Raw genomic sequence first — 57,671 nt, forward strand, 5'->3', positions numbered from 1 at the left:
ATGCCTGTCGTCACCCATTTTCAGCCAGTCATGACTTGCTTAATGCTTTCCCGCAAAATACGTAGCACCGTTTGCTCTCCACTACGGTTTGGATTAATGCGAATCGCATATTCCTCAAGCCCCGGACTGGCTTCACGAAAAGTCCCGGAGAGGCGATAAAACAGAGGAGGGAGCTCATATTTCGACTCCGCACCCACCGGATACGGCAGCGCCCCTCGTTTTTGCGCCTCTTCCAATACCCTTTTAGCTATCGGCTGATGAAACTCGACGATCAGAACCTTCGACTGCGCATTAGCGATCGCCGCCAGTTTCACCTCGGGAAGCCCCCCGCTATTCAGGTACGTTAGCAATCGCTCAGACACGCCTGCCTGCACCGCATGCATCACTGGGGCGAAAACCAGCCCCCGAAGTACCTCCAACGCCTGCGCTCCCTGAATCTGGCAGCCGCCGGAATACTGAGTCGCACGGATTCTGCCGATAATATCCGCCTTGCCAACCACCGCCCCCACCCCTTCCGGCCCAAAGAGCTTAAAACAGGAGAAGGTAGAGAGCGTCGCCCCACATTCACAGCCAATACGGTCAACTTTCATCACCGCATAGTTGTCATCGGTTAACGTTGGCAGCCCACACAGGGCAATCTCCGCCAGTACTTCAGCCAGCACATAGCTGTCCTGCGGCTGCTGACGGGTATGCTGTACCAGCGCTGCATCGGGGCGATGTTCAGCGATAACCTGTCTTAATGCCGCAAGGTCATTGAAGTCAGCCCTGACCAGCTCAATTCCCATCTGCTCAACGAGCACCATCGTGGTGGGATAAACCGGCGCAACATGCACCAGTAGCCGCAGCCCTGGTTTGAGTAACGACGCCAACCCCGCGCGAATCGCCCCGGTTCCTGCGCCCTGAACCAACACCGCCGCTTCCGCATGAAAGGCATCAGCCAACACGTGTTCCACTCGCTGCGTCACCCGGGGCTGATTCAACCCAGGACTCAGCCCCAGGTCGCCGCCCGACAGAAAATCTGCACCGGGAAAGTGGCGGCAGAGGGAGTCTACAAGTGCAAACTGCTTTTGCTGCGCCTCAGCAAGTGTCAAACTTTGCAACGGAAACGTCTTCATTTACGCCACCTTATGCCGGGACAAACAGCCCCAACCAGTAAAGAATATTCAGCACAATGCCGGTTATCATCACTGCCACCACGGGTGCAGCCATTTTCTGTACCGGGCGTCCAATCGATTCGTTGAGGAAATAAATCGCGACGGCGATAGAAAAACCGGTATAGCCCGCCATCTTAATCGCAGCAAAAATAGAGCCGACCAGCAGCGCCATTTCCATCAACATATTCATGGCGTTACGAATGTTATCCGATGCGTTACGCACGGACGGATAACGTCCCAGCCATTTACCGATAGAGCGCAGCAACAGGACTTCTGCGGAAATGACCAGTGCGCCAAGAAGTGCCGCAATCCACGGATTCGGCGCTAAATAGCCCACGGCATAGACAAAGGTAAAGCCCGCCACTGCGTACACCCCGGTCGCCAGCGCCGTAGTGGCAATCAACGGCACAAAACCTAAACCGCGCATAAATTCAGCTAATGCCGCCTGATTAACCAGTGTTTGCGACTGCTCCGGTGTAATACCTGCGGAATAGGCTTTTTCCAGCGTAAAGATGGACACCTCACTACCCGCGAAAATCTTCATACTGGCAACCGCTGCAATCAATGCCCCGACAATCGCGATATACGGCAGGTTTTTAATGATCCGCGAGGTACGCTCTTCAAACACCGATAGCCCGCTGGTATCCATTCCTTCATCGCCCCGATGACGCAGGTCGTGCGTGATAGCGATCGCCAGCAGCATGATCATCCCCACGAAAATCTCGATCGATTCGGGGTTCAGATGCGGGAAGTAGCGCACGACAATAACGCGGGTCATCAGCACCACGACCGCAGCGATAAGGCTACGTTGCCAGCCGAACTGGTAGAAAATCGCCACCAGCGGAAAAAGTGCGAATGCAGAAACAACCGGAGAGCTCAGCTCACCCAGACTCCCCAGCACATCGACCGGCAACGCTGTCAGCAACTGGTTTACCGGCAGCAGGCAGGTGAGGATCAATACGCCCCAGATAGCCCCCATACCAAACGCCAGCAGACTGTTGGCCGCCAGCACACCGAGGATGTCCGTCGGCAGGAACAGCAACCAGGCGTTGAGCAACCCGGTTTTCAGGGTGAACGAAATCCCCACTGACGCCACAAAACCAATGCTCAGACCAAAGGCAATACTCCCCGCCTCGCGGCGGTTCATGTTACCTTCGATAAGCTGCGGCAGAATTGGGCGAATGCCGTCATGGAATACGGCAGCTGACCGATGCGCCAGCAGTGATGTCATACCGGTCAGGCAGGCCACCACGATAATCTGAATATACAGATCCATATTCGTGCCTTTATTTCAGATGGTTAATCAGCATTGGGATTGCGTGTTCAATGTGTTCAACGGAGAGACCAAACGCGACTTTTCCTTCCGTAATCATTTTTGCAATATGGTCGTCTTTCGCCTTAATCCCCGGCTTGGCAATGGTGCAGCTTTTGTTGTAACCAATCACCGCAATGGCAATCGACAACGCCGCACCCGCACCGGTGTTACAAGCGCCAATGTAGTAATCCAGTTGCCCGGATTTCACCTTCATCGCCGCTTCCATATCGTTATGAATAGAGACTTCAAAGCAGCCAGGAGCCACTGTTTCGATAGTTTTTTTAATCTGCTCACGCTGTAAGCCAGCAACGCCAATCTTTTTCATTATTCTGTCCTTATTGGAAAAATTGAGAGGGGTTATCACGTAACATCGTATCCACATCGGCCTGACTGAATCCTGACTGGCGCAGCTGTGGAATAAAGTTGGTTAACAGGTAGTTGTAACCATTACCGCCATTGGCTTTCAGATGGGAGCGGCGGGTAATATCCATTGAGAGCATCACGCGGTTAAGCAACCCACGATCGCGTAACGCATGCAGCATCCCGATACGCTTTTCGTCCGGGTAGTAGCTGTTTTTACCGATGGTGTCGAACTGCACATAAGCGCCGAGATCGATCATGTGCAGAATATTGTCGAGGTTATCTTTCAAATCGCAGTGGCCTACAACCACGCGAGAGAGCGAAACGCCTTGCTCTTTCAGTAGCGCCAGCTGTTCCAGCCCCATGGTGCTAAAAGAGGTATGGGTCGAAACCGGTCGCCCGGTTTCGTTATGCGCTCGTGCGGCGGCAATGAACACCTTCTCTTCCAGTGGCGTAATCACCCCTTCGCTGGAGCCAATTTCCGCAATAATCCCAGCTTTGAGTTCGCTGCCATCGATACCGATAAGGATCTCATCAATCATCTCCTGAGCAAGCTGCTCCACGCTGCGGGTCGCAACATGCTCCGGGAAAAACGCATCCTGGTAATAGCCAGTACAGGCCACCACGTTCATCCCCGTATCACGCATGATATCGAGCATAAATTGTGGATCCCGCCCCATATATCGGTTAGTCATCTCAATAATGTTGCGAACGCCCAACGCCCGCAGATCCTTCATCTCCTGACAGATGAGATCGTACTGATCCAGTCGACAATCGAGGTTGTTCTTAAAACCAGAGAGATCGATATGCAAATGCTCGTGGACGTAGGTATAGCCCGTCGTATCAATCTTCATAAGGTGTCTCCTGTAAGTCGCAACGATGAAAGAAAAGAGGTGCCGTTTTGTGGAGGTGGTGCACCAAAAAACTCGCAAACCGTTGCCCCTACATCCGACAACGTGGTACGAACGCCCAACCGGGTGGGTTCCAGTCCCTGCTGATAAACCAATATCGGTACGACTTCGCGGGTATGGTGACTATGTCCGATGGTCGGATCGTTGCCGTGATCGGCCATGACGACCAAACAATCATCCCGAGCCATAGCCGCCAGAAGACGTGTAAGATTACGGTCGACAAGCTGTAAACGTTCGGCATAACGTGCGACATCCTCTGCGTGTCCGGCGAGGTCGGTTTCCTGGATGTTGGTGCAGATGAACACTGTTGATTTGGCCTGAAATTCATTCAGCGTGATATCCATAATCTGCTGACTGTCTACCAGGTTTTGCCAATTGCGGCCGTGAGGATTGCTGACGATATCCGCTACTTTACCAACCAGAACCGTAGGCACTCCCACCTCATACAGCTGTTGTGGTACCTGTACCCGATCATCAACGCCGTAGCCCATATGTCTGACCTGGAAACCACGTTCATAAGCACCGGAACGCGGAGCGTTAATACCGATAAAGCGGCCTTCTTTTATCTCAGCGGCATCCAGAATGCGTTGGCTGTCATTAAGCTGCCCACCAAAGGCAATCACCCGCCCTACTTGTACTTGTTCGCGTACCACGTGCCCTATCTTCAACACCTCATCAAACGGGATAACAGAAAGATTCGCGGTAAGGTTATAGACCTGACCTAAATCGGCTTCGAGGTTGTCACCCACTGCAACCGCCTGGTTGACCCACAAATACGTCAACTCGCCACCACGTCGCTCTACCAGCCAGCCTTCGGCAATCAGTGCCCGTTCAACGTCGGCAATAACTTCGCTAAACGGCATACGTAACGGAGACTGTGGTTGGGTTCCTAAAATTTCCTGATGTCCCATAAAGGTGTCGCCACCTTCATGTTGCAATTCAGCAACGCCCCAAACCGCTGACGCAGAAGGATTCATCACACCAGGCGTATAGCCCAACGCGTTAATCAGCCCCAGTTTTTCCAGCGTGGGAAGCTGCAACTGCGGTAATTTGCCAAGAATATGTCCGCAGGTATTTGCCCCGGCATCCTGCGGCCTGACCCGAGCCACGTCTTTCATTGCGCCAACGCCAAAACTATCGATCACCAACACCACGAATCGGGCCATCAGTCCTCCAGAACGTTGCCAAGGCTGTCGTAACGGGCCACAATTTCTGCCGCACCACGTTGAATCCCGGATACCAACACCACATCACTGCGCGTCACAAAAATTTGGGTACGGAAGCAGAACACCACCGCACTGCTCACCGGGAACTCTCCAGCCAGAGGCAGGTAATAATCGATACTGCTGGCGTCCACAGGTTTCAGCTTCGCGTCAATGGGCGTATTACTGTCAGGAGTAAAAACCAGTGCATTTTGCGCATGACCGCGACGGTAATAACCACCGCCATAGCAATAGCTATCTCCACGAAAATTGTGCGAAATTTCACTCAGCCAGAGCATCGCAATACGTTCAGGTTGATCACCTTTTTGATTGGAAGGGACAGTCCCTGTCAGGGCATGTCCTGGTTCAGCATGAGTTACACCATATTTCGCCAGTAGCGGCAGCGACGCGCAGCTGCTGGCAGAAGGGGCATTAAGTTGTTCAATCTCAATTCCCGCTGCCTCTAACTGACGTCTGGCTTCCACCAGAGTGTGCAGGTTTGGCGTCGGTACCGTTTCGGCAGATTTCTCATCCCATAGCAGACAAGGAAAATGCGTTAAGCCGCTCAGGCGAAGGCCAGGTAAACGACGTATTTCACTTACCACTTCATTCAGATACGTCGCCGGGAAACCGCTTTCTTGTCCCGGATAAAGAAAATCATCTTTGCCATACACTTTAAGTATTACGCTCTGTTCACGACCGGTCTTTAGCGCTGCTGCAGAAACCTCACGCGCTTTCTCCAACGAAAACAGGGTAATAACGTCGGTCCCCTGAGCTACCGCTTCACTAACCTGTCGCGAAGGGATCTGCACCAGGTGTCCCTGATGTGCGACCGGCAGCCCCGCACGTCGCATGACCCGACCTTCTTTGTAATCAACGACCACAATGCCTTCGTATCCCAGCTGTAAAAGCTTGTCCGCCAGCCAGGGATTACGACCTATCTGCTTCGTCATCAAATAGAGTGACATACCGTGCTGTCTGGCTACGTCTAGCAGGCGTTTGCCATTCTCCATCACCTGGTCAACATCAATGACCCAACTGTCCGGAGCGATCTTTCCCTTCTGCCACAAGCTAACCGCAGCAGTAATAAGAGCAGGGTTCTGGCGTTTCAATGCATGTATAAACATCTGTATGCCTCGTTTCTAATCCCTCAGTTAAATATTCATTTTTTTGAATATTTAAAGTGCAATACGCCGATACTCTATTTACTTCAGACGACTTCGTGCGCCGCCATCCACAAACCGTACAGATTTGCCAACAGATACCCCTCTTCATTCGGATGCAGTGTCACCGCAAACTCTTTCAGCAAAATCTGGTGTACCAACAAAATAGTTGGCCAGAGGTTGGATTGCGTCAGTTCTGTCAGCAGTTCATCATCCAGCGCTTCAATCACTTCTCCCCGACGACTGCGCATTAATGCACTTGCCATATGGGTCATCGCCATCGTCCCTTGCTCGGAATAAACCGGCAAACGCCACTCTTCATCCAGTCGCTTCACAACCTGCAGCATGCCGCTACAGATATCTTGGTCGATAACGCCTGCGTCACACAGCAGGTTCAGTCTGTTTTCCATCCCATGCCCTTCGCTTAATAACTGGGTTCCTGCTCGCCATTTGCCACTCGTTGCTGATGGGCAAGCAGCGCCTCTTTGTTAACGATGGTACGTAGCAATTGCTGCATCGGATAATCATCTGTCCGGGTCAGCACCACAGCCTCCGTGGCCTGAAGGAATCTCGGGTCGTTAGTCAGCGGTGTAGCTTCTAATCCCAGCACCGCCAGTTCAGCCTCCGCAACCACATTCCAGATAACCGCATCTACATCCCCTTTCGCAATACGCTGAAGGCTTTCGTGATAAGGAAGATCAATTAGCTCAACATCACGCTCGCCAAAACAGGCTTCGGTCATGATCTTCTGATCCGCCGAACGATTATCCAACCCAACACGCTTCACGCTCCCGGACTCACCCTTGCGACAGATTAACTGGTGTTCACCTACATAAGTGTGCGGCCCCAGCGCCAGTGCGATGAAAAGCCCATTTTGCGCAAGGTAGCTTTCCGCCGCCAGACGGGAAACAACCGCCATGTCGTAGACACCATTTAGCAAACATTCCACACGAATATCTGCCCCACGCATATGCGCGTAATAAAATGGAATGCCGTCAAACTGTGCCTTCAACCCACTCGCCAGCCCTTCATATAAACGGGTATAGGGCAGCGGCATTGCACAGACCACGTTATTGATGTCGACATGCTTCAACAACGTCCGATTATCCATCTCCACCAGATAGCTACCGTTGCGCCCGCGACGTTCAATACGGATCGCCCCTGAGGATTCCAGCGTTTTAAGCGCGGCCTGCGTTAACCCTACCGATGAATGGCATTCATTTGCCAGTTCATCAATCGTTTTCAAACGGTTACCGCACTTCTCTCCGAGCAAGTAACGGGCCAGGGTTGTCTGCACAACCCCCTCTTTCTTGATAAATGTCCGGCTCATCATATATTTTCAGTAAATTGAATATTTATATCTTCATTAAATTGAAGGTATAACGCAATGGGGGAATGTGCAAACGGCGAAGCGCTTCACAATTTTTGTGGGTTGCAAAAAACACAGACGAAAAAAACCGGGTTACCCGGTTTTTTAATAACACTGAATGAATCACGGCTTAGCGACAAAACCAATCGCTTCATAAACCGCTTTCAGCGTTTCAGATGCACGAGCACTGGCTTTTTCTGCGCCGTCTTTCATTACTTTCTGCAGGAAAGCTTCATCATTACGATAACGGTGGTAGCGCTCCTGAAGCTCAGTCAGCATACCGGAAACAGCTTCCGCAACTTCGCCTTTCAGGTGACCATACATTTTGCCTTCAAAGTGCTGTTCCAGTTCTGGAATGCTCTGGCCGGTCACGGCAGAGAGAATATCCAGCAGGTTAGCAACACCCGCTTTATTCTGCAGATCGTAGCGCACAACAGGCGGCTCATCGGAATCCGTCATTGCACGTTTGATTTTTTTAACCACTGATTTCGGATCTTCCAGCAGGCCGATCACGTTGTTACGGTTGTCATCCGACTTAGACATTTTCTTCGTCGGCTCCAGCAGGGACATCACGCGCGCACCAGATTTAGGAATAAACGGCTCAGGCACTTTAAAGATATCGCCATACAGCGCATTAAAACGCTGGGCAACATCGCGGCTCAGTTCCAGGTGCTGCTTCTGATCCTCACCTACCGGTACCAGATTCGTCTGGTACAGCAGAATATCAGCGGCCATCAGTACCGGATAGTCAAACAGACCGGCGTTGATGTTCTCAGCGTAGCGCGCAGATTTGTCTTTGAACTGGGTCATACGGCTCAGTTCACCAAAATAGGTGTAGCAGTTCAGCGCCCAGCCTAACTGTGCATGCTCTGGTACGTGGGACTGAACAAAAATGGTGCTTTTCTCAGGATCGATACCACACGCCAGATAAAGCGCCAGCGTATCCAGTGTTGCTTTACGCAGCTTCTGAGCATCCTGACGGACGGTGATAGCATGCTGGTCTACAATACAGTAGATGCAATGGTAGTCATCCTGCATGTTTACCCATTGACGCAGCGCACCCATATAGTTGCCAATGGTCAATTCACCTGAGGGCTGTGCGCCACTAAAAACGATGGGCTTAGTCATTTTTCAATTCCTGATTTTCGCTATGCGGAAGCCCGAGTGCGGGCAGAAGGTCATTAATGCTGTCGTAAATTACATCTGGCTGGCTGAGATCTATCCCTTCACCGTAGTTATAACCATACGTGAGGCCAACTGAGGGACAACCAGCCGCTTTTGCGGCCTGAATATCATTGCGCGAATCGCCCACAAAGAGCAATTGCTCGGGGGGAATCCCCATCCTGTCAGCCACTAACAGTAGTGGATCGGGATGCGGTTTTTTGTTTTTCACGTCGTCACCACCGATGACCACGCTAAAATATTTGGCGATGTCCAATGCGTTGAGCAACGGCGCCACAAACGGCGTTGGTTTGTTGGTCACCAGGCCTAACGGCAGGCCTTGCGCATGCAACGCACCCAGCGTATCAGCAACATGAGGGAACAAGAAGGTTCCTTCTTCAGCGATATCACCGTAATAGCGGTCGAACAGCTTACGTAAAATACGCACCTGCTCTTCAGCAGGAATGTCGTCATCTACGGGCGGTTTACCCATCGTTTTACGCAGCGTGGCACGCTCCAGACGACCCCAGGTGAGCGCACGCTCCATCAACACATCAGCGCCATTACCTATCCAGGTAATCACGCGTTCTTCACCCGCCGTCGGTAACTCCAGCGCGTACAGCGCCATATCCACCGCTGCGGCTAATCCTGGCGCACTGTCAACCAGCGTACCGTCGAGGTCGAATGCAACGCCACGAATGTCCTGAAATTTATGCATGACTTACCTTCGCCAATTCATTGCGCATTTCATCAATGACTTTTTTGTAGTCTGGTTGGTCGAAAATTGCAGAGCCTGCGACAAACATATCAGCACCCGCTGCCGCGATTTCGCCAATGTTGTTCACCTTGACGCCGCCATCGACTTCCAGGCGGATGTCATAGCCGGATTCATCAATACGGCGACGGACTTCACGTAATTTTTCCAGCGTTTGCGGAATGAAAGACTGCCCGCCAAACCCCGGATTTACGGACATCAGCAGGATCACATCCAGCTTATCCATTACGTAGTCCAGGTAGCTCAGCGGTGTTGCCGGGTTAAACACCAGACCCGCCTTGCAACCATTCTCTTTGATGAGCTGTAAAGTGCGGTCGACATGCTCGGAGGCTTCAGGATGAAAAGTAATGATGCTGGCTCCTGCCGCAGCAAAGTCCGGGACAATACGATCAACCGGCTTCACCATCAGATGGACATCAATTGGGGCAGTGATCCCATATTTACGCAGCGACTTCAACACCATCGGCCCGATAGTCAGATTCGGTACATAGTGGTTGTCCATGACGTCGAAGTGCACGACATCGGCACCGGCAGCTAATGCTCTCGCGGTGTCCTCACCCAGGCGGGCAAAATCAGCCGACAGAATTGAGGGGGCAATCAAATACTGTTTCATCCGCTTCTCCTTGAGAATTATTTTTTCGCAGGCGTTACGACCCCTGGTTTGTACAGAGCCAGCAATTCGTTCACCTTTTTACGTGTGCCGCCGTTGCTGCTTATACTGCGCCGCACTTTGACCTGAAAATGTTTCGCCGCTTTGTACCACTCTCGGGTATCGGGCGTGTCATGGTTCGAAATTAACACCGGGATTCGCTTACTGACCAGCTTTTCCGCCATCTCAGCCAAACGGGCCTGCTCTTTTGGGCTGAAGCTGTTGGTATGATAAGCGGTGAAATTCGCCGTAGCAGACAATGGGGCATACGGCGGATCACAATAGACAACAGAGTTTACATCGGCACGATCCATGCACTCTTCATACGAAAGGCAATGGAATTCTGCATTCTGCGCTTTTTCTGCAAAATGATACAACTCTGCTTCCGGGAAATAGGGTTTTTTATAACGGCCAAATGGCACGTTAAATTCGCCACGGAGGTTATAACGACACAGGCCATTGTAGCCAAAACGGTTCAGATATAAGAACAGCACCGCACGTCGAAACGGATCCTGACAGGCATTAAATTCTTCCCGATACTGATAGTACACCTCAGCCTGATTAGTTTCAGGTACAAACAGCTCGCGTGAAGCCTGCACATACTCATCAGTACGCGCCTTCACGATGTTATAGAGACTGATGAGGTCGCTGTTGATATCGGCAAGAATATAACGAGAAAAGTCGGTGTTGAGGAACACCGACCCGGCACCCACGAAGGGTTCAACCAGACATTCACCTTGGGGCAAATGCCGCTTGATATCATCAAGCAGGGGGTATTTTCCCCCTGCCCACTTCAGAAAAGCGCGATTTTTTTTCATGCTGACTAACTAATTACACCTTCTCCGGCTGTGGAGAAAGCTCCGACAGCATCCTGCGCTTTAGTCTTTGTCCCGCAATTGGGCGAAACATCAAACAATTGCAGAACATAGCCTATCTTACTTCAAATCTGCCTGAACCTGATGCAGCGGTTTTGCCCACGGATTTTTCGCCTGAATATCGGCAGGCAACGTAGACACTGCACGTTTAGCGTCATCTTTAGACGCATACACGCCAGTCACCAGAACATACCACGGTTGACCGTTACGCGTCGTCTGATACACCACGTAGTTTTTCAGGTTCTCTTTCTTCGCCCAACCATTCAGGTTGTCGTAGTTAGAAGAACTGCTGAGCTGCAAAGTGTAATGACTGGACGGTGCGGATTTTAAAGCACCAACATTCCCTGCACTTTTCGCGCCGCCAGCAACAGGTGTTGTAGTCGTTGTCGCAGGTGCAGCAGTCTGGGCAGGCGTCGTACTTACGGTTGCTTTTGGCTCAGTTGTCGCTTTTGGTGTAGCTGTCACGGCTGGCGCTTTCGTCGTAGTGACTGGCGCTGTCGGTTCAGTGCGTTTCGCCTGAGCAACCGGTTTTGGCTCTGTCGGCGTCGCTTTCACTGTAGTTTGCGGCTTACTCTTCGGCTCAATAACAACCTGTTTGCGTTCTGCCGGACGCGTAGTTGCGTGGCGTTCCGCAGGTTCTGTTGTAGCAGTCTGACGTGCCGTATTGCCATTGCGAATTGGTGCAACGGTAGCAGGTTCAGTGGGCAGCGTAGAATTCACTACCACATTATTAACTTGTTCCTGGCCTTGCGGCTGCGTCAGGGCATTGTTCAGATCGCCCTGCACTTCAACCCGCTGCTGACCTTCAGCGGCAGCAGGTGCCTGTCCTTGGGTCGGTGTAGAGGAAATCGGTGGCAGAGAAACATCCTGCTGCGTATTGCCAGCCGGCTGAGCCGTGCTCGCTTGATCCGTTGCGTTACTGCCAGAAAGATCGATGCTCTTCTCGCCAGACGCAGTCTGATCACTGGAAGAGGAGGATGAGGGGGCCTTCAGCGCTGAACCGATACCGATGATCAACAGCAATAGCACCAGGACACCTACGCCCATCATCATGTACTGACGAGAGGCAGGTTTACTGGCAGCTTGTTTACGCTTACGCGGACGACGTTCTACACGCTCTTCATCCACAGCTTCGTCATCAGATTCATAGTCTTCTTCAACTTCTTGCTCTTCATCACGCTCTTTACGCGCACGCGTTGGACGACGATCGTCGGCATCCAGATCAACATCATCAAAATTGATTTGCGGCTCATTATCACGTTCAGACGATTGACGAGAACGACCAGTACGACGATCGCTGGGATCGGGTTTCAGCTCGTCTTCTGGTTTGAATTCATCCATTTAACACCCCACTCAAAGGTTAATGCTTACGACTTTGCATATAACCTGAAGCTAAAAGACTTACGCTTTGCAACGCAAGCCGGACCTTTCTTGTTGTTACACCTGCTGGCAATCAGCAATAGCGTTAAGAACCACCTCGTGCGACACTCCGCCGCGTACTTCACTCTTCCCTATGGCCAGCGGAAGCACTAAACGAATCTCTCCCGCCAACACTTTCTTATCACGCAGCATGTGCGGCAAATATGCCTGAGTAGACATCTCATGAGGTCCATTAACCGGTAAGCCTGCTCGCTTAAGCAGCGTAATGATGCGCTGCGTATCAGAGGAGGTAAACTGGCCCAGGCGCTCTGACGTACGAGCCGCCATCACCATACCTGCTGCAACAGCTTCACCATGCAACCAATTGCCATAACCCATTTCAGCTTCGATTGCGTGGCCAAACGTATGCCCCAGATTCAGTAAAGCACGTAAGCCCATTTCGCGCTCGTCTGCTGCGACAACTTCTGCTTTCAGCTCACAACAACGGCGGATACAGTACGCCATTGCCGGGCCATCCAGACGTAACAGCGCGTCCAGATTTTCTTCCAGCCAACTGAAAAATTCACCGTCAAGAATGATGCCGTACTTGATTACTTCCGCCAGTCCCGATGCCAGCTCTCGCGCAGGAAGCGTTTTCAGACAGTCGAGATCCACCACCACGGAGGCCGGTTGGTAAAACGCGCCAATCATATTTTTACCGAGGGGATGGTTTACGGCAGTTTTGCCGCCAACGGAGGAGTCAACCTGCGACAACAGCGTTGTCGGAACTTGAATAAAACGTACACCACGCTGATAGCTTGCCGCAGCAAAACCGGTAAGATCGCCAATCACGCCGCCACCGAGAGCAACCAACGTGGTATCACGACCGTGCGGTTTTTGCAGTAACGCGGTGAAAACCGTGTCCAGAACCGTCAGGCTTTTATATTGCTCACCATCGGGAAGGATCACGCTATCAACGTTAACACCCGCCTGTTCAAGTACGCCGCGAATCTTATCGAGATAAAGGGGAGCCAGAGTTTCGTTGGTCACCAACATAACCTGATCGCCCGATTTCAGCGGTAAGAATGAAGCCGGTTCATTAAACAAACCAGCCGCGATGGTGATAGGGTAACTACGTTCCCCGAGAGTGACTGTAATCCTCTCCATGACGCGACATCCACCTTAGTTACTTGTACCCGCAGACGAGTGTATTAAGCCAGAATCAGTTGCTTTCCAACATATGAATAATCTGGTTTGCCACGACTTTTGCGCTCTGATCATCGGTGCGAATGGTCACGTCAGCAATCTCTTCATACAAAGGATTGCGTTCATCAGCCAACGCTTCCAGAACTTCACGAGGCGGCGATTCTACCTGCAGCAGCGGGCGTTTCTTGTCGCGTTGAGTTCGCGCAAGTTGTTTTTCAATTGTCGTTTCAAGATAGACCACGACGCCACGAGCGGAAAGACGGTTACGTGTTTCACGTGATTTAACAGAGCCACCGCCAGTTGCCAGCACAATACCCTGTTTTTCCGTCAACTCGTTGATGACTTTTTCTTCGCGATCACGGAAGCCGTCTTCACCTTCTACATCGAAGACCCAGCCCACATCAGCTCCGGTTCGTTTCTCAATCTCTTGATCAGAATCGTAAAATTCCATATTGAGTTGTTGAGCTAACTGGCGCCCAATAGTGCTTTTTCCGGCACCCATAGGCCCAACCAGAAAGATATTGCGTTTCTCTGCCATTTTTTCGGTACTACTAAGACTATTCGTTAATGGTAAACCCGCTTCGCAGACACACAGCGCAGCAGGACATGAACTGAAACCTCATAAGATATTGCGAGAGTCAGACTGAAAATTATCTCAATACTCAAGCGGGTTTGGCAACTGAATAAATCACCAATCCTTGCGCATTTCTGGTTGTGGTAGATAAGCTACCCCGTAAACATCAGGCTCAGCGACGTATCGCGTAGCCAAATGAGGCCAAATAAGCCAATGACACACCACCAGAAAGGCAAGGCATGTTCACTGCTCGCATAAGTAAAGAAAAGTACCGACGCTCAAATCGGTACTCCTTGTATGCTAAATACACCCGCACGTCAAATCCCTGAAACGTGTTCAGTGCAAAAACAACGGCTTTTCCTGCATAAGTTATTCTGTCGGGACCAGTCTTGGCGTGATAAACACGACTAACTCGCGTCGCTCATCTTCTTTGCCGTCATGACGAAAAAAATAACCCAGCCAGGGGATATCGCCTAACAGCGGGACGCTGTCCTCCGCAGATTTATTTTTACGCGAAAAAATCCCACCCAGTGCGATTGTTTCTCCACTTTTTACTTCTACCTGGGTTTCAATCTCTTGCTTATCAATAGCCAGCACTTCGCCATCCGCTTGTTGTAATACCTGACCGGGAACATTCTGGCTGATATGCAGTTTAAGTCTAATCCGCCCTTGCTGCAGCACAGTGGGCGTGACTTCCATTCCCAGCACAGCCTCCTTGAACTCAACGGAGGTCGCGCCACTTTCTCCGCTGGAAACCTGGTAAGGGATCTCACTCCCCTGCTTAATACTGGCAGGTTGCAAGTGAGATGCCAGTAACCGTGGGCTGGCAATAATATCGAGCTGCTGCTTTTGCTCGAGCGCAGAAAGCTCCAGCTCAAGTAAACGCCCATTAATACGCCCAATGTTAAACCCTACACGGGTGGTCGCAGCAGGTACGGAGAGATCGCTGACAAGCGTCGTGACATCACCCACCGTCGCCGATTGTTGTGCATCAGCCAGTGACCACTTAACTCCCAGCTCGCGCAGGCTTTTCTCATTAATCGTAACAATGTGTGCCGCCAGTTCGACCTGCTCAACGGGTAAATCCATTTGCGCCACCCACTTCTCCAGAGCGAGCAGCGCAACGTTGTTATCACGCAGTAATAACCGGTTGGTTCGTTTGTCGACCGTCATGCTGCCCTTTGCACTCAGCAGCTTCTCACCGGCTTTAGCCAGCTCTGTTGCATCAGCGTAGTGCAAAACTATGCTGCGATGTTCCAGCGGTAGACTCGCCTGAATCCGTACCTGCTCACTCTCCTGACGTGCCGCATTTTCATTCTGCCAGCGAACAGAATGCACATGCAGGATGTTTCCCTCCTGGCGCAGTACCAGTCCGGCGCTTTTCACCACAGTCTGTAATGCCAACTTCCACGGTACATCAGCCAGGTGCAGTGACAGTACGCCACTGACATCGGGAGAAACCACCAGATTTTTGCCTTCCTGTTCAGCAAGCGCCTGCAGCACCTGAACAACTGGAACCTCATCCACCACCAGCGTCACGTTTTGCGTTTTCCCCGCCAGCAAGGTGGGAACTATTGTCATCAGAACTGCCGCTATCCATCGCTTCATTCACCTCTCCTTGTCGTTGCCATTGCCTCCGTGACGGCTCGCAATTTTTATCCGTGTCAATGGTCATGTTTTGCGCCGTAACCTGAGAGACCGTCCAGCCACTGTTCAAAACATCGTGCTGCTCTACACGCCGCCATTTATGCTTGCCATCCAGCACCAGGCCTATCGTTCGCTCTCCCTTGATCACGGCGCCTTGATAGCGCCACGTCGATAGTTCAGAAAGCTGACAGTGATCTTCTGGCGGCTGGAAGGGATTACGCATACCGGTCAATATCAGCAAGCTGGAACACACCAACAGCCAGCGTTTACCCTTCATTCAGACGCTCCAGCTGTATCGTTAATAGCAGCTCAGCATCCTCCACGCTGAGAGAGAACCGATTGACATTCATTCCCTGCTCCGCCAAACGCACGAACATTGGCGGGATCGCATCCCAGGCTGACCTCAGCGCCATCTCGCCCCCCTGCGCGGAGGGTTGCCAGTGAATCAAACGTGTAACAGGGGTCTGGAACGCTAAAGCAGAAAAAGGAATTATCTTCTCTTCAGTTGCCGAAAGCGTTGAGTCGACCGAAGCAGCCAACTGGTACAGGTTTCGCCACTGCAATTGAATTACCGCACGTTGCTGTGTTAACGCTGTTCGTTGTGCATTTCGCGCCTGCACCGCAGGGTAAAACAGGCATAACGCGACAATAATAACCAGCGCAAAACTCCAGCCAGCCCAACAGGCGGTGCGAAAACGCGGCGATTGTGTCAACCAGCCATCACAGAGGGCTATCATGCGTAGCGCTCCGTATCAGACGATAGTGGAAATGCCAACGGCCCTGTGCATCCTGCTGTGTTTCTCCCGGGCTACCTACCTGAAAAAATGTCTGCTGATGTAATTGATTTTCCAGCACTTTTAATGCAGAAAAGTTCAGCGTACTGCCGGTAATTTCCAGCGTATCTTGCTGCCAGGTCATTTTCGTCAACCACGCATGCTCTGGTAACAGAGCCGCCAGCCCTTCCAGAATGGGCTGCCAACTTCGCGTCTGGTCACGCAGTCTTTCTCGTTGCTGAGCTTGTTGCCATTGTTGCTGACGTAGTTGCAAACGAGGCTTTAGCGCCGCCAGGGCATCAGCCCGCATTTTTTCGGCGGTTATCAGCACAGTATCAGCCCGGTTTTCTAAACGGGTAACGGCGTAATAGCTCAACGCGCAGCCGACAATCAACAGCAGTGAACCGCTAAATAAAGCCCCCCAAAACCGCAGGCAGGCATTGCGTCGTGACTGACGCCAGGGCAAAAGATTGATTGTCGGTGTCATCACTCCATTTCCCCCATAGCAAGACCCAGCGCAATGGCAAAAACGTGGCTTTCTGGAGGAATGGGCGGCTGGCGGACAGACACGACGCTTAAGGGATCGAATCCTTTGGGCGCGCACAGAGCAATGTTTTCTGTTGCCAGAGATAATGTCGCAGCAAGATCGTCAAGACCGGTAATATCACTTGCCGATTTACGTCCCCAGGCATAACGGGTCGCCCATAGCCATTGCTCATCGTCACGCCAGGCCAGACACTGTTGATGCGGTGGCAAATAGGAAATAAAGCGTTGTAGCGCGCTGGCATCAGGCGTGATGGCAGCAACCTGTACTTTCAGCGTTTGCATCAGTGTCAGGAGTGTTGAAATTTCTTTGCTTTGCGCAGCTGTCACGTTAAATGCCGGACTTAACGTATCTTCACTATAATCAAAATGCAGCGCATCCGGCTCCATATCCAGCTCACGTGCCATAGACCCCGACAACCATGCCGTTTGTTCTGGCTCACGTAAGCTCATTGCAGGGCGTGGAAATTTTTTTTGTAGTGTCCTGTTGGCGGGAAAGGACAGATAGATATGGTGTCGGCGGGGAAGCTCACGACTCCACGGCATTAACACTGCCGCAAGCTGTTCAGGCTCGCGAATGTGACCCTCAACGATAACCTGACGTGCCAATGGCATACGCCACCAGCGTGGTAGAAACCAACCAGAGCCGTCACGAGAGACGACAACAGCCAGCACTTCATGTTGCTGAATATGCAGACCAATTTTCCAGATACTGAAAGCCATTGCTGATGATCTCCTTATCACCCGTTGCTTTAACGGGTATATCAATGCGTCTGGCTTGCCTTTATACTACCGCGCGTTTGTTTATAAACTGCCCAAATGCCACTAAATGGGAAATCTCCAGTGAAGTTCGTAAAGTATTTATTAATCCTTGCAGTATGTTGCATCCTGCTGGGAGCAGGCTCGATTTATGGCCTCTATCGCTATATTGAGCCGCAATTACCTGACGTCGCGACGTTAAAAGATGTACGTTTGCAGATCCCGATGCAGGTTTACAGCGCTGACGGCGAGCTGATCGCGCAATATGGCGAGAAACGCCGAATCCCGGTAACGCTGGATCAAATGCCGCCGGAAATGGTCAAAGCTTTTATCGCGACAGAAGACAGCCGTTTTTATGAGCATCATGGTGTTGACCCGGTCGGGATCTTCCGTGCGGCAAGCGTAGCGCTGTTCTCCGGCCATGCGTCGCAGGGGGCAAGTACCATTACCCAACAGCTGGCGAGAAACTTCTTCCTTAGCCCGGAACGCACGCTGATGCGTAAGATCAAAGAGGTGTTCCTGGCGATCCGCATTGAGCAATTGCTGAGTAAAGACGAGATCCTCGAGCTTTATCTGAACAAGATTTATCTGGGGTATCGCGCATATGGCGTGGGTGCCGCGGCACAGGTCTATTTCGGCAAGACGGTCGACCAGCTCAGCTTAAGCGAGATAGCCGTGATTGCCGGGCTTCCAAAAGCGCCGTCAACATTCAACCCGCTCTATTCAATGGACCGAGCTACCGCGAGACGTAACGTCGTGTTGTCACGTATGTTGAGCGAGAACTACATTACCGAGGCCCAGTACGATCAAGCGCGTAGCGAAGCCATTGACGCCAACTACCACGCTCCGGAAATAGCCTTCTCTGCACCCTATTTATCAGAGATGGTACGTCAGGAGATGTATAGCCGTTATGGCGAAAAAGCCTATGAAGACGGGTATCGCATCACCACCACCATCACACGCAAAGTACAGCAAGCAGCCCAGCAGGCAGTACGCAACAACGTAATGGATTACGACATGCGCCACGGCTACCGCGGCCCGTCGAATGTGTTGTGGAAAGTGGGTGAAAGCGCCTGGGATACCAAAAAAATCACCGATTCGCTGAAAGCTCTCCCAACCTACGGACCATTACTACCGGCGGCGATCACCAGCGCTAATCCGCAGGAAGCAACAGCTACACTGGCAGACGGCACGTCGGTTGCATTGCGCATGGAAGGCATGCGCTGGGCGCGTCCATACCGTTCAGATACACAACAAGGCCCGACACCGCGTAAAGTGACAGATGTCGTCCAGACAGGTCAGCAAATCTGGGTACGCCAGGTCGGCGATGCCTGGTGGTTGGCACAAGTACCGGACGTTAACTCCGCCCTGGTCTCTATCAACCCGCAAAACGGTGCGGTACTGGCGCTGGTGGGTGGTTTTGATTTCAATCAGAGCAAATTCAACCGTGCAACTCAGGCGTTGCGTCAGGTCGGTTCGAATATCAAACCATTCCTCTATACCGCCGCGATGGATAAAGGTCTGACGCTGGCAAGTATGCTGAATGACGTGCCGATTTCTCGCTGGGATGCGGGTGCCGGTTCTGACTGGCAGCCGAAAAACTCACCGCCGCAGTACGCCGGGCCTATCCGCTTACGTCAGGGACTCGGTCAGTCGAAGAACGTCGTGATGGTTCGCGCGATGCGAGCGATGGGCGTGGACTACGCGGCAGAATATCTGCAGCGTTTCGGCTTCCCGGCACAGAACATTGTCCACACCGAATCACTGGCTCTGGGTTCCGCATCATTCACCCCAATGCAGGTGGCACGCGGCTACGCGGTTATGGCCAACGGTGGTTTCCTGGTTGACCCATGGTTTATCAGCAAGATTGAAAGCGATCAGGGCGGGGTCATCTTCGAAGCGAAGCCGAAAATTGCCTGCCCGGAGTGTGATATTCCTGTCATTTATGGTGATACCCAGAAGTCTAACGTACTGGAAAACAGTAACGTTGAGGACGTCGCCATCTCGCAGGAACAGCAGAATTCCACCGTGCCGATGCCGAAGCTTGAGCAGGCTAATCAGGCGCTGGTCGCACAAAGCGGAACACAGGAATATGCTCCTCACGTGATCAACACACCGCTGGCTTTCCTGATTAAAAGCGCGCTGAACACCAATATCTTCGGCGAGCCGGGCTGGATGGGAACCGGTTGGCGTGCGGGTCGCGATTTACAACGTCGTGATATCGGCGGTAAAACCGGGACCACCAACAGCTCTAAAGATGCATGGTTCTCCGGCTATGGGCCTGGGGTTGTAACCTCGGTATGGATCGGTTTTGACGATCATCGCCGCAATCTCGGACACTCCACCGCCTCTGGTGCAATCAAAGATCAAATCTCTGGCTATGAAGGTGGAGCAAAGAGCGCACAGCCGGCGTGGGATGCCTACATGAAGAGTGTGTTAGAAGGCGTTCCTGAGCAGCCGCTGACGCCACCGCCTGGCATCGTGACGGTCAATATTGATCGCAGTACTGGGCAACTGGCGAGCGGCGGAAACAGTCGCGAAGAGTATTTTATTGAGGGCACGCAGCCAACTCAGCAGGCTGTACATGAAGTGGGGACAACCATTATCGATAATGGTGAGACACACGAGTTGTTCTAATCTTTTGCCGGATGGTGCGTTGCTCATCCGGCCTACGTACAGTGGCTAAATCGTAGGCCGGATAAGCGACAGCACCACCGGACATAAAAATCAAAGTCGTCCCTGTCCTTTCAGCCATTCGCGAACCAGAAACAGTGCGCTCACATTACGCGCTTCATGAAAATCAGGATCTTCTAACAGGTCCATCAAATGTGCCAGCGGCCAGCGCACTTGTGGTAACGGTTCTGGTTCATCGCCTTCCAGCGATTCAGGATAAAGATCCTCCGCCACCACGATGTTCATCTTGCTGGAGAAATAGGAGGGTGCCATGCTGAGTTTTTTCAAAAACGTCAGGTCCTTTGCCCCAAATCCCACTTCTTCTTTCAGCTCCCGATTCGCCGCGTCAAACACGCTTTCACCGGGATCGATTAATCCCTTAGAAAACCCAAGTTCGTAGGATTCTGTCCCCACCGCATATTCGCGGATGAGAATCAGGTGGTCGTCAACAATCGGCACAATCATTACCGCTTCGCGAGTGGACGGGCGCATACGTTCATACACACGGCGTACGCCGTTGCTGAACTCAAGGTCCACGCTTTCGATTTTAAACAACCGGGATTGTGCGACGGTTTCCACTTTCAAAATCGTGGGTTTCTGTAATGATTTGCTCATCATGAGGATCTTTGCTGTGAAATCTGGGGTCATTGTGCGATAGACCGCACGGTTTCGGCAACGTGAATTGCCGTTTATTTACATTTATGTAACGTACTAAAAGTTAATTCTCATTTCAAATTAAAAGTCAATAGGTTGAAATAACTCCAGGAATTTGCTGATATTCCGTTTTTAGTGATTTTGCTATTATTCGCATTTACTGGGCTGTTCATAAAGATGCTCAAGTTCAACTCCACGCTTGCCGATAGCCAACCACAGAATCACGAATATTGTACAAGGTGCGACTGACTACACCTGACAGACTAAGTAAGATGGGGAAAGCATGAGCACCATTCTGATTTTTTTAGCTGCTTTGCTGGCCTGCTCGTTACTTGCAGGTTGGCTACTCAGATTAAAATCCAGGCGGCAAAAATTGCCCTGGAGCAACGTATTCTCAGACGCGACAAAGCGTAAACTGACACCCGAAGAGCGTGGTGCAGTCGAAAACTATCTCGAAAACCTCAGTCAAATTCAGCAAGTTCCTGGCCCAACAGGAGCCAGTACTGCGCCTGTATCGTTAACGTTGAATTCCCAAAGTAACAGCGTCATCGTTCTGACTCATTCGATTACGCGCTATGGCATCACCACCGACGATCCTAACAAATGGCGCTACTATCTGGACTCCGTTGAGGTACACCTGCCTCCATTCTGGGAACAGTACATCAATGACGAAAATAACGTTGAGCTGATCCACACCAATACGCTGCCTTTGGTTATCTCTTTAAACGGGCACACACTGCAAGAGTATATGCAGGAGGCGCGTGGCTACGCGCTGCAACACACCGCGTCTACGCAGGCATCCATTCGCGGCGAAGAGAGTGAGCAGATTGAACTGCTGAATATTCGCCAGGAAACACACGAAGAGTATGTACTTAGCCGCCCTGCGGGGCTGCGCGAAGCGTTACTGATTGTGGCTTCGTTCCTGCTGTTCTTTTTCTGTTTAATTATGCCGGATACTTTCGTGCCGTGGATGGTCGGCGGAGCCGTGCTGCTGCTGGCCGCTGGGCTGTGGGGATTGTTTGCCCCGCCGTCTAAAACCGCGCTGCGGGAAATACATTGTCTGCGTGGAACCCCGCGCCGGTGGGGACTATTTGGTGAAAACGACCAGGAGCAAATCAATAATATCTCGCTGGGAATTATCGATTTGATTTACCCGCCTCACTGGCAGCCATACATTGCGCAGGACCTCGGGCAGCAAACGGATATCGATATTTATCTGGACCGCCACGTTGTCCGCCAGGGCCGTTTTTTATCCCTGCACGACGAAGTAAAAAACTTTCCGCTACAACACTGGTTACGCAGCGCCGTCATCGCTGGCGGCTCGTTGCTGGTATTGCTGATGCTGCTGTTTTGGATCCCGCTGGATATGCCGATAAAATTCACCCTTTCATGGATGAAAGGCGCACAAACTATCGAAGCCACCAGCGTTAAGCAGCTTGAAAACGCAGGCGTTCGTGTTGGTGACACACTGCATCTGAGCGGTACGGGAATGTGTAATATTCATACACCAGGGAGCTGGAGCGCGCTGCCCGCCACGCCTTTTACGCCTTTCGACTGCTCGCAAATTATCTGGAACGATGCCCGCGCGCTGCCGTTGCCAGAATCCGATCTGGTGAATAAAGCCATTGCGCTAACGCAGGCCGTCAACCGTCAGCTCCATCCAAAACCAGATGATGACTCCCGCGTCAGCGCATCGCTACGTTCAGCAATCCAAAAATCCGGTATGGTACTGCTGGATGATTTTGGTGAAATTGTCTTGAAAACTGCCGATCTGTGCGCCGCCGAGGATGAATGCGTGCGCCTGAAAAATGCGCTGGTTAATTTAGGCAACAGTAAAGACTGGACTGCGCTGGTTAAGCGGGCAAACGCCGGGAAGCTGGATGGCGTAAACGTTCTGCTGCGACCGGTTAGCGCAGAGTCGCTGGATAATCTGGTGAATACGTCTACAGCACCGTTTATTTCACGAGAGACCGCACGGGCGGCTCAGGCGCTGAACAGCCCTGCCCCGGGGGGATTCCTGATTATTAGTGATGAAGGCAGCGATCTGGTCGATCAAGCCTGGCCATCGACCTCTCTGTACGACTACCCGCCGCAAGAACAGTGGAGCGCCTTCCAGCGCCTGGCGCAGATGCTAATGCAGACTCCCTTCCGCGCTGAAGGAATTGTCACCAATATCTCTACCGACGCCAACGGCACTCAGCACATTGGCCTGCATCGAATCCCGGATCGCGCGGGCTTATGGCGTTATCTTGGCACCACGCTGCTGATGTTTAGCATGCTGGGTTGCGCCATCTACAACGGCGTTCAGGCCTTCAGACGCTACCAGCGTCACCGCTCCCGCATCGCGGAAATTCAGGGATACTACGAAAGTTGCCTGAATCCAACGCTGATTGACGACCCGGAAAGCCTGATTCGATAACACGCCCGCGCGACAGGATATGCTACCCTGTCGCGCATCTAATTTTCCTCAGGATAATTCCCAGGTGCTGATTAAAGTCAGTCTCTGGGGTCAACAAACGCAGGGGCAGCTTGAATGATGAAGTGTATTGATATTGCCTGGCAGAATGTCGACACGGTCTTGCTGGACATGGACGGCACGCTGCTCGATCTGGCGTTCGATAACTATTTCTGGCAAAAACTGGTGCCGGAAACCTATGGCGCTCAGCAAGGCATTACCCCCCGGGAAGCTCAGGAATATATTCGCCAGCAGTATCATGCCGTACAGCATACGCTAAACTGGTACTGCCTGGATTACTGGAGCGAGTGCCTGGGTCTGGATATTTGCGCCATGACGACGGAACAGGGGCCGCGTGCGGTGCTGCGTGAAGATACGGTTCCGTTTCTTGATGCCTTAAAAGCGTCCGGTAAGCGACGTATTTTGCTCACCAATGCACATCCGCACAACCTGGCGGTGAAGCTGGAGCATACCGGACTGGCCTCACACCTTGATTTATTACTTTCCACCCACACATTTGGTTATCCCAAAGAGGATCAGCGGTTATGGCACGCTGTGGCTGAAGAAACGGGAATAAGTGCCGAGAAGACGCTGTTTATAGACGACAGCGAACCCATTCTCGACGCCGCTGCTCAATTCGGCATTCGTTACTGCCTCGGCGTGACCAATCCCGACTCAGGTATTGCGGAAAAACAGTATGCACGCCATCCGTCACTGAATGACTACCGCCGACTGATCCCCTCACTGATGTGAAGGAGATGCCATGAAAGAGAAGCCCTCTGTTGAAGTCAGGCTGGATAAATGGCTGTGGGCAGCACGTTTTTATAAAACACGTGCGATAGCCCGTGAAATGGTTGAAGGCGGTAAGGTGCATTACAACGGGCAGCGCAGTAAGCCGAGTAAAATTGTCGAACTGAATGCCACCCTCACCCTGCGCCAGGGAAATGACGAGCGGACGGTCATTATCAAGGCCATTACCGAACAGCGTCGCCCGGCAACTGAAGCCGTTTCGCTGTATGAAGAAACCGCGGAGAGCGTTGTAAAACGCGAAAAAATGGCGCTGGCACGTAAGCTTAACGCCCTGACTATGCCGCACCCGGACAGACGGCCGGACAAAAAAGAGCGCCGCGACCTGTTACGATTTAAACACGGCGACAGTGAATGACTGTCACCTGCAAGAGAGATGATTATGCCGCAACATGACCAATTACATCGTTATCTGTTTGAAAACTTTGCCGTGCGCGGCGAGCTGGTAACCGTTTCGGAAACCCTGCAACAGATCCTCGAAAACCATACTTACCCGCAGCCGGTCAAAACCGTGCTGGCCGAGCTGCTGGTTGCTACCAGCCTGCTGACCGCTACACTGAAATTTGCCGGTGATATCACCGTACAGTTGCAAGGCGATGGCCCGCTCAGCCTGGCGGTAATTAATGGCAACAACAATCAGCAAATGCGCGGAGTCGCTCGCATACAGGGCGATATCCCTGAAAATGCCGACCTGAAAACTCTGGTCGGCAACGGCTATCTGGTGATCACCATTACCCCGGAAGAAGGCGAGCGCTATCAGGGCGTGGTCGGTCTGGAAGGAGATACTCTGGCGGCCTGTCTGGAAGACTACTTCCTGCGTTCAGAACAGCTGCCAACGCGTCTCTTTATCCGTACTGGCGACGTCGATGGCAAACCAGCAGCTGGCGGTATGCTGCTGCAGGTGATGCCAGCACAAAATGCGCAGGCGGATGATTTTGATCACCTTGCTGCGCTGACAGAAACCATTAAAGCTGAAGAACTGCTAACGCTGCCTGCCAACGAAGTACTGTGGCGTTTGTACCACGAAGAAGAAGTGACGCTTTACGATCCGCAGGATGTTGAGTTCAAATGTACCTGTTCACGCGAACGTTGTGCTGGCGCACTGAAAACGCTGCCGGACGAAGAAGTGGACAGCATTCTGGCAGAAGAAGGCGAAATCGATATGCACTGCGATTACTGCGGTAGCCACTATCTGTTTAACGCTATGGATATTGCTGAGATCCGTAGTAACGCGTCCCCTGCTGACCCGCAGGTGCATTAAGTTCTTAGCCCGGCGGGCTGTTCATCCTGCCGGGCTAACGCTCGCTTACTCAGCGTAATAATTCATTTTTAGCCGTTCGCCATTAATGGTGATATCCCGCCAGACCCTGGGGGCTGAATCCAGTTTATGATTCACCAGCGCCTGCAGAAGTTGGTCCTTATTGAATCCCTCCGGTAACTGAGCAACGGCGACCAGATCCCATTGTTCCCCTTTCATACCAATGACCAGACTTTCTCCCTCAGCAAATGCATACAGCACCTGTTCAGGCTTGCCATCAGCGTTGAGATCCTGATCAACGAGCACACATGCGTCCTGTTCAAAACAGGAGCTAATACGGTAGCTCTGCCCTTTGACAAACACCCAGAACGCCTCGTCTGGCTTCTTGCTGCCCGGCGCGATCATCACCTTTGGAGCTAGCTGTGTCGCGGTCAGAGTCTTAATCGGATCGCGCTCTCCCTGTAGAAGTGAGTTTAAGTCACGCCTGCGCTTACTATCCTTGTTGAACGCCTCATCATTGCGTAATGCCTCCAACGCTGCCCGTCCCGGTTTTCCGCTACGATCCAGCATATACAGACTGACCTGATCCGGCGTATTTTTACCACTGTAGTAGCGTGCCATATGACTGTTGACGCTAATGCGCCATGCGTCGAGTACGGGCGACGTCAACAGAATCAACAGCCCCAGGGCCAGTAATGAAACACCAAGGATAACCTTTCCCTGAATTTCAAGTGGGTTACGGCCACGACATAATATGCTCGCCAGATAGCCAAGCGACCAGGTCAGCAGCACAACGACAACCAGCACACCATGCAAGCGCTCAGACGTCCAGCCATATTGGTGAATGCGCACCCATAGTGCCCAACCGGCAATCAGCATATAAATGGGGGCGACAACGAGTGAGGATTTGATCAGATAGCGTAACGCGCCAGGATAGGGTAACGCCTCTTTTTGCGGCTCGCGCACAATGGCCATCAACAGCAGGAGGATCAGCGTCAACGTGGACATCAAGCCAGCCGCCGACACCCGCTGTGAAATCGCCTCCAGCCCGGTGAAAGGCACGGTCAGCATAAACATCAACGCTAACAGCGCAACCAGCGGTAAAAGACCCGTAGCGATAAACGTCAGTAACTTTTGAACGGCAGCCACCAAACGCGACTGCGTACGTGCCAGAACTACCGCCAGTGCGGTAATCAAGCTAAATGCCACATAACCGAACCAATCGGTCTCAAAGAAAAGCGTCTTAAAGAAGGTAATATCGACGAGCTTAAACATCTCACTCCACAGCAGGAGCACCAGCCAGAACAAGCCGTTAGTGATAAAGACAATCAGCAGCGTCAGCGTGTTAAGCCAAAAGCAGGTATAAAACTGAGAATAGCGAGACTGATCGGTACGCGCGTGGAGTTGGTATTGAATCCAGGGCAGTGCCAGCATTGCCATGAGAAGTAAGCGCCAGCCGTAAACGAAAAAAACGTCTTCCTGTCTCCACCGATTACTGCCCCCGACGTTCCATTTCAGCCAAACGCTCATCGCCAGCACAACAACGAAGATCAGTGCCATCCAGCACCACAGCGCACGCTGCCTGAAAGAAACGACAGTAAGCAGAAGTGCCGAAGTCAGCGCAACCGTTACGGGCATCCCATAGAACAGCCAGTCGCTGTTATGAGGTATGAGGTATGTCATCAGCAGATAACACAACACGCCTTGCAGCAGGCCGACTAACATCATGCCCCAACGAGTCGTAGGTGAAAGTTCAACACTATCCATATCGTTATCCTGACTGGAGAGAAAGGCTAATTATCGCATCATCTTCACAATTCGTTGCACCAACATGCCGCTTTCAGTCCACAACTGCGCGAAGTGAATCGATATTTCTCATGTTTTAGTTACGTTATTTTCTTACATGAATGCGATTACACTCACAACATTCCCGCCAAATACACTCTCCATTAACGTTTTAAGAACATTTTCCACAACAAAAAAGGGTTTCCTGCCATAATATCCGCCTCTTTGTGACAGGAGTCGCAGCGTATTCGGTCGCCCGTGATTTTGCCCGGATACGTAAATCTATGAGCCTTGTCGCGGTTAGCAACCCCTAAAAAACCTTACTATTCCAGGTAATACATATTGGCTAAGGAGCAGTGAAATGCGTGTGAACACCAGTTTAACCCCGCAAGATCTCAAGGCTTATGGTATCAATGACGTTCAGGATATCGTTTACAATCCAAGCTACGACCTGTTGTACCAGGAAGAACTTGATCCAAACCTGGAAGGTTACGAGCGTGGCGTATTAACTAACCTGGGCGCCGTTGCAGTTGATACCGGTATCTTTACCGGGCGTTCGCCGAAGGATAAGTACATTGTCCGCGACGACACCACGCGTGACACGCTGTGGTGGTCCGACAAAGGTAAAGGCAAGAACGACAACAAACCGCTCTCCCAGGAAACCTGGCAGCATCTGAAAGGGTTAGTCACCCAACAACTTTCTGGCAAGCGCCTGTTTATCGTTGATGCGTTCTGCGGTGCCAACGCAGATACCCGTCTTTCCGTGCGCTTCATTACCGAAGTCGCCTGGCAGGCGCATTTTGTCAAAAATATGTTCATCCGTCCGAGCGATGAGGAACTGGTTGATTTTAAACCTGATTTTATCGTAATGAACGGCGCAAAATGCACCAACCCACAATGGAAAGAGCAGGGTCTGAACTCTGAAAACTTCGTTGCATTCAACCTGACTGAACGCATTCAGTTGATCGGTGGCACCTGGTACGGCGGCGAGATGAAGAAAGGTATGTTCTCCGTCATGAACTACCTGCTGCCGCTGAAGGGTATTGCATCCATGCACTGCTCTGCGAACGTAGGCGAAAAAGGTGATGTGGCGGTCTTCTTTGGCCTCTCAGGTACCGGTAAAACCACCCTGTCCACCGACCCGAAACGCCGCCTGATTGGCGACGATGAGCACGGTTGGGATGACGATGGTGTATTTAACTTTGAAGGCGGCTGCTACGCGAAGACTATCAAGCTGTCTAAAGATGCCGAGCCGGAAATCTACAATGCAATCCGTCGTGATGCGCTGCTGGAAAACGTCACCGTTCGTGAAGACGGTTCTATCGATTTCGACGACGGTTCTAAAACCGAGAATACCCGTGTTTCCTACCCGATTTATCACATCGACAATATCGTTAAGCCGGTGTCAAAAGCGGGCCATGCCACCAAGGTAATCTTCCTGACCGCCGATGCATTTGGTGTTCTGCCGCCAGTCTCTCGCCTGACAGCAGATCAAACTCAGTACCACTTCCTCTCAGGCTTTACCGCTAAACTGGCCGGTACCGAGCGTGGTGTGACTGAGCCGACCCCAACCTTCTCTGCCTGCTTCGGTGCGGCATTCCTGTCACTGCACCCAACCCAGTATGCAGAAGTTCTGGTGAAACGTATGCAGGCCGCAGGCGCACAGGCTTATCTGGTGAATACCGGCTGGAACGGTACCGGCAAGCGTATCTCAATTAAAGATACTCGCGCCATTATCGACGCCATTCTGAACGGTTCGCTGGATGATGCAGAAACGTTCAGTCTGCCGATGTTTGACCTGGCGATCCCAACGGAACTGCCGGGCGTGGATACGCGTATTCTCGATCCGCGTAATACCTACGCATCACCAGAGCAATGGCAGGAAAAAGCCAATGCATTGGCGAAACTGTTTATCGAGAACTTTGAGAAGTACACCGATACACCAGCTGGTGCAGCATTGGTTAGCGCAGGTCCGAAACTGTAAATTGACGTGCCGGAAGGTGGGTATCCTTCCGGTCAACAGAAATGACACAGAAATGACACAGAAATGACCGAGACAAAAAGGGAGGCATCGCGCCTCCCTTTTTTATACGTCTTTAGTTGCACCCTGTACGCGGGTGAAAGGAACCGGAAGCCAGGCGCGAATCGACAATCCCCCGCGCTCACTGGTACCAATTTCCAGCATACCGTTATGGTTATCAATAATACGCTGTACGATAGCCAGACCCAGACCGGTACCACTGGTGCTACGCGCGCTGTCGCCGCGGACAAACGGCTGGAACAGATGTTTGCGTTGCTCCGGCTTGATACCCGGACCATCATCTTCCACCTGGAACCAGGCGCGATGTGGCTCCGTTCCGCTGCTGACCTTAATCCAGCCATTACCATAGCGGGCTGCGTTAACCACCATATTGGCGACCGCACGTTTAATCGACAGTGGATGCATCTTCACCTGAATAACGCCAGGCTGCAGTGCGGTGTCAATTTCACGCTCATAACCACTTTCCGCCGCAACCACTTCCCCCAGCACGGAGTTCAGATCCGCCATCTCCATTGGCATCTCCTGACCCGTCCGCAGGTAATCGATGAACTGCTCGATAATGGCGTTACACTCTTCAATATCCTTATTGATGGACTCCGCAAGATAACCATCTTCTTCGCCCATCATTTCCGTCGCCAGACGAATACGCGTCAGCGGCGTACGCAGATCGTGGCTGACTCCCGCCATCAGCAGGGTTCGGTCATCGGCGAGTTGCTTAACGCCCGCCGCCATATGGTTGAAAGCACGGGTAACAGAACGCACCTCTGAAGCGCCATACTCTCGCAGCGGCGGTGGGATAATACCTTTCCCCACCTGCAATGCCGCATGCTCAAGATCTACCAGCGGTCGGTTCTGGATACGAATAAACAGCCACGCCCCCCCGATAGCCAGCAGCATAATCGCCAACGTATAGCGGAACAGCGGTGAGAAATCGCCTTGATGGATTTCCGTCAGTGGTACGCGCACCCAGATATTAGGCGACAGCCAGGTTTTCAGCCAGACAACAGGCGAGCTTTTGTTGACCTCAACGCGAACTTCCGTCGGGCCACCGAGCTGTTGCGCCATCTGATGGCTTAAGAATTCATAGTGTTGCGCCCAACGCAGTCCAGCTTCTTCAGCGGCTTCGTTGGAATAGAGGGAAATTCCCAGCTCACGGTAAATTTCCCGGCGGAATGCGGGAGGCACAACCAGCTGTGTACCGTCCTCCAGTTGCAGTTTATCGGTCATCAGCATACGAACTTCGTAGGCCAGGACCTTATTAAACTGCTGGAGGCTCGGCAGGATCGCGAAGTTCAGCACCACCAGATAAGTCGTCACCAGGCTTGCAAAAAGCAAGGTGACGATGAGCAATAATGTGCGAGCAAACGAACTTCGTGGCGAGAAGCGCATTCGCCTCATGCTTTAGAACCGTCCGGGACAAAGACGTAGCCCAGACCCCATACGGTCTGAATGTAACGCGGATGTGCTGGATCCTCTTCCACCATGCGACGCAGACGAGAAATCTGCACGTCAATGGAACGTTCCATCGCGGAATACTCGCGACCACGGGCAAGATTCATCAGCTTATCGCGAGACAGCGGTTCACGCGGGTGACTGACCAGCGCTTTCAGCACCGCAAATTCACCGCTGGTCAGCGGCATAGGCTCATCTTCGCGGAACATTTCGCGAGTACCGAGGTTCAGTTTGAACTTACCGAAAGCAATTACCGCTTCTTCCTGAGAAGGCGCGCCCGGTAGCTCATTCGCCTGACGACGCAGCACAGCGCGAATACGCGCCAGCAGTTCACGCGGGTTAAACGGTTTAGGGATGTAGTCGTCAGCACCGATTTCCAGCCCGACGATACGGTCAACTTCTTCGCCCTTCGCCGTCACCATAATGATGGGCATCGGGTTACTCTGACTGCGCAGGCGGCGGCAAATTGACAGGCCATCTTCACCAGGAAGCATTAGATCCAGTACCATAAGGTGGAAGGATTCACGGGTTAGCAGACGATCCATCTGCTCAGCGTTTGCGACGCTTCGAACCTGGAAGCCCTGCTCAGTCAGATAACGCTCCAGCAGCGCACGCAGGCGCATGTCGTCATCGACCACCAGAATCTTATAGTTCTCTTGCATTGTTTTATACTCCCAAAGGTTCGCAACAATTGTAAGTGTGTATTCTTAAGAAAGCTTACGAGAGTAACCAGTGAATTCTGGTATGAATTCCAGGCTAAATTGTTACAAAGCATATTAAACAGCAGCTTAAGTATACAATGTTTCTCGCAATACATTATTTATTCTGTTGATATGCTCACGTAATACTAATTGTGCGCATCATCACAGAGTCGAAGGTAAAACAATAAGATGAAAACGCCCCTGATAACCCGTGAAGGGTATGAAAAACTCAAACAAGAGCTGAATTATCTCTGGCGTGAAGAGCGCCCGGAAGTCACCAAAAAAGTCACCTGGGCCGCAAGTCTGGGCGACCGCAGCGAAAATGCTGACTACCAGTATAATAAAAAGCGCCTGCGAGAGATCGACAGGCGTGTCCGTTATTTGACGAAGTGCATGGAGAATCTGAAAATAGTCGATTACTCCCCACAGCAGGAGGGCAAAGTATTCTTTGGCGCGTGGGTTGAGATTGAAAATGATGATGGCGATACCCGCAAATTCCGCATTGTCGGATACGATGAAATTTTTGGTCGTAAGGATTACATCTCTATCGACTCACCGATGGCGCGAGCACTGCTGAAAAAAGAGGTGGGCGATCTCGCGGTGGTGAACACACCTGCCGGGGAAGCCAGCTGGTACGTTAACGAGATTGAATACGTTAAATAAGCCTGGAACATTCCGAGAGAATCGGGTCTCGGCTGGCATTTTGGCGTGTCAGTCCGTATAACTATCCCCTGATTTTTGATCCTAAAGATGAAACTAAATCCATGATGAATGATTCGTTCTGCCGCATTATCGCGGGTGAAATTCAGGCTCGCGCCGAACAGGTAGAAGCTGCCGTTCGCCTGCTTGACGAAGGGAACACCGTGCCGTTTATCGCACGTTATCGTAAGGAAATCACCGGCGGTCTGGATGACACGCAGTTGCGTAACCTGGAAAGCCGTCTGGGTTATTTACGTGAACTGGAAGACCGCCGTCAGGCCATTCTCAAATCTATCAGCGAGCAAGGCAAACTGACCGACGACCTGGCGAAAGCGATCAACGGCACGTTAAGTAAGACCGAACTCGAAGACCTCTATCTGCCGTACAAACCAAAACGCCGCACCCGCGGACAAATCGCCATTGAAGCCGGCCTTGAGCCGTTGGCTGATCTGCTGTGGAACGAACCTTCCCACAATCCAGAAACCACAGCGGCACAATACATCAACGCCGACAACGGCGTAGCGGATACTAAAGCCGCACTCGACGGCGCACGTTACATCCTGATGGAACGTTTTGCTGAAGACGCTGCACTGCTGGCAAAAGTGCGTGATTACCTGTGGAAGAATGCGCATCTGGTTTCCACCGTAGTGAGCGGTAAAGAAGAGGAAGGCGCAAAATTCCGTGATTACTTCGATCACCATGAACCGATTTCCAGCGTCCCTTCTCACCGCGCACTGGCAATGTTCCGTGGCCGTAACGAAGGCGTGCTACAGCTTTCATTGAATGCCGATCCGCAATTCGATGAGCCGCCAAAAGAGAGTCACGGTGAGCAGATAATTCAGGATCACCTTGGCCTGCGACTGAACAACGCACCAGCAGACAGCTGGCGAAAAGGCGTCGTCAGTTGGACATGGCGCATCAAAGTGCTGATGCATCTTGAGACTGAACTTATGGGGACCGTGCGCGAGCGTGCGGAAGATGAGGCGATTAACGTCTTTGCCCGAAACCTGCACGATCTGTTGATGGCTGCTCCGGCAGGCCTGCGCGCTACGATGGGTCTCGATCCCGGCCTGCGCACCGGCGTTAAGGTTGCGGTCGTCGACGGCACCGGCAAACTGGTTGCTACCGACACCATTTATCCACATACCGGTCAGGCAGCCAAAGCCGCCGTTGCCGTTGCTGCGCTGTGTGAAAAATACAACGTTGAACTGGTAGCGATTGGTAACGGCACCGCGTCCCGCGAAACCGAACGCTTCTTCCTGGATGTGCAAAAACAGTTCCCGAAAGTCACCGCGCAAAAAGTGATCGTCAGCGAAGCCGGGGCATCGGTCTACTCCGCTTCCGAACTGGCCGCACAGGAGTTTCCTGATCTCGACGTCTCACTGCGCGGTGCGGTCTCTATCGCCCGTCGTCTGCAGGATCCACTGGCTGAGTTGGTGAAAATCGATCCGAAATCGATCGGTGTCGGTCAGTATCAACACGACGTTAGCCAGACACAGCTTGCCCGTAAGCTGGATGCGGTGGTGGAAGACTGCGTAAACGCCGTCGGCGTAGACCTGAACACCGCCTCCGTCCCGCTGTTAACGCGTGTCGCGGGCCTGACCCGGATGATGGCGCAAAATATTGTTGCCTGGCGTGATGAGAACGGTCAGTTCCAGAATCGTCAGCAGCTACTAAAAGTCAGCCGACTGGGGCCAAAAGCGTTTGAACAGTGTGCGGGCTTTCTGCGCATCAACCACGGCGATAACCCGCTGGATGCCTCGACCGTGCACCCGGAAGCCTATCCGATCGTAGAACGTATTCTGGCTGCGACCGAGCAGTCACTGCGTGACCTGATGGGCAACAGCAATGAACTGCGTAACCTGAAGGCATCTGACTTTACCGACGAACGTTTCGGGGTGCCGACCGTCACCGACATCATCAAAGAGCTGGAAAAACCGGGCCGAGATCCGCGTCCGGAGTTCAAAACCGCACAGTTTGCTGATGGCGTGGAAACCATGAATGACCTGCTGCCAGGAATGATTCTGGAAGGCGCAGTCACCAACGTCACTAACTTCGGTGCATTTGTTGATATCGGCGTTCACCAGGACGGTCTGGTACATATCTCCTCTCTGTCGAATAAGTTCGTCGAAGATCCACACACCGTGGTGAAAGCGGGAGACATTGTGAAGGTGAAAGTGCTGGAAGTAGATCTACCACGCAAGCGTATCGCCCTGACCATGCGTCTGGACGAACAGCCAGGTGAAACCAACGCCCGTCGCGGCGGCGGTAGCAACGATCGCGCTCAGGGCAATCGCCCGGCAGCGGCAACTAAAGCGGCAAAACCGCGCGGGCGTGATACACAGCCTGCCGGCAACAGCGCCATGATGGATGCCCTGGCGGCGGCGATGGGTAAGAAACGCTGACAGAATGCCGGGGGGCACTTGTGCTCCCCCGGCTATATCATTTCAATTAACAATTAAATAATACAAATTGAAGCGCTTATTTAATTAGCCAAGGACTAACCGCACAATTAATTTTCACATCGTTAACAGATGAAACCTTAATTAAACATTAAAAAATCAATAATTGCCGAATTAAATTAACGGTCTCAAACCAGATTAAATGTTGAGGCATATCAAAATTGACTCAAATTATTATCCAATTCTACATTCCGTCACACTTATTCTATTGATGATAAAAACCATTCTCATTATCATTGCATTGTTGATTATTTACTCTTTCCTCCGTTAGCTAATCATCTGGTCTCATGCCGCCCTGCAGCCCCATGAGGTAATCGTCCAGTTAGCGAGATATAAGTAGGTCCCTATGCAATTCACTCCAGACACTGCGTGGAAAATTACCGGTTTTTCTCGTGAAATCAGTCCGGCGTACCGTCAGAAGTTATTGTCACTCGGCATGCTACCAGGCTCATCATTCAATGTGGTACGTGTCGCACCTTTGGGCGATCCTATCCACATTGAAACTCGCCGCGTAAGTCTGGTATTGCGTAAAAAAGATCTGGCGTTATTAGAAGTGGAAGCGGTTTCCTGTTAATACAGTGAGTCAATAAAAATGAAAAAACTAACCATTGGTTTAATTGGTAATCCTAATTCCGGCAAGACAACTTTATTCAATCAGCTCACCGGCGCGCGTCAGCGTGTAGGCAACTGGGCTGGAGTCACCGTTGAGCGTAAAGAAGGTCATTTTGCGACGACGGACCATCAGGTCACACTGGTGGATTTACCAGGTACGTATTCACTGACGACGATCTCATCCCAGACCTCCCTCGATGAGCAAATTGCCTGTCACTATATTTTAAGCGGCGACGCCGACTTGCTTATCAACGTCGTCGATGCCTCAAACCTTGAGCGCAACCTCTACCTGACGCTGCAACTGCTTGAACTGGGTATCCCCTGTATCGTCGCGCTTAACATGCTGGACATTGCTGAGAAGCAGCAAATCCGTATTGATATCGATGCGCTTTCCGCCCGTCTTGGCTGCCCAGTGGTTCCACTGGTTTCTACGCGTGGACGTGGGATTGAAGCGCTGAAGCTGGCGATCGATCGCTATAAAGAGAACGACGCCGTCGAGTTAGTCCATTATGCTCAGCCACTGCTACGTGAAGCAGATTCTCTGGCTGACGCAATGACCGAAGAGATGCCGCTACAACAACGTCGCTGGCTTGGCCTGCAAATGCTGGAAGGCGATATCTACAGCCGCGCCTACGCGGGCGATGCTGCGCAAAATCTGGATGGTGCAATTGCCCGTCTGAGTGAAACGATGGACGATCCCGCGCTGCACATTGCCGATGCGCGATACCAGTGCATTGCCGCGATCTGCGATACCGTCAGCAACACGCTGACCGCCGAGCCAAGCCGCTTCACCACCGCTGTCGATAAAATCGTCCTCAACCGCTTCCTCGGTCTGCCAATATTCCTGTTCGTGATGTACCTGATGTTCCTGCTCGCCATTAACATCGGTGGCGCGCTGCAACCGTTATTTGACGTCGGTTCGGTAGCACTCTTCATCCATGGTATTCAATGGATTGGTTACACGCTGCACTTCCCGGACTGGCTGACCATCTTCCTTGCGCAGGGTCTTGGCGGCGGGATTAACACCGTTCTGCCACTGGTCCCTCAAATCGGTATGATGTACCTGTTTCTCTCCTTCCTCGAAGACTCCGGCTACATGGCGCGAGCCGCGTTTGTAATGGACCGTCTGATGCAGGCACTGGGGCTACCGGGTAAATCGTTTGTCCCGCTGATTGTTGGTTTCGGCTGTAACGTACCGTCGGTGATGGGCGCACGTACACTGGATGCGCCGCGTGAACGTCTGATGACCATCATGATGGCACCGTTTATGTCCTGCGGAGCACGTCTGGCGATTTTCGCTGTGTTTGCAGCGGCATTCTTTGGTCAGAACGGTGCGCTGGCGGTCTTCTCGCTATATGTGTTAGGTATCGTCATGGCAGTGCTGACTGGCCTGATGCTCAAGCACACCATCATGCGTGGCGAAGCAACGCCGTTCGTGATGGAACTGCCGGTTTATCACGTCCCGCATATTAAAAGCCTGATCATCCAGACCTGGCAGCGCCTGAAAGGCTTCGTCCTCCGTGCCGGTAAAGTCATTATCATTGTCAGTATTTTCCTTAGCGCGTTTAACAGTTTCTCCCTGAGCGGGAAAATCGTCGATAACATCAACGACTCAGCCCTTGCTTCCGTCAGCCGCGTTATTACCCCGGTCTTTAAACCGATTGGCGTACACGAAGATAACTGGCAGGCCACCGTGGGTCTGTTCACCGGTGCGATGGCCAAAGAAGTGGTTGTCGGTACACTGAATACGCTCTATACAGCTGAAAATATTCAGGAAGAAGAGTTCAACCCGGCAGATTTCCACCTCGGTGATGAGTTAGTCGGCGCACTGGATGAAACCTGGCAAAGCCTGAAAGACACCTTCAGCCTGAGCGTCCTGGCTAACCCTATCGAAGCCAGTAAAGGTGACGGTGAGATGGCAACTGGTGCCATGGGCGTGATGGGCGAAAAATTTGGCAGCGCCGCAGCCGCTTACAGCTACCTGATTTTCGTACTGCTGTATGTTCCGTGCATTTCAGTTATGGGGGCTATCGCGCGTGAATCCAGCCGTGGCTGGATGGGCTTCTCCGTTCTGTGGGGCCTGAATATCGCCTACTCACTGTCGACGCTGTTCTATCAGGCAGTCAGCTACAGTCAGCACCCGACCTACAGTCTGGTCTGCATTTTAGCCGTCATCCTGTTTAACATCGTATTGCTGGGTCTGCTACGCCGCGCCCGTAGCCGTGTGGATATTGCGCTGCTGGCAACCAACAAAACGGTAAGCTCGTGCTGTGCCAGCACGACTGGCGATTGCCACTAAGGTTGTGGATCATGGCATCGCTTATACAGGTTCGTGATTTACTGGCTCTGCGGGGACGTATGGAGGCTAAGCAAATTAGCCACACGCTGCATACCCCGCAGCCAATGATTGACGCCATGCTGAATCAGTTAGAGAAAATGGGCAAAGCGAAGCGAATTCAGGAAGATGCCGAGGGGTGTCTTTCCGGAAGCTGCAAAAGCTGCCCGGAAGGCAAAGCCTGCCTGCGCGAATGGTGGGCTTTGCGTTAAACGTAATGCTATTTGCCGGATGACGCTACGTTTGTCCGGCCTACAAACGGCACCTAATATCCATGCCGTCCGAGATTTTGCGAAACGAATTCCATAAGAGTGTCACTCTTTCAGCAAAACAGATTTATCCTCCAACCCTCTGCACATCGTTAACATTACGGGGATGCTTCCCTTTTCTACGGCAAGTAGAGTCTCATCATCTTGTTCTTCAGGTGACGGACCGCCATGAATACTGACGCTACAGCTACGCCGCATGACGCAATTTTCAAGACTTTTATGGGCCATCCAGCTACCGCTCGCGACTTTCTTCAACTTCATCTTCCAGACTCTTTACGTATTCTTTGTGACCTAAAGACACTGAAACTGGAACCGGGCAGTTTTATTGAGGACGATTTGCGTGCGCACTATTGCGATGTGTTGTGGTCACTAAAAACTTGTGAAGGCGATGGCTACATCTACACGGTTATTGAACATCAGAGCACCGCGGATGCACATATGGCGTTTCGTCTTATGCGTTATGCTATTGCAGTCATGCAGCGACATCTGGATGCGGGCCACAAAAAGCTGCCACTGGTGATCCCCATGCTTTTTTATCACGGCACCGTCAGCCCATATCCCTACTCCTTGTGCTGGCTGGATAAATTTAACGATCCGGAGACAGCCAGACAACTTTATGCGAACACTTTTCCATTAATAGATATCACGGTAATGGCTGATGACGAGATCATGCAGCATCGCCGTATAGCACTACTGGAGCTGATTCAAAAACATATCCGGAAACGAGATTTGATGGGATTAGTGGAAAAACTGGTCGTCCTGCTTGTTAAAGGAAACGCTAATGACAACCAGTTGAAAGCCCTGTTTAATTACATGATTCAGGCTGGCGACACAGCGCATTTCAAAGAATTTATGGACGAAGTAACCGGACGCCTACCTCAACACAAGGAGAGACTGATGACTATCGCAGAGAGATTACGCCAGGAAGGGCATATGAATGGGTTACAGGAAGGGTTACAGGAGGGCTTACAACAAGGTAAACGAGACGAAGCACGACGCATTGCTGCCACCATGTTAGCCGACGGTATCGACAGACTGACCATTCTCAGAATCACTGGCCTTTCTGCTGAGGAGTTGATGGCAAAAAGGCATTAATGTCGGCCCGGTAAGCATCGCGTCACCGGGCAAGTCAAAGGCGCTATAACCGCTGTTTCAACGCCATCAGCGCGGCACAGAACTCACCAGGATGCGAGATAAACGGCGCATGTGCCGCTTTGGCAAACACCAGAGATTCGCTCTCCGGCCACAGTGCATCCAGCCTCGGTACAACTTTGCGCGGTACCAGCCCATCAAGATATCCGTACAACCGCAGGAACGGCATGCGCAATGCGCAGAGAGATTCACGCAGATCAACCGTTTTCAGGATCTCCAGCCCACCATTCAGTACCGCCACTTCCGGCATCGGTAATGCCAGCACCGTTTTCTTCAAAGTTCGCGCGTCCTGACGTGCGGTTTCCGTTCCCATCGTTTGTAGCGCCAGAAAACGCTCTACCGTACGCTGGAAGTCTTCGCTAAGCTGTTGCTGGAATCCCGCCAGCACGTCCGGCTTAATACCCGGCCACTCATCACGAGCGCTAAAACATGGCGAAGAAGCCACAGTAACCAGCGCCTGAACACGAGCAGGATGGGTCAACGCTACCTGACTTGCTACCAGCCCGCCCAGGCTCCAGCCCAGCCAGATGGCTTTCTCTGGTGCCTGTTGTAAAACACGTTCCGCCATCTCCTCCAGCGGCATCGCGCCGAAACCCTGACTACGGCCAAATCCCGGTAAGTCGACAAGATGTAGCGTGAAATGCGAACTCAGTTCCTCACTTATGCAATGCCATACTTCCGCATTCAATCCCCATCCGTGCAGCAGCACAAGATGGCAATTTCCCGAACCTCGGGTCTGCCACCAGATGTCATTCATCAGTTACTGTTCTCTTTTTTGGAGCCTAGCCCTGTAGGCATACATTGTTAAGGATAAACCTATGCTAACAGTACCGGGATTGTGCTGGCTATGCCGAATGCCACTGACGCTGGGACATTGGGGAATTTGTTCCGTTTGTACACGGGCGACACGCCGTCATATCAATTTGTGCCCCCAGTGCGGGATGCCAGCCGCCCACACCGCCATTCCCTGCGGCCGGTGTCTGCAAAAACCGCCGCCGTGGCAGCGGTTGGTTACGGTCAATGACTATGTTCCGCCGCTGAGTAACCTTATCCACCAGCTGAAATTTTCGCGCCGTAGCGAGATTGCCACTGCACTTTCACGCCTGCTGCTACTGGACGTGTTGCTGGCTCGCCGTACCAGCGGGCTTCCTCTGCCGGACAGGATCGTCAGCGTCCCACTCTGGCAACGCCGACACTGGCGAAGAGGGTTTAACCAGAGCGATTTATTGTGCCGTCCTTTGGCGCACTGGCTGGGTTGTGACTGGGACAGTCAGGCAATAACACGGGTTCGGGCGACCGCCACGCAGCATCATCTCAGCGCCCGATTACGCAAACGCAACCTGAAAAATGCTTTTCGCCTTGAATTGCCGGTACAGGGACTCCATATGGTTGTTGTGGATGATGTCGTCACTACCGGAAGTACCGTCGCGGAAATCGCGCAACTGCTTTTGCGCAACGGCGCGGCGACTGTCCAGGTATGGTGCCTGTGTCGAACCTTGTAGAGCCTCGATGATGGGCGTATTATAACCAAGTAAAATAGTCAACTATTAGGCCATTACTATGATCCATATTTCCGATGCTGCACAAGCGCACTTTGCCAAACTGCTGGCAAATCAGGAAGAAGGGACACAAATCCGCGTATTTGTGATTAATCCCGGCACGCCTAACGCTGAATGCGGCGTTTCTTATTGTCCACCGGACGCCGTGGAAGCAACCGACACCGCCATCAAATTTTCCCTGCTGACCGCATATGTTGATGAACTGAGTGCACCCTATCTGGAAGATGCTGAAATCGATTTCGTTACCGATCAGTTAGGCTCCCAGCTGACCCTGAAAGCGCCTAATGCGAAAATGCGTAAAGTATCCGATGATGCGCCGCTGATGGAACGCGTTGAATACATGCTGCAGTCGCAGATCAACCCGCAACTGGCTGGCCACGGTGGACGCGTCACTCTGATGGAGATCACCGATGAAGGCTACGCTATTCTGCAGTTTGGTGGCGGCTGTAACGGCTGTTCAATGGTAGATGTCACGCTGAAAGAAGGCATCGAGAAACAGCTGCTGGGGGAATTCCCTGAACTGAAAGGCGTTCGCGATTTGACCGAACACCAGCGCGGCGAGCACTCTTACTACTAAGTCCCCATCTGTATTTGCCCGGTGACGCGCAGCGATCCGGGCCTACGTTCTTCTGCTACCATCTTGCAATTACCCCACCATAATTTGACCTGCCTCTCATAATTTAAATTTTGCTGTCCCAGGTGATTTTCAACCACCATATGTTACCCGTATCATTCTTATGGGCACCTAACTACTCCATAATAGCCAGCTGAACTGATTAGTTTTGAAGGCAATCAGCATTGGTGCTGTAAATACTCTGTTCCCGGTCGGGACAATCAGAATTTGTCATCTAAACACTGACGTTACCCATAACAAAGTAAAGGCCAGGTAAATCATGCCATTAGTCATCGTTGCTATCGGTGTAATCTTGTTACTCCTCCTGATGATCCGTTTCAAAATGAACGGTTTCATCGCTCTCGTCCTGGTGGCGCTTGCTGTCGGATTGATGCAAGGGATGCCACTGGATAAAGTCATCGGTTCTATTAAAGCCGGCGTCGGCGGAACCCTTGGCAGCCTTGCCCTGATTATGGGTTTTGGTGCCATGCTGGGTAAAATGCTGGCAGACTGCGGTGGTGCGCAACGTATTGCGACCACACTGATTGCTAAATTCGGTAAAAAGCACATTCAGTGGGCGGTAGTATTAACCGGCTTCACCGTGGGCTTTGCACTGTTCTACGAAGTTGGCTTCGTACTGATGCTGCCGCTGGTATTCACCATTGCCGCCGCCGCGAATATCCCGCTGCTGTACGTTGGTGTTCCGATGGCCGCTGCGCTGTCTGTAACCCACGGTTTCTTACCACCGCACCCGGGCCCGACCGCTATTGCGACCATTTTCCACGCAGATATGGGCAAAACGCTGCTGTTTGGTACGATTCTGGCTATCCCGACCGTTATTCTCGCCGGTCCGGTTTATGCACGTTTCCTGAAAGGTATTGATAAGCCGATCCCGGAAGGTCTGTACAGCGCCAAAACCTTCACTGAAGAAGAGATGCCTGGCTTTGGCGTCAGCGTTTGGACCTCTCTTGTTCCGGTGGTATTGATGGCGATGCGTGCTATCGCAGAGATGATCCTGCCGAAAGGACATGCCTTCCTGCCAGTTGCGGAATTCCTCGGCGACCCGGTCATGGCTACGCTTATTGCGGTGTTGATTGCGATGTTCACATTTGGTCTGAACCGTGGACGTTCGATGGATCAGATTAACGACACGCTGGTTTCCTCAATCAAAATCATCGCCATGATGCTGCTGATTATCGGTGGTGGCGGTGCCTTCAAACAGGTTCTGGTTGATAGCGGCGTCGACAAATACATCGCCTCGATGATGCATGAAACCAACGTATCTCCGCTGCTGATGGCATGGTCCATTGCCGCCGTACTGCGTATCGCGCTGGGTTCTGCCACCGTTGCGGCAATCACCGCAGGTGGGATTGTGGCACCGCTGATTGCGACCACCGGCGTTAGCCCAGAACTGATGGTTATCGCGGTAGGTTCGGGTTCCGTGATTTTCTCCCACGTGAACGATCCGGGCTTCTGGCTGTTCAAGGAATACTTCAACCTGACCATCGGCGAAACGATCAAGTCATGGTCAATGCTGGAAACCATTATTTCGGTATGCGGCCTGGTAGGGTGCCTGCTGTTAAATATGGCAATCTGATGTAAAAAAGCCGGGTTCGCTAATGCTTACCCGGCCAACATAAATATAAAGAACCCGCCATCTGGCGGGTTCTTTTTTACCTCTTCCTGGCGGCTGCTTTTCGCCGTTTATCTAAATCCTTAATCAGCTTGTTCACCTCATCATCAGCAAACATCTTCTCAAGCGTAGTGGAGAGCTTACGTCGCCAGTTTTTATACTGATAGCTGGTCCCAGGGATGTTGACCGGCTCAGCCATATCAAGCCAGTCTTCCGGCTGTAGCCCCAGCAGGGCGCTGTTACTGTCGGCAATGTAGCGTTGCATCCCACGATTGAGGATAGGCGTCATCGACATCAGCGACGCCTTGTGCCCGGCTCGTTTCGGCAGACAGCCATATTTATGCAGCGCATCCAGCAGGCCCTGCTTCGCCAGCTCCCTGTCCTGATACAAGCCGCGCAGTACGACCTCATCCGGGTACAGCCCCAGCGTTTTACCCAGCGTCAAATCACCGCTGTCCCAATAACCTTTAAGCGTTGGAAGGTCATGCGTCGCCGCGACTGCCATTGATTGTTCCGGGTACGCTTGCGGCGCACGGAAATTCTTCTCATGGTCATTCTCAAAATAGAGCACTTTGTATGAATACACGCCGCTGTCGCGCAGCTTGCTGACAATTTCAACCGGGACAGTACCCAGGTCTTCGCCAATCACCATGCAGTGATGACGTTTACTTTCCAGCGCCAGAATAGAGAGCAGGTCGTCTACCGGATAATGCACATACGCACCGTGATCTGCTGTCTCACCGTAAGGGATCCACCACAAGCGCAGCATCGACATGACATGATCAATGCGCAGCGCACCACAGTTCTGCATATTGGCGCGCAGCAGTTCAATAAATGGCTCGTAAGCGCGCGCCGTGATGATGTGCGGATCCATCGGCGGCAGCCCCCAGTTTTGGCCGAGCGGGCCGAGGATATCCGGCGGTGCGCCAACAGAGGCTTTCAGGCAATACAGCTCACGGTCACACCAGGTTTCCGCTCCACCTTCTGCGACGCCGACCGCCAGGTCGCGGTACAGACCGATTGGCATATCAAAGCCCTGGCTGGTTTCCCAGCAGGCGGCAAACTGGGTATATGCCAGCCACTGTAACCAGAGGTAGAAATCCACTTCATCACGATACTCTTCGCAGAACTGCTTCACCTGCGGTGAGTCCACCGACTGGAACCCCTCCGGCCATACTGGCCAACCCCAGCGCAATTCATCTTCTTTCACCTGATGCGCATGCAGCGCGTCAAACGCCGCCTGCCAGTACAGGCTATCGCCCTCCTGAGTCACAAAACGACGGAATGCCGCCATCTGTTCATCATCACGGGCAGAGAAACCTTTCCACGCCATGCGCAGCGCCGTCATCTTCAACGCGGTCACGGTGGAGTAATCAACCCACTCAGCATCCCGCGCACGTTGCAGAATTTGCTGAGTAGATGGCATCTGCCACCAGTCCTGCGCCTCTTTACTCAGACGGAAATCGTCTACCGCATTCACATCAATATAAATAACGTTCAGCCAGCGGCGTGAAGACGGGCTGTACGGGCTGGCACTCTCCGGATTTGCCGGATACAGCGCATGAATCGGGTTCAGACCGATAAACGCCCCGCCACGTTTTGCTACGTCTGCCAGCATGGCGCGGAGATCACCAAAGTCGCCAATCCCCCAGTTGTTCTCTGAACGCAGAGTGTAAAGTTGCACGCATGCGCCCCACAGCTTTTTCCCGGCCAGCAAAGCCGGCGGCTCATAGCAGCGTTTAGGGGCGACGATAATACGACAATGGGTACGCAATTCTCCCTGTGTCAGGGTGAGCGCGTGATACCCCTCCGGCAACTTCGCCGGAAGGTGAAAAGATTTACCGCCGAAGACATGACCTTTGTGCTGCACGCCATCTTCGGTGGTGAGCAGCCAGCTAAACTCACCGTTACCCTCCACCGCCAGCGGCATTTTTTTCCCCACTGTATAAACCATGACGTTTGGCACCGGTGTTACCGCCACTTTCGTGGCGGAGGTAGTGCGATGCATGGCATCAAGCAAACGCCGCTTGGTTTCGGCGCCAATAGACTGCGGTTTACCGTGGGCATTGATGTAATTGGGGCTGATCCCCGCCGCCAGTGCGGCATTATCCAGACGTTTGCTTTCCATCGCGATTCCTTAGCGTTTCGCCTGCCAGATACGAGCCTGATAATCGCGGATGGAGCGATCCGAACTGAACATACCGCAGCGAGCAGTATTCAGAATGGCAGCCCGGGTCCAGGCATCCTGATCACGGTACAATACGTCGACCTGCTTCTGCGCCTCAACGTAAGCTGTGAAATCTGCCATTACCAGATACGGATCGCCGCCCTGCTTACCGATACTGTGCAGCATCTGGTCGAAGGCATGCTTATCGCCATCGCTGTATTTGCCGCTTTCCAGCTCTTTGAGTACCGCATCCAACACTTTGTCTTTCTTGCGCCATTTCACCGGATCATAGCCTTTCGCTTTAAGCCGCTGAACCTCTTCCACAGTGTGACCAAAGATAAAGATGTTCTCGTCTCCCACTTTCTCGGCGATTTCGACGTTCGCACCGTCCAGCGTACCGACCGTTAACGCCCCGTTCAGCGCCAGTTTCATGTTACCGGTACCGGAAGCCTCTTTCCCAGCAGTCGAGATCTGCTCTGAGATATCCGCCGCCGGAATCAACATTTCCGCCGCCGAGACACAATAATCAGGCAGGAACACAACTTTCAGCTTGTCACCGACTTTCGGGTCGTTATTGATGGTTTCTGCCACCTTGTTAATGGCGAAGATAATATTTTTTGCCAGGTAGTAACCCGGTGCCGCTTTCGCGCCAAACAGGAATACGCGCGGTACGCGATCCGCCTGTGGGTTTTCACGGATTTCTTTGTACAACGCCAGAATATGCAGCAGGTTCAGGTGCTGACGTTTGTACTCATGCAGGCGTTTGATCTGAATATCAAATATCGCGTTGGTCGTAATCTCAATACCGGTACGCGCTTTGATAAACTTCACCAGCCGCTCTTTGTTTGCCAGCTTGATATCGCGATACTGCTGACGGAACGTCGCATCGTCAGCGTATTTTTCCAGATTGATCAACTGATCGAGATCGTTCGCCCACTCTTTCTTCAGCGATTTATCCAGTAAGGCAGCAAGCGCCGGGTTGCACTGTTTGATCCAGCGACGCGGCGTAATCCCGTTGGTGACGTTATGGAATTTATTCGGCCACAGCTGGTGGTATTCCGGGAACAGGTCTTTCACGACCAGGGAGGAGTGCAGCGCTGCCACACCATTGACCGCAAAGCCGCTGACCACGCACATGTTCGCCATGCGCACCTGTTTATTGTGAACTACCGCCAGCTTCGCCCAGACGGCGGCATCGCCCGGCCAGGTTTTATCGACCAGCTTCTTAAATCTGTCGTTTATCTCTTTGATAATCTGCATATGACGCGGCAGCAGTGCTTTCACCAGCTTCTCATCCCAGCACTCCAGCGCCTCCGGCATCAACGTGTGGTTGGTGTAGGCAAAGGTCTTACTGGTAATCGCCCATGCGTCGTCCCAGCTCATCTGGTGCTCATCAATCAGCACGCGCAGCAGTTCTGGAATGGCGATGGTAGGGTGGGTATCGTTCAGTTGAATGACTTCATAATCAGCCAGTTCATGCAATTTACGTCCCGCCAGATGATGACGGCGCAGAATATCAGCAACGGAGCAGGCACACTGGAAATATTGCTGCATCAGGCGCAGTTTTTTACCTGCCGTATGGTTGTCGTTCGGGTACAGCACTTTAGTCAGTTTTTCGGCGTCAATACCCTGCTGCTCTGCGCGCAGGAAATCGCCGTCGTTAAATTTAGTCAGGTTAAACGGATGTGCATGGCTGGCCTGCCACAGACGTAGCGGTTGCGCCACGCCGTTACGGTAGCCCAGTACCGGCAGATCCCAGGCCTGTCCGGTGATGGTAAACCCAGGCTCCCAGAGCCCCTCTTTGCTAACTTTACCGCCAATACCGACCTGTACATCCAGCGCCTCATTATGGCGGAACCACGGATAGCTTCCGCGATGCCAGTCATCCGGGGCTTCCATCTGCTGACCGTCGGCAAAAGATTGACGGAACAGACCGTACTGGTAGTTCAGGCCATAGCCCGTAGCGGACTGGCCAACTGTCGCCATCGAATCGAGGAAACATGCCGCCAGACGCCCCAGGCCGCCGTTACCCAACGCCGGATCGATTTCTTCTTCCAGCAGGTCGGTCAGATTGATGTCATGCGCTTTCAGCTCATCGCTCACGCCCTGATACCAGCCCAGGTTAAGCAAGTTATTGCCCGTCAGACGACCAATCAAAAACTCCATTGAAATGTAGTTAACATGACGCTGATTTTTTGCCGGTTTCGCCGCAGGTTGGGCGCTGAGCAACTCAGCTAAAGCTCCGCTCACCGCCTGCCACCACTGGCGTGACGTCATTTCTGAAGCCGACAATAAACCGAAGCGCTGCCACTGACGCGTCAGTGCAGCCTGAAAGTGATCTTTGTTGAAGGTAGGCTGTGACATAGAGATTCCAGATCCTTAGGTAATAAACAACGTTATCGCTAGTTTGCCAGGCTCGTTGTTGACCTTCCTCATCCTGGCGAGGATTAGGCAGGGAGGAGGAGTGGGGATGAGCATAAAAATGTGATCGCGGCCACTTAAAGGGGATGTGATGGCTCGTACAGATACAGAATACCCGTACATCATCCCCGAAATGCACCACACATTTCGCATTAGCCTGTTGGGCCAGGCTCTTAACCAGACAATACCAAACAGGGAGATGATGTTGAGAAAAAATATGTAAACAGAGAAATAATTTCCAGTCTGAAATACATATAATAATTAAGATATTTCACGCGAAAGTTATATGCCGATCGCAAAATTTGCCAATTTCATTAAACACCCCGGTAGGCGCACGCATAGTAAGGTATTTTTCAATACGGTAAAAATAACGTTGGATCCAGTCGCCACGCCTGTTGCGGCTCTTTGAGATAATTATTGCAATAGATGTATAAAATTGTGACATAGTGCAAAATCAGACACACAAAAAGTCCACTTAGCTTGCATAAAATGACTTTCTGGCCGACCTTATAACCATTAATTACGAAGCGCAAAAAAAATCATTTTTCCCCATTTTCACACAGTGAAGTGACTAACTTATGTTGATTCCGTCTAAATTAAGTCGTCCGGTTCGACTCGACCATACGGTGGTTCGTGAGCGCCTGCTGGCTAAACTTTCCGGCGCGAACAATTTCAGGCTCGCTCTGATAACAAGTCCTGCTGGCTACGGAAAAACGACGCTTATTTCGCAGTGGGCTGCGGGGAAAAATGAATTAGGCTGGTACTCTCTTGATGAAGGTGATAATCAGCAGGAGCGATTTGCCAGCTATTTGATTGCCGCTATCCAGCAGGCAACTGGTGGGCACTGTACGACCAGCGAAACGATGGTGCAAAAACGCCAGTACGCCAGCCTGACTTCTCTCTTTGCTCAGCTATTTATTGAGCTGGCCGAGTGGCATCGTCCGCTTTATCTGGTCGTAGATGATTATCATCTGATCTCTAATCCGGCTATCCACGAAGCGATGCGCTTTTTCCTGCGCCACCAGCCTGAGAATCTCACGCTGGTCGTACTGTCACGTAACTTACCGCAACTGGGTATCGCTAACCTGCGTGTGCGCGATCAACTGCTGGAGATAGGCAGCCAACAATTAGCCTTTAACCATCAGGAAGCCAAACAATTCTTTGACCGTCGTCTTTCATCCCCCATTGAGGCGGCGGAAAGCAGCCGCATGTGTGATGACGTCGCTGGCTGGGCAACCGCGTTACAACTGATCGCCCTTTCAGCTCGCCAGAATAACAATTCTGCGCACCAATCAGCGCGCCGTCTGGCGGGTATCAACGCCAGTCATTTGTCCGACTATCTGGTCGATGAAGTTCTGGATAGCGTTGATCAGGGTACTCGTCACTTCCTGCTGAAAAGCGCCATCCTGCGTTCAATGAACGACACGTTGATTACCCGGGTAACCGGTGAAGAAAACGGCCAAATGCGGCTGGAAGAAATTGAGCGTCAGGGTTTATTCCTGCAACGGATGGATGACGTTGGCGAATGGTTTAGCTATCACCCTCTGTTTGGCAACTTTTTACGCCAGCGCTGCCAGTGGGAACTGGCGACCGAGCTTCCCGAAATACACCGTGCCGCCGCAGAAAGCTGGATGGCACAAGGTTTCCCCAGCGAAGCGATTCATCATGCACTGGCCGCGGGCGATGCCCATATGCTGCGCGATATCCTGCTCAATCATGCATGGGGGCTGTTTAACCACAGCGAGCTGGCGTTACTGGAAGAGTCACTGAAAGCTCTACCGTGGGAAAGTCTGCTGGAAAACCCACGTCTGGTGCTGTTGCAGGCCTGGCTGATGCAGAGTCAGCATCGCTACAGTGAGGTTAACACCCTGCTGGCGCGTGCCGAGCAGGAAATGAAAGGCGATATGGAAACAACCCTGCATGCGGAATTTAATGCTCTGCGTGCACAGGTGGCGATTAACGACGGTAACCCTGACGAAGCAGAACGTCTGGCAAAACTGGCGCTGGATGAATTACCTATCGCCTGGTTCTATAGCCGCATTGTCGCCATGTCGGTACACGGTGAAGTCCTGCACTGCAAAGGCGATCTCACTCGTTCGTTGTCGTTGATGCAACAAACAGAGCAAATGGCACGTCATCATGACGTCTGGCATTACGCGCTCTGGAGCCTGATCCAGCAAAGTGAAATTTTATTCGCTCAGGGCTTTTTGCAGGCCGCCTGGGAGACTCAGGAAAAAGCGTTCCAGTTAATCAAAGAGCAGCATCTGGAGCAACTGCCGATGCACGAGTTTCTGGTTCGTATCCGGGCACAGTTACTATGGGCCTGGGCGCGTCTGGATGAGTCCGAAGCCTCTGCCCGCAGCGGTATTGAACTCCTTTCTACTTTTCAACCCCAGCAGCAGCTTCAATGCCTGGCTCTGCTGGTTCAGTGCTCACTGGCGCGGGGTGACCTGGACAACGCCCGCAGTCTGCTTAATCGCCTGGAAAACCTGCTGGGTAACGGACGTTATCACAGCGACTGGATTTCCAATGCCGATAAGGTCCGGGTAATTTACTGGCAAATGACCGGGGACAAAAACTCGGCTGCCAACTGGCTGCGCCACACGCCAAAACCGGAATTCGCCAACAACCATTTCCTGCAAAGTCAGTGGCGTAACATCGCCCGTGCGCAGATCCTGTTGGGTGAATTCGAGCCGGCAGAGATTGTGCTGGAAGAATTAAACGAAAATGCGCGCAACCTGCGCCTGATGAGTGATCTGAACCGCAACCTGCTGCTGCTCAATCAGCTTTACTGGCAGGCAGGACGCAAAAATGACGCCCAACGCGTATTGCTTGATGCGCTGCAACTGGCTAACCGTACCGGGTTTATCAGCCACTTTGTCATCGAAGGTGAGGCCATGGCGCAGCAGTTGCGTCAGTTGATTCAGCTCAATACGCTGCCGGAACTCGATCAGCATCGTGCCCAGCGTATTTTGCGTGAGATTAACCAACACCATCGCCACAAATTTGCCCACTTTGATGAAGGATTCGTTGAACGTCTGCTGACTCACCCGGAAGTGCCGGAACTGATCCGTACCAGCCCACTGACCCAGCGTGAGTGGCAGGTTTTAGGCCTGATTTATTCCGGTTATAGCAACGAACAAATCGCCGGAGAACTGGCGGTAGCGGCGACAACCATCAAAACGCATATTCGCAACTTGTACCAAAAACTTGGCGTGGCACACCGCCAGGATGCGGTGCAGCATGCGCAGAAGCTGCTGAAGATGATGGGGTACGGCGTTTAATTTTGCCCGGTGGCATTGAAGCTTACCGGGCCTACAGATGACCTAGCACAGCTCTAACTGAATGTGATTATCCGCAATCACCTGCATCACGCCCGCTGGCGGCAAGATATCGGTATAGACGGCATCCACCATGCTGATACTCCCCATATTCACCATCGCGTTACGTCCAAACTTCGAGTGATCCACCACCAACATCACATGACGTGAATTTTCAATAATGGCACGTTTGGTGCGAACTTCGTGATAATCAAACTCCAGCAATGAACCATCGCTGTCGATGCCGCTAATACCCAAAATACCGAAGTCCAGACGGAACTGTGAAATAAAGTCGAGGGTCGCTTCACCCATAATGCCGCCATCACGGCTGCGCAGTTCGCCACCGGCCAGAATGATACGGAAATCCTCTTTCGCCATCAGCGTGTTTGCCACATTGAGGTTGTTGGTCACAATGCGTAAGTTGCTGTGATTCAGCAATGCGTGAGCCACCGCTTCCGGCGTGGTACCGATGTCTATAAACAGCGTGGAGCCGTTAGGGATCTGCGTGGCAACTTTACGAGCAATACGCTCTTTTTCCGCCGTCTGCGTCGCCTTACGGTCATGCCACGGGGTATTCACTGAGCTGGATGGTAATGCCGCGCCACCGTGGTGGCGCAAAATCATATTCTGATCGGCCAGATCGTTAAGATCCCGGCGAATCGTTTGTGGGCTGACGGAGAAATGCTCCACCAGTTCCTCGGTGCTGACGTATCCCTGTTTTTTTACCAGTTCAATGATCGCGTCATGTCGTTGTGTTTGTTTCATTATAAGTCCCTGGAATTAACAAAGATCTTGTGCCGGATGGCGGCTGCGGCCTTATCCGGCCTGCAATTCGCATTACCATCCCGCTCAATCTCATTCACGTTCGTTTTCGTACATGAATAGTATCTGCAAATGCCATTGCCAGACCGACGGCCAGCCCGGCAATATGTGCTCCGTTCGCCATAGACATGCCGAACAGATCAAACCAGCCGGCAACAATCCAGATCAAGGCAAAGATAATCAAACCGCGTTGCAGGAAAATACCGCTTTGCGGATCGCGCTCGCCGCGCAACCACACGTACCCCATCAACGCATAAACCACGCCAGACAATCCACCAAACCACGGGCCACTAAATTTTTGTTGAACATAGCCGCTCAGCAGCGCGCTGATAACGGTAATGACAATGAGTTTGCCGCTGCCCAGACGTTTTTCTACCGCCCCGCCGAGATACCACCACCACAGCAGGTTAAAAAGAATGTGCATCAGCGAAAAGTGCATAAAAGCGTGGGTGAAATAACGCCAGAACTCAAACTTCAGCGTCGGGTCAAACGGCCACGCCAGCCATAGCATGACCGTCTGGTCGCCCACGACGTTCATCGCGATATACACCAACACGCACGCCGCCATCACAGCCCAGGTCACCGGACCAGCCCGTTCGCGCAGCGTGGCAAGAAACGGAAAACGTTGATAGCGCAGCCCACTGTCTGTCTGGCCAGACTGCCAGCTGGCAGCCAAATAACGCGGGTCCCCTGGATTTTCCAGAAAACGCGCCAGTTCAGCCCGCACGCGCTCAGCCTGGGACTCATCCGCCAGCCAGACATCGGTTTGCTGATGTTGTTGAATTGTCAGAATAACGCCCTGTGTCGCCATATAATCAACAAATGCCTGCGCCACGCGGGGGTTAGCAAAAGAGGTAATCATCAACATTGTTGCTGTCGCTTATTCCACACAAAAGGGGACAGTATATATACCCTGCTCATTTCAGGCTGCATCTTTGTTAGCTTACGAACCAAAAGCCACTTCTGCAGGAAAATGTCGATGCCACGCATCAAAGCCGCCGTCAACGCTGTATACCGCGTCATATCCCTGTTGAAGCAGATATTGCGCCGCGCCTTTACTGCTGTTGCCGTGGTAACACATCACCATCACTGCGGTATCGAAATCATGGTCGCGCATAAATGAACCCAGCGTATCGTTAGTCAAATGAAACGCTTGTGGCGCATGACCCATTGCATAACTTTGTGGATCGCGGATATCCACCAGCACCGCCATTCCATGCAGCAACTTTTGATGGGCTTCTTCGACATTAATACATTCAAACTGATCCATGGTGTTCTCTTTTTCTTTCTCTGCAGGTGTTCAATATTACCGTCCAGTGTACGTTGCCTGCACAGGTAAACGCCATAATGTTATATGTATCACTGTAAATTGTTTATCCGATGTTACCAATGGCGCTATTCTTTGCTATTATGCTCGATAACGAACATTAATGAGCTATAACGAAAGTGCGAGAGGCCAGCATGGAAACCAAAGATCTGATTGTGATAGGTGGAGGCATCAACGGTGCCGGTATCGCGGCAGATGCCGCTGGACGCGGTTTATCCGTGCTGATGCTGGAAGCGCAGGATTTAGCCTGTGCGACCTCTTCCGCCAGCTCTAAACTCATCCACGGTGGCCTGCGCTACCTGGAACACTATGAATTTCGTCTGGTCAGTGAAGCGCTGGCTGAACGTGAAGTGCTGTTGAAAATGGCACCGCATATTGCTTTCCCGATGCGTTTTCGTCTGCCCCATCGCCCACACCTGCGCCCGGCATGGATGATTCGCATTGGTCTGTTTATGTACGATCACCTGGGCAAACGCACCAGTTTACCAGGTTCAACTGGTTTGCGTTTTGGCGCAGACTCGGTGATGAAGCCTGAGATCGTGCGCGGTTTCGAATATTCTGACTGCTGGGTAGACGATGCACGTCTGGTTCTGGCAAACGCCCAAATGGTGGTACGTAAAGGTGGCGAAGTCTTGACCCGCACTCGCGCCACTTCCGCTCGTCGCGAAAACGGTCTGTGGATTGTCGAAGCAGAAGATATCGATACCGGTAAAAAACACACCTGGCAGGCTCGCGGCCTGGTAAACGCCACTGGCCCGTGGGTAAAAGAGTTCTTCGATGACGGAATGCACCTGCCATCACCGTATGGTATTCGCCTGATTAAAGGCAGCCACATCGTGGTACCACGCGTGCATACCCAGAAGCAGGCTTATATCCTGCAAAACGAAGATAAGCGTATTGTTTTCGTTATCCCCTGGATGGATGAATTCTCAATTATCGGTACCACTGACGTTGAGTATCAGGGCGACCCGAAAGCGGTGAAGATTGACGAAAGCGAAATCAATTACCTACTGAAGGTCTACAACGCACACTTTAAGAAACAGCTGGGCCGTGATGATATCGTCTGGACCTATTCTGGCGTCCGCCCGCTGTGCGATGACGAGTCCGATTCACCGCAGGCTATCACCCGTGATTACACGCTGGATATCCACGATGAAAACGGCAAAGCGCCGCTGCTTTCCGTCTTTGGCGGCAAACTGACGACCTACCGTAAGCTGGCAGAACACGCGATGGAAAAACTGTCGTCTTACTATCAGGGCATTGGCCCGGCATGGACCAAAGAGTGCATCCTGCCCGGCGGTGATATTGGCGGCGATCGTGAAGACTACGCGGCAAAACTGCGCCGCCGCTATCCGTTCCTGACCGAGTCTCTGGCACGCCACTACTCGCGCACCTACGGTAGCAACACGGAATGGATCCTCGGTGACGCGACCTCGGTTGCTGAGCTGGGCGAAGACTTCGGCCATGAATTCTACGAAGCAGAGCTGAAGTATCTGGTCGATCACGAATGGGTGCGTCGCGCAGACGATGCCCTGTGGCGTCGTACGAAAGAAGGTATGTGGCTGAATGCCGAACAGCAGTCGCGCATGACCCAGTGGCTGGTGGAATATGTGGAAAAACACCAGTTGTCGCTAGCGTCTTAAGACACACGCTATAAAACTGTAGACCCGGTAAGCGTCAGAGCCACCGGGCCTTTTGCCGGATGGCGGCTAACGCCTTATCCGGCCTACAGGTCATCCTATCCCTTGTTACAACCGCACCGAATCAATATGCCAGATGTTTTCGGCATACTCTTTGATCGTCCTGTCTGATGAGAAGTACCCCATATTGGCGATATTGATCATCGACTTCGTGGTCCACTCTTCCGGACGACGATACAGTTCGTCTACCTTATCCTGGCAATCGACATAGCTGCGGTAATCCGCCAGCACCTGGTAGTGGTCGCCAAAGTTGATTAACGAGTCCACCAGATCGCGATAGCGTCCCGGCTCCTCAGGGCTGAATACGCCGCTGCCGATTTGCGTCAGCACCTGATGCAATTCTTCATCTTTCTCGTAATATTCACGCGGTTTGTAGCCTTTACTGCGTAATGCTTCGACTTCTTCCGCTGTATTACCGAAGATAAAGATATTTTCCGCACCCACATGCTCCAGCATCTCGACGTTTGCTCCGTCCAGCGTGCCAATAGTCAGCGCTCCGTTCAGAGCAAACTTCATATTGCTGGTACCGGAAGCTTCCGTCCCTGCCAGAGAAATCTGTTCAGACAGGTCGGCTGCAGGGATGATCACCTGCGCCAGGCTGACACTGTAATTGGGAATAAACACCACCTTCAGCTTGTCGCCAATCTGCGGATCGTTATTGATCACTTTAGCGACATCGTTGATAAGATGAATAATGTGCTTCGCCATGTAATAGGCCGAAGCAGCCTTACCGGCGAAGATATTGACGCGTGGTACCCACTCAGCTTCAGGATCGTCCTTAATGCGGTTGTAGCGGGTGATCACATGCAGCACATTCATCAACTGCCGTTTGTACTCATGAATACGTTTGATCTGCACGTCAAACAGCGATTTCGGGTTCACTACCACGTTAAGCTGTTGGGCAATGAGCGCAGCCAGACGCTTTTTATTCTCCAGCTTTGCCTGGCGCACTGCGTGATTCACCAGCGGATAATCACAGTGCTGCTCAAGCTCGCTGAGCTGGCTGAGATCGGTACGCCAGGTACGGCCAATATTCTCATCCAGCACATCGGAGAGCGGCGGGTTCGCCAGCGCCAGCCAGCGACGAGGAGTCACACCGTTGGTCACATTACAGAAGCGCGTCGGGAAAATCTTCGCAAAATCCGCAAACAACGACTGCACCATCAGGTTGGAGTGCAGCTCAGAAACGCCGTTCACTTTATGGCTCACCACTACCGCCAGCCATGCCATACGCACACGACGACCGTTGGATTCATCAATGATCGATGTCCGCCCCAACAGGCCGGTATCATTCGGATACTGCTCCTGTAACGTTTTCAGGAAGTAATCGTTAATCTCAAAGATAATTTGCAGATGGCGCGGCAAAATTTTACCCAGCATATCGACCGGCCAGGTTTCCAGCGCTTCACTCATTAACGTGTGGTTGGTGTAAGAGAAGACCTGACAGCACACTTCAAACGCGTCATCCCAGCTAAATTTGTGCTCATCAATAAGCAGGCGCATCAGCTCCGGAATAGACAGCACCGGATGGGTATCGTTGAGGTGAATGGCGATTTTATCCGCCAGATTGTCGTAGGTTTTGTGCAACTGATAATGACGACTCAGGATGTCCTGCACCGTGGAGGAGACCAGAAAGTACTCCTGACGCAAACGCAGCTCGCGCCCTGAATAGGTGGAGTCATCCGGATATAGCACACGAGATACGTTCTCGGAGTGGTTTTTATCTTCCACCGCCGCGAAGTAATCCCCCTGGTTAAATTTACCAAGGTTGATTTCGCTACTGGCCTGGGCGTTCCACAGGCGCAGCGTGTTGGTGGCGTCGGTATCGTAGCCCGGGATAATCTGGTCGTAAGCCACCGCGAGGATCTCTTCAGTTTCAATCCAGCGCGTTTTCTTGCCTTCCTGCTGAATACGACCGCCAAAACGTACTTTGTAGCGGGTATTGTGGCGTTTAAACTCCCACGGGTTACCATATTCCAGCCAGTAGTCCGGGGATTCTTTCTGTCGGCCATCAACAATGTTCTGTTTGAACATGCCGTAGTCATAACGAATACCGTAACCACGTCCCGGCAGGCCCAGCGTCGCCAGAGAATCCAGGAAACAGGCTGCCAGACGCCCGAGACCACCGTTTCCGAGGCCGGGGTCATTTTCTTCGTCGATCAGATCTTCGAGATCTAACCCCATACCTTCCAGTGCATTTTTTACATCGTCGTAGATTCCCAACGATAACAGTGCATTAGAAAGTGTGCGGCCAATCAGAAACTCCATTGACAGATAATAGACCTGGCGAGTTTCCTGAGACAATTGCGCACGGTTAGAACGCAGCCAGCGCTCCACGAGACGATCCCGCACCGCGAATAATGTGGCGTTCAGCCACTCATGTTTATTGGCAATGACCGGATCTTTACCAATAGTGAACATCAGCTTATAGGCAATAGAATGCTTAAGTGCCTCTACGCTGAGTGTGGGCGATGCATAAGTAAATGGAGCATTCATATAGGTGATTCCTGGATATCTATTTCAAGCGATAGTAAAGCTCACGGTAAGACTTCGCCGCGACTTGCCAGCTAAAATCCATGGTCATGGCCTGACGTTGTACAAACCGCCAAAGCGAAGGCCGGGACCACAATACGAAAGCACGCCGAATCGCCCGCAACAGCGACCAGGCATTACTATCTTCAAATACAAACCCACTGGCGATACCGTCCGCCAGGTTTTCCAGCGAACTATCAGACACCGTATCAGCCAGCCCACCGGTGCGCCGCACCAGCGGCAGCGTGCCGTACTTCAGTCCATACAATTGCGTTAAGCCACATGGCTCAAAGCGGCTGGGAACCAGAATGACATCGGCCCCACCCATGATGCGATGAGAGAAGGCCTCGTGATAGCCAATCTGCACCCCCACCTGCCCTGGATGCTCTGCTGCAGCGGCCAGGAACCCCTCCTGCAACACCGGATC

Annotated in this window: 49 protein-coding genes (1 of these 49 only partly in view); 17 read left to right on the forward strand and 32 right to left on the reverse strand. The window is 52.2% G+C overall.

Annotation, left to right across the window (positions count from 1 at the left end; all coding sequences use genetic code 11):
- Nucleotides 1-20: 20 nt before the first annotated feature.
- The 20 genes from AACS05_RS21815 to AACS05_RS21910 all read right to left on the reverse strand — a co-directional run bounded on the left by AACS05_RS21815 (nucleotide 21) and on the right by AACS05_RS21910 (nucleotide 17,759).
- The gene (locus AACS05_RS21815; RefSeq protein WP_045448395.1) at nucleotides 21-1,115 is read right to left on the reverse strand and encodes a hypothetical protein; all 1,095 of its coding nucleotides are present in this window, start codon (nucleotides 1,113-1,115) and stop codon (nucleotides 21-23) included.
- A gap of 10 nt (nucleotides 1,116-1,125) precedes the next feature.
- Nucleotides 1,126-2,430 carry a YhfT family protein gene (locus tag AACS05_RS21820; protein ID WP_045448397.1) on the reverse strand — a complete coding sequence of 435 codons (1,305 nt, stop codon included), beginning with the start codon at nucleotides 2,428-2,430 and terminating at the stop codon, nucleotides 1,126-1,128.
- A gap of 10 nt (nucleotides 2,431-2,440) precedes the next feature.
- The gene (locus AACS05_RS21825) at nucleotides 2,441-2,794 is read right to left on the reverse strand and encodes a DUF2620 domain-containing protein (RefSeq protein WP_045448399.1); all 354 of its coding nucleotides are present in this window, start codon (nucleotides 2,792-2,794) and stop codon (nucleotides 2,441-2,443) included.
- 10 nt (nucleotides 2,795-2,804) lie between these two features.
- Nucleotides 2,805-3,683: a phosphotriesterase-related protein gene (locus tag AACS05_RS21830; RefSeq protein WP_045448401.1), complete on the reverse strand. Its 879-nt coding sequence runs from the start codon at nucleotides 3,681-3,683 to the stop codon at nucleotides 2,805-2,807.
- Nucleotides 3,680-4,906 (reverse strand): phosphopentomutase, encoded by a 1,227-nt coding sequence (locus AACS05_RS21835; protein WP_045448403.1) that lies wholly within the window; start codon nucleotides 4,904-4,906, stop codon nucleotides 3,680-3,682. The genes AACS05_RS21830 and AACS05_RS21835 overlap by 4 nt, the downstream gene beginning before the upstream one ends.
- Complete coding sequence (locus AACS05_RS21840) at nucleotides 4,906-6,069, reverse strand: YhfX family PLP-dependent enzyme (protein ID WP_045448405.1); 1,164 nt, start codon at nucleotides 6,067-6,069, stop codon at nucleotides 4,906-4,908. Before AACS05_RS21840 ends, AACS05_RS21835 begins: the two co-directional genes overlap by 1 nt.
- Nucleotides 6,070-6,152: 83 nt before the next feature.
- Nucleotides 6,153-6,515 carry a hypothetical protein gene (locus AACS05_RS21845; protein ID WP_045448407.1) on the reverse strand — a complete coding sequence of 121 codons (363 nt, stop codon included), beginning with the start codon at nucleotides 6,513-6,515 and terminating at the stop codon, nucleotides 6,153-6,155.
- Nucleotides 6,516-6,529: 14 nt separating this feature from the next.
- Entirely contained in the window at nucleotides 6,530-7,435 is a 906-nt protein-coding gene (gene yhfZ, locus AACS05_RS21850; protein WP_045448408.1) for a GntR family transcriptional regulator YhfZ, read from the reverse strand.
- Between the two features lie 162 nt (nucleotides 7,436-7,597).
- Nucleotides 7,598-8,602 carry a tryptophan--tRNA ligase gene (gene trpS, locus AACS05_RS21855; RefSeq protein ID WP_045448410.1) on the reverse strand — a complete coding sequence of 335 codons (1,005 nt, stop codon included), beginning with the start codon at nucleotides 8,600-8,602 and terminating at the stop codon, nucleotides 7,598-7,600.
- A complete protein-coding gene (gene gph, locus AACS05_RS21860; protein ID WP_045448412.1) occupies nucleotides 8,595-9,353 on the reverse strand; it encodes a phosphoglycolate phosphatase in 759 nt (252 codons plus the stop codon). The genes trpS and gph overlap by 8 nt, the downstream gene beginning before the upstream one ends.
- On the reverse strand, nucleotides 9,346-10,023 hold the full coding sequence (gene rpe, locus AACS05_RS21865) for a ribulose-phosphate 3-epimerase (protein ID WP_045448414.1): 678 nt from the start codon (nucleotides 10,021-10,023) through the stop codon (nucleotides 9,346-9,348). Before rpe ends, gph begins: the two co-directional genes overlap by 8 nt.
- A 17-nt stretch (nucleotides 10,024-10,040) precedes the next feature.
- Nucleotides 10,041-10,877: an adenine-specific DNA-methyltransferase gene (gene dam, locus AACS05_RS21870; protein WP_045448416.1), complete on the reverse strand. Its 837-nt coding sequence runs from the start codon at nucleotides 10,875-10,877 to the stop codon at nucleotides 10,041-10,043.
- Between the two features lie 117 nt (nucleotides 10,878-10,994).
- Nucleotides 10,995-12,275, reverse strand: coding sequence for a cell division protein DamX (damX, locus tag AACS05_RS21875; RefSeq protein WP_045448418.1), 1,281 nt, complete (start codon nucleotides 12,273-12,275; stop codon nucleotides 10,995-10,997).
- A gap of 96 nt (nucleotides 12,276-12,371) precedes the next feature.
- Nucleotides 12,372-13,460: a 3-dehydroquinate synthase gene (gene aroB, locus AACS05_RS21880; protein WP_045448420.1), complete on the reverse strand. Its 1,089-nt coding sequence runs from the start codon at nucleotides 13,458-13,460 to the stop codon at nucleotides 12,372-12,374.
- Between the two features lie 55 nt (nucleotides 13,461-13,515).
- Nucleotides 13,516-14,037, reverse strand: coding sequence for a shikimate kinase AroK (gene aroK, locus AACS05_RS21885; RefSeq protein WP_003023552.1), 522 nt, complete (start codon nucleotides 14,035-14,037; stop codon nucleotides 13,516-13,518).
- Between the two features lie 405 nt (nucleotides 14,038-14,442).
- Nucleotides 14,443-15,681, reverse strand: a complete 1,239-nt coding sequence (hofQ, locus tag AACS05_RS21890; RefSeq protein WP_045448423.1) for a DNA uptake porin HofQ — start codon at nucleotides 15,679-15,681, stop codon at nucleotides 14,443-14,445.
- The gene (locus AACS05_RS21895; protein WP_045448425.1) at nucleotides 15,593-15,997 is read right to left on the reverse strand and encodes a HofP DNA utilization family protein; all 405 of its coding nucleotides are present in this window, start codon (nucleotides 15,995-15,997) and stop codon (nucleotides 15,593-15,595) included. Before AACS05_RS21895 ends, hofQ begins: the two co-directional genes overlap by 89 nt.
- Nucleotides 15,987-16,457 (reverse strand): HofO family protein, encoded by a 471-nt coding sequence (locus tag AACS05_RS21900; RefSeq protein WP_045448427.1) that lies wholly within the window; start codon nucleotides 16,455-16,457, stop codon nucleotides 15,987-15,989. The genes AACS05_RS21895 and AACS05_RS21900 overlap by 11 nt, the downstream gene beginning before the upstream one ends.
- Complete coding sequence (locus tag AACS05_RS21905; protein WP_045448428.1) at nucleotides 16,441-16,980, reverse strand: PilN domain-containing protein; 540 nt, start codon at nucleotides 16,978-16,980, stop codon at nucleotides 16,441-16,443. Before AACS05_RS21905 ends, AACS05_RS21900 begins: the two co-directional genes overlap by 17 nt.
- Nucleotides 16,980-17,759 (reverse strand): hypothetical protein, encoded by a 780-nt coding sequence (locus AACS05_RS21910; RefSeq protein ID WP_045448430.1) that lies wholly within the window; start codon nucleotides 17,757-17,759, stop codon nucleotides 16,980-16,982. Before AACS05_RS21910 ends, AACS05_RS21905 begins: the two co-directional genes overlap by 1 nt.
- Nucleotides 17,760-17,879: 120 nt before the next feature.
- On the opposite strand from AACS05_RS21910, the gene mrcA reads away from it, so the two are divergent.
- Nucleotides 17,880-20,432, forward strand: coding sequence for a peptidoglycan glycosyltransferase/peptidoglycan DD-transpeptidase MrcA (gene mrcA / locus AACS05_RS21915; protein ID WP_045448432.1), 2,553 nt, complete (start codon nucleotides 17,880-17,882; stop codon nucleotides 20,430-20,432).
- Between the two features lie 90 nt (nucleotides 20,433-20,522).
- Here mrcA and nudE read toward each other — a convergent pair whose 3' ends face one another.
- Nucleotides 20,523-21,083 carry an ADP compounds hydrolase NudE gene (gene nudE / locus AACS05_RS21920; protein WP_045449813.1) on the reverse strand — a complete coding sequence of 187 codons (561 nt, stop codon included), beginning with the start codon at nucleotides 21,081-21,083 and terminating at the stop codon, nucleotides 20,523-20,525.
- Nucleotides 21,084-21,405: 322 nt separating this feature from the next.
- Between nudE and igaA the strand changes: the two genes are divergently transcribed.
- The 4 genes from igaA to hslO all read left to right on the forward strand — a co-directional run bounded on the left by igaA (nucleotide 21,406) and on the right by hslO (nucleotide 25,645).
- Nucleotides 21,406-23,541 carry an intracellular growth attenuator protein IgaA gene (igaA, locus tag AACS05_RS21925; RefSeq protein WP_045448434.1) on the forward strand — a complete coding sequence of 712 codons (2,136 nt, stop codon included), beginning with the start codon at nucleotides 21,406-21,408 and terminating at the stop codon, nucleotides 23,539-23,541.
- Between the two features lie 117 nt (nucleotides 23,542-23,658).
- Nucleotides 23,659-24,330: a GMP/IMP nucleotidase gene (yrfG, locus tag AACS05_RS21930; protein WP_045449815.1), complete on the forward strand. Its 672-nt coding sequence runs from the start codon at nucleotides 23,659-23,661 to the stop codon at nucleotides 24,328-24,330.
- A gap of 10 nt (nucleotides 24,331-24,340) precedes the next feature.
- Nucleotides 24,341-24,742 carry a ribosome-associated heat shock protein Hsp15 gene (gene hslR / locus AACS05_RS21935; RefSeq protein WP_045448436.1) on the forward strand — a complete coding sequence of 134 codons (402 nt, stop codon included), beginning with the start codon at nucleotides 24,341-24,343 and terminating at the stop codon, nucleotides 24,740-24,742.
- Between the two features lie 24 nt (nucleotides 24,743-24,766).
- Nucleotides 24,767-25,645: an Hsp33 family molecular chaperone HslO gene (hslO, locus tag AACS05_RS21940; RefSeq protein ID WP_045449817.1), complete on the forward strand. Its 879-nt coding sequence runs from the start codon at nucleotides 24,767-24,769 to the stop codon at nucleotides 25,643-25,645.
- A gap of 45 nt (nucleotides 25,646-25,690) precedes the next feature.
- Here hslO and AACS05_RS21945 read toward each other — a convergent pair whose 3' ends face one another.
- Complete coding sequence (locus AACS05_RS21945) at nucleotides 25,691-27,409, reverse strand: DUF4153 domain-containing protein (protein WP_045448438.1); 1,719 nt, start codon at nucleotides 27,407-27,409, stop codon at nucleotides 25,691-25,693.
- Between the two features lie 379 nt (nucleotides 27,410-27,788).
- Between AACS05_RS21945 and pckA the strand changes: the two genes are divergently transcribed.
- Nucleotides 27,789-29,411: a phosphoenolpyruvate carboxykinase (ATP) gene (gene pckA / locus AACS05_RS21950; RefSeq protein WP_045448440.1), complete on the forward strand. Its 1,623-nt coding sequence runs from the start codon at nucleotides 27,789-27,791 to the stop codon at nucleotides 29,409-29,411.
- 102 nt (nucleotides 29,412-29,513) lie between these two features.
- Here the strand turns inward: pckA and envZ are convergent, their stop codons facing one another.
- Both envZ and ompR read right to left on the reverse strand, forming a co-directional pair.
- On the reverse strand, nucleotides 29,514-30,866 hold the full coding sequence (gene envZ / locus AACS05_RS21955; RefSeq protein WP_045448442.1) for a two-component system sensor histidine kinase EnvZ: 1,353 nt from the start codon (nucleotides 30,864-30,866) through the stop codon (nucleotides 29,514-29,516).
- Nucleotides 30,863-31,582 carry an osmolarity response regulator transcription factor OmpR gene (gene ompR, locus AACS05_RS21960; protein ID WP_001157751.1) on the reverse strand — a complete coding sequence of 240 codons (720 nt, stop codon included), beginning with the start codon at nucleotides 31,580-31,582 and terminating at the stop codon, nucleotides 30,863-30,865. Before ompR ends, envZ begins: the two co-directional genes overlap by 4 nt.
- Before the next feature lie 228 nt (nucleotides 31,583-31,810).
- On the opposite strand from ompR, the gene greB reads away from it, so the two are divergent.
- The 6 genes from greB to AACS05_RS21990 all read left to right on the forward strand — a co-directional run bounded on the left by greB (nucleotide 31,811) and on the right by AACS05_RS21990 (nucleotide 39,093).
- On the forward strand, nucleotides 31,811-32,284 hold the full coding sequence (greB, locus tag AACS05_RS21965; protein WP_045448445.1) for a transcription elongation factor GreB: 474 nt from the start codon (nucleotides 31,811-31,813) through the stop codon (nucleotides 32,282-32,284).
- Between the two features lie 101 nt (nucleotides 32,285-32,385).
- Nucleotides 32,386-34,725, forward strand: coding sequence for a Tex family protein (locus tag AACS05_RS21970; protein ID WP_045448448.1), 2,340 nt, complete (start codon nucleotides 32,386-32,388; stop codon nucleotides 34,723-34,725).
- A gap of 403 nt (nucleotides 34,726-35,128) precedes the next feature.
- Complete coding sequence (gene feoA / locus AACS05_RS21975) at nucleotides 35,129-35,356, forward strand: ferrous iron transporter A (RefSeq protein WP_045448450.1); 228 nt, start codon at nucleotides 35,129-35,131, stop codon at nucleotides 35,354-35,356.
- An 18-nt stretch (nucleotides 35,357-35,374) separates the two neighbouring features.
- A complete protein-coding gene (feoB, locus tag AACS05_RS21980; protein WP_045448452.1) occupies nucleotides 35,375-37,693 on the forward strand; it encodes a Fe(2+) transporter permease subunit FeoB in 2,319 nt (772 codons plus the stop codon).
- Nucleotides 37,694-37,704: 11 nt separating this feature from the next.
- On the forward strand, nucleotides 37,705-37,941 hold the full coding sequence (feoC, locus tag AACS05_RS21985) for a [Fe-S]-dependent transcriptional repressor FeoC (RefSeq protein WP_045448454.1): 237 nt from the start codon (nucleotides 37,705-37,707) through the stop codon (nucleotides 37,939-37,941).
- 225 nt (nucleotides 37,942-38,166) lie between these two features.
- A complete protein-coding gene (locus tag AACS05_RS21990) occupies nucleotides 38,167-39,093 on the forward strand; it encodes an Rpn family recombination-promoting nuclease/putative transposase (RefSeq protein WP_045448456.1) in 927 nt (308 codons plus the stop codon).
- 43 nt (nucleotides 39,094-39,136) lie between these two features.
- On the opposite strand, the gene bioH is transcribed toward AACS05_RS21990, so the two are convergent.
- Nucleotides 39,137-39,907: a pimeloyl-ACP methyl ester esterase BioH gene (gene bioH, locus AACS05_RS21995; RefSeq protein ID WP_045448458.1), complete on the reverse strand. Its 771-nt coding sequence runs from the start codon at nucleotides 39,905-39,907 to the stop codon at nucleotides 39,137-39,139.
- Nucleotides 39,908-39,968: 61 nt separating this feature from the next.
- On the opposite strand from bioH, the gene gntX reads away from it, so the two are divergent.
- From gntX to gntT, 3 genes are all read left to right on the forward strand, one after another.
- A complete protein-coding gene (gntX, locus tag AACS05_RS22000; protein WP_045448460.1) occupies nucleotides 39,969-40,652 on the forward strand; it encodes a DNA utilization protein GntX in 684 nt (227 codons plus the stop codon).
- Nucleotides 40,653-40,710: 58 nt separating this feature from the next.
- Complete coding sequence (nfuA, locus tag AACS05_RS22005) at nucleotides 40,711-41,286, forward strand: Fe-S biogenesis protein NfuA (RefSeq protein ID WP_045448462.1); 576 nt, start codon at nucleotides 40,711-40,713, stop codon at nucleotides 41,284-41,286.
- Nucleotides 41,287-41,602: 316 nt separating this feature from the next.
- Entirely contained in the window at nucleotides 41,603-42,919 is a 1,317-nt protein-coding gene (gntT, locus tag AACS05_RS22010; RefSeq protein ID WP_045448464.1) for a gluconate transporter, read from the forward strand.
- A 76-nt stretch (nucleotides 42,920-42,995) separates the two neighbouring features.
- On the opposite strand, the gene malQ is transcribed toward gntT, so the two are convergent.
- Together malQ and malP are read right to left on the reverse strand one after the other, a co-directional pair.
- Nucleotides 42,996-45,083 carry a 4-alpha-glucanotransferase gene (gene malQ / locus AACS05_RS22015; RefSeq protein ID WP_045448466.1) on the reverse strand — a complete coding sequence of 696 codons (2,088 nt, stop codon included), beginning with the start codon at nucleotides 45,081-45,083 and terminating at the stop codon, nucleotides 42,996-42,998.
- A 9-nt stretch (nucleotides 45,084-45,092) separates the two neighbouring features.
- Nucleotides 45,093-47,486 carry a maltodextrin phosphorylase gene (malP, locus tag AACS05_RS22020; protein WP_045448468.1) on the reverse strand — a complete coding sequence of 798 codons (2,394 nt, stop codon included), beginning with the start codon at nucleotides 47,484-47,486 and terminating at the stop codon, nucleotides 45,093-45,095.
- Between the two features lie 635 nt (nucleotides 47,487-48,121).
- Here malP and malT point away from each other — a divergent pair.
- Nucleotides 48,122-50,827 carry an HTH-type transcriptional regulator MalT gene (gene malT, locus AACS05_RS22025; RefSeq protein WP_045448470.1) on the forward strand — a complete coding sequence of 902 codons (2,706 nt, stop codon included), beginning with the start codon at nucleotides 48,122-48,124 and terminating at the stop codon, nucleotides 50,825-50,827.
- Nucleotides 50,828-50,869: 42 nt separating this feature from the next.
- Here the strand turns inward: malT and AACS05_RS22030 are convergent, their stop codons facing one another.
- From AACS05_RS22030 to glpE, 3 genes are all read right to left on the reverse strand, one after another.
- Nucleotides 50,870-51,628 (reverse strand): DeoR/GlpR family transcriptional regulator, encoded by a 759-nt coding sequence (locus tag AACS05_RS22030; RefSeq protein WP_045448472.1) that lies wholly within the window; start codon nucleotides 51,626-51,628, stop codon nucleotides 50,870-50,872.
- Between the two features lie 94 nt (nucleotides 51,629-51,722).
- Nucleotides 51,723-52,553: a rhomboid family intramembrane serine protease GlpG gene (gene glpG / locus AACS05_RS22035; RefSeq protein WP_045448474.1), complete on the reverse strand. Its 831-nt coding sequence runs from the start codon at nucleotides 52,551-52,553 to the stop codon at nucleotides 51,723-51,725.
- A gap of 75 nt (nucleotides 52,554-52,628) precedes the next feature.
- Nucleotides 52,629-52,955 (reverse strand): thiosulfate sulfurtransferase GlpE, encoded by a 327-nt coding sequence (gene glpE, locus AACS05_RS22040; RefSeq protein ID WP_045448476.1) that lies wholly within the window; start codon nucleotides 52,953-52,955, stop codon nucleotides 52,629-52,631.
- A gap of 191 nt (nucleotides 52,956-53,146) precedes the next feature.
- On the opposite strand from glpE, the gene glpD reads away from it, so the two are divergent.
- Nucleotides 53,147-54,655, forward strand: coding sequence for a glycerol-3-phosphate dehydrogenase (glpD, locus tag AACS05_RS22045; protein WP_045448478.1), 1,509 nt, complete (start codon nucleotides 53,147-53,149; stop codon nucleotides 54,653-54,655).
- A gap of 105 nt (nucleotides 54,656-54,760) precedes the next feature.
- Here the strand turns inward: glpD and glgP are convergent, their stop codons facing one another.
- Complete coding sequence (glgP, locus tag AACS05_RS22050) at nucleotides 54,761-57,208, reverse strand: glycogen phosphorylase (RefSeq protein ID WP_045448480.1); 2,448 nt, start codon at nucleotides 57,206-57,208, stop codon at nucleotides 54,761-54,763.
- Nucleotides 57,209-57,227: 19 nt separating this feature from the next.
- Nucleotides 57,228-57,671 carry the end of a glycogen synthase GlgA gene (gene glgA, locus AACS05_RS22055; RefSeq protein WP_045448482.1) on the reverse strand. Its footprint extends 990 nt past the window's final position, so only the last 444 of its 1,434 coding nucleotides appear in the window; the start codon falls outside the window, past its right edge; it ends in the stop codon at nucleotides 57,228-57,230.

Source organism: Citrobacter sp. S-77 (genome assembly GCF_963864895.1).
Taxonomy (GTDB): Bacteria; Pseudomonadota; Gammaproteobacteria; order Enterobacterales; family Enterobacteriaceae; genus Citrobacter; species Citrobacter murliniae.

Excerpts from the sequence above, each read along its gene's own strand:
- AACS05_RS21815 (WP_045448395.1), bottom strand. The coding sequence starts at position 1,115 with ATGAAGACGTTTCCGTTGCAAAGTTTGACACTTGCTGAGGCGCAGCAA.
- malQ (WP_045448466.1), bottom strand. The coding sequence starts at position 45,083 with ATGGAAAGCAAACGTCTGGATAATGCCGCACTGGCGGCGGGGATCAGC.
- AACS05_RS21895 (WP_045448425.1), bottom strand. The coding sequence starts at position 15,997 with ATGAAGGGTAAACGCTGGCTGTTGGTGTGTTCCAGCTTGCTGATATTG.
- bioH (WP_045448458.1), bottom strand. The coding sequence starts at position 39,907 with ATGAATGACATCTGGTGGCAGACCCGAGGTTCGGGAAATTGCCATCTT.
- rpe (WP_045448414.1), bottom strand. The coding sequence starts at position 10,023 with ATGAAACAGTATTTGATTGCCCCCTCAATTCTGTCGGCTGATTTTGCC.
- AACS05_RS21840 (WP_045448405.1), bottom strand. The coding sequence starts at position 6,069 with ATGTTTATACATGCATTGAAACGCCAGAACCCTGCTCTTATTACTGCT.
- gph (WP_045448412.1), bottom strand. The coding sequence starts at position 9,353 with ATGCATAAATTTCAGGACATTCGTGGCGTTGCATTCGACCTCGACGGT.
- aroK (WP_003023552.1), bottom strand. The coding sequence starts at position 14,037 with ATGGCAGAGAAACGCAATATCTTTCTGGTTGGGCCTATGGGTGCCGGA.
- gntX (WP_045448460.1), top strand. The coding sequence starts at position 39,969 with ATGCTAACAGTACCGGGATTGTGCTGGCTATGCCGAATGCCACTGACG.
- AACS05_RS21825 (WP_045448399.1), bottom strand. The coding sequence starts at position 2,794 with ATGAAAAAGATTGGCGTTGCTGGCTTACAGCGTGAGCAGATTAAAAAA.
- hslO (WP_045449817.1), top strand. The coding sequence starts at position 24,767 with ATGCCGCAACATGACCAATTACATCGTTATCTGTTTGAAAACTTTGCC.
- glpG (WP_045448474.1), bottom strand. The coding sequence starts at position 52,553 with ATGTTGATGATTACCTCTTTTGCTAACCCCCGCGTGGCGCAGGCATTT.
- glgP (WP_045448480.1), bottom strand. The coding sequence starts at position 57,208 with ATGAATGCTCCATTTACTTATGCATCGCCCACACTCAGCGTAGAGGCA.
- nudE (WP_045449813.1), bottom strand. The coding sequence starts at position 21,083 with ATGAGCAAATCATTACAGAAACCCACGATTTTGAAAGTGGAAACCGTC.
- feoC (WP_045448454.1), top strand. The coding sequence starts at position 37,705 with ATGGCATCGCTTATACAGGTTCGTGATTTACTGGCTCTGCGGGGACGT.
- yhfZ (WP_045448408.1), bottom strand. The coding sequence starts at position 7,435 with ATGAGCCGGACATTTATCAAGAAAGAGGGGGTTGTGCAGACAACCCTG.
- AACS05_RS21900 (WP_045448427.1), bottom strand. The coding sequence starts at position 16,457 with ATGATAGCCCTCTGTGATGGCTGGTTGACACAATCGCCGCGTTTTCGC.
- AACS05_RS21945 (WP_045448438.1), bottom strand. The coding sequence starts at position 27,409 with ATGGATAGTGTTGAACTTTCACCTACGACTCGTTGGGGCATGATGTTA.
- AACS05_RS21910 (WP_045448430.1), bottom strand. The coding sequence starts at position 17,759 with ATGGCTTTCAGTATCTGGAAAATTGGTCTGCATATTCAGCAACATGAA.
- pckA (WP_045448440.1), top strand. The coding sequence starts at position 27,789 with ATGCGTGTGAACACCAGTTTAACCCCGCAAGATCTCAAGGCTTATGGT.
- AACS05_RS21845 (WP_045448407.1), bottom strand. The coding sequence starts at position 6,515 with ATGGAAAACAGACTGAACCTGCTGTGTGACGCAGGCGTTATCGACCAA.
- aroB (WP_045448420.1), bottom strand. The coding sequence starts at position 13,460 with ATGGAGAGGATTACAGTCACTCTCGGGGAACGTAGTTACCCTATCACC.
- feoB (WP_045448452.1), top strand. The coding sequence starts at position 35,375 with ATGAAAAAACTAACCATTGGTTTAATTGGTAATCCTAATTCCGGCAAG.
- glpE (WP_045448476.1), bottom strand. The coding sequence starts at position 52,955 with ATGGATCAGTTTGAATGTATTAATGTCGAAGAAGCCCATCAAAAGTTG.
- igaA (WP_045448434.1), top strand. The coding sequence starts at position 21,406 with ATGAGCACCATTCTGATTTTTTTAGCTGCTTTGCTGGCCTGCTCGTTA.
- trpS (WP_045448410.1), bottom strand. The coding sequence starts at position 8,602 with ATGACTAAGCCCATCGTTTTTAGTGGCGCACAGCCCTCAGGTGAATTG.
- malT (WP_045448470.1), top strand. The coding sequence starts at position 48,122 with ATGTTGATTCCGTCTAAATTAAGTCGTCCGGTTCGACTCGACCATACG.
- AACS05_RS21970 (WP_045448448.1), top strand. The coding sequence starts at position 32,386 with ATGATGAATGATTCGTTCTGCCGCATTATCGCGGGTGAAATTCAGGCT.
- nfuA (WP_045448462.1), top strand. The coding sequence starts at position 40,711 with ATGATCCATATTTCCGATGCTGCACAAGCGCACTTTGCCAAACTGCTG.
- gntT (WP_045448464.1), top strand. The coding sequence starts at position 41,603 with ATGCCATTAGTCATCGTTGCTATCGGTGTAATCTTGTTACTCCTCCTG.
- AACS05_RS21820 (WP_045448397.1), bottom strand. The coding sequence starts at position 2,430 with ATGGATCTGTATATTCAGATTATCGTGGTGGCCTGCCTGACCGGTATG.
- hslR (WP_045448436.1), top strand. The coding sequence starts at position 24,341 with ATGAAAGAGAAGCCCTCTGTTGAAGTCAGGCTGGATAAATGGCTGTGG.
- envZ (WP_045448442.1), bottom strand. The coding sequence starts at position 30,866 with ATGAGGCGAATGCGCTTCTCGCCACGAAGTTCGTTTGCTCGCACATTA.
- glpD (WP_045448478.1), top strand. The coding sequence starts at position 53,147 with ATGGAAACCAAAGATCTGATTGTGATAGGTGGAGGCATCAACGGTGCC.
- AACS05_RS22030 (WP_045448472.1), bottom strand. The coding sequence starts at position 51,628 with ATGAAACAAACACAACGACATGACGCGATCATTGAACTGGTAAAAAAA.
- greB (WP_045448445.1), top strand. The coding sequence starts at position 31,811 with ATGAAAACGCCCCTGATAACCCGTGAAGGGTATGAAAAACTCAAACAA.
- yrfG (WP_045449815.1), top strand. The coding sequence starts at position 23,659 with ATGAAGTGTATTGATATTGCCTGGCAGAATGTCGACACGGTCTTGCTG.
- ompR (WP_001157751.1), bottom strand. The coding sequence starts at position 31,582 with ATGCAAGAGAACTATAAGATTCTGGTGGTCGATGACGACATGCGCCTG.
- AACS05_RS21830 (WP_045448401.1), bottom strand. The coding sequence starts at position 3,683 with ATGAAGATTGATACGACGGGCTATACCTACGTCCACGAGCATTTGCAT.
- malP (WP_045448468.1), bottom strand. The coding sequence starts at position 47,486 with ATGTCACAGCCTACCTTCAACAAAGATCACTTTCAGGCTGCACTGACG.
- AACS05_RS21905 (WP_045448428.1), bottom strand. The coding sequence starts at position 16,980 with ATGACACCGACAATCAATCTTTTGCCCTGGCGTCAGTCACGACGCAAT.
- feoA (WP_045448450.1), top strand. The coding sequence starts at position 35,129 with ATGCAATTCACTCCAGACACTGCGTGGAAAATTACCGGTTTTTCTCGT.
- AACS05_RS21835 (WP_045448403.1), bottom strand. The coding sequence starts at position 4,906 with ATGGCCCGATTCGTGGTGTTGGTGATCGATAGTTTTGGCGTTGGCGCA.
- hofQ (WP_045448423.1), bottom strand. The coding sequence starts at position 15,681 with ATGAAGCGATGGATAGCGGCAGTTCTGATGACAATAGTTCCCACCTTG.
- damX (WP_045448418.1), bottom strand. The coding sequence starts at position 12,275 with ATGGATGAATTCAAACCAGAAGACGAGCTGAAACCCGATCCCAGCGAT.
- AACS05_RS21990 (WP_045448456.1), top strand. The coding sequence starts at position 38,167 with ATGAATACTGACGCTACAGCTACGCCGCATGACGCAATTTTCAAGACT.
- dam (WP_045448416.1), bottom strand. The coding sequence starts at position 10,877 with ATGAAAAAAAATCGCGCTTTTCTGAAGTGGGCAGGGGGAAAATACCCC.